This is a genomic window from Mesorhizobium sp. BR1-1-4 (assembly GCF_020165375.1).
Classification (GTDB): domain Bacteria; phylum Pseudomonadota; class Alphaproteobacteria; order Rhizobiales; family Rhizobiaceae; genus Mesorhizobium; species Mesorhizobium australicum.
Map to the genome: position 1 here is coordinate 168445 of NZ_JAIUIB010000001.1, position 55653 is coordinate 224097.

The 55653-nt window shown below is 63.5% G+C and carries 56 protein-coding genes and 1 riboswitch (2 of these 57 cut by a window edge); of the genes, 21 read left to right on the forward strand and 35 right to left on the reverse strand.

The annotated features are described in order from the left end of the window. Positions 1 to 559, reverse strand: partial view of a thiamine/thiamine pyrophosphate ABC transporter permease gene (gene thiP / locus LB571_RS00865; RefSeq protein WP_224591608.1) — the start only. Its footprint begins 1070 nt before the window's first position; 559 of the gene's 1629 nt are visible here — the first part of the coding sequence; the start codon lies at positions 557 to 559; its stop codon lies beyond the left edge, outside the window. A gap of 68 nt (positions 560 to 627) precedes the next feature. Beyond that, on the reverse strand, positions 628 to 1626 hold the full coding sequence (gene thiB, locus LB571_RS00870) for a thiamine ABC transporter substrate binding subunit (protein ID WP_224591610.1): 999 nt from the start codon (positions 1624 to 1626) through the stop codon (positions 628 to 630). A 44-nt stretch (positions 1627 to 1670) separates the two neighbouring features. After that, positions 1671 to 1785: riboswitch (TPP riboswitch) on the reverse strand. A gap of 86 nt (positions 1786 to 1871) precedes the next feature. On the opposite strand from thiB, the gene LB571_RS00875 reads away from it, so the two are divergent. The 4 genes from LB571_RS00875 (at position 1872) to LB571_RS00890 (ending at position 5046) form a co-directional block, all read left to right on the forward strand. Further along, positions 1872 to 2531, forward strand: coding sequence for a thiamine diphosphokinase (locus LB571_RS00875; protein ID WP_224591612.1), 660 nt, complete (start codon positions 1872 to 1874; stop codon positions 2529 to 2531). Between the two features lies 1 nt (position 2532). Continuing rightward, positions 2533 to 4353 carry an ABC-F family ATP-binding cassette domain-containing protein gene (locus LB571_RS00880; RefSeq protein WP_224591614.1) on the forward strand — a complete coding sequence of 607 codons (1821 nt, stop codon included), beginning with the start codon at positions 2533 to 2535 and terminating at the stop codon, positions 4351 to 4353. 151 nt (positions 4354 to 4504) lie between these two features. Then, complete coding sequence (locus LB571_RS00885; RefSeq protein WP_140822558.1) at positions 4505 to 4747, forward strand: type II toxin-antitoxin system CcdA family antitoxin; 243 nt, start codon at positions 4505 to 4507, stop codon at positions 4745 to 4747. Further along, entirely contained in the window at positions 4747 to 5046 is a 300-nt protein-coding gene (locus LB571_RS00890; protein ID WP_015315289.1) for a CcdB family protein, read from the forward strand. Before LB571_RS00885 ends, LB571_RS00890 begins: the two co-directional genes overlap by 1 nt. A gap of 40 nt (positions 5047 to 5086) precedes the next feature. Here the strand turns inward: LB571_RS00890 and LB571_RS00895 are convergent, their stop codons facing one another. Continuing rightward, on the reverse strand, positions 5087 to 6850 hold the full coding sequence (locus tag LB571_RS00895; protein WP_224591616.1) for a hypothetical protein: 1764 nt from the start codon (positions 6848 to 6850) through the stop codon (positions 5087 to 5089). Between the two features lie 78 nt (positions 6851 to 6928). Then, the gene (locus tag LB571_RS00900; RefSeq protein ID WP_015315287.1) at positions 6929 to 8227 is read right to left on the reverse strand and encodes an adenylosuccinate synthase; all 1299 of its coding nucleotides are present in this window, start codon (positions 8225 to 8227) and stop codon (positions 6929 to 6931) included. A 211-nt stretch (positions 8228 to 8438) separates the two neighbouring features. Between LB571_RS00900 and LB571_RS00905 the strand changes: the two genes are divergently transcribed. Next, positions 8439 to 9335, forward strand: a complete 897-nt coding sequence (locus LB571_RS00905) for a DMT family transporter (RefSeq protein WP_224591618.1) — start codon at positions 8439 to 8441, stop codon at positions 9333 to 9335. Between the two features lie 14 nt (positions 9336 to 9349). Here the strand turns inward: LB571_RS00905 and LB571_RS00910 are convergent, their stop codons facing one another. From LB571_RS00910 to glmM, 8 genes are all read right to left on the reverse strand, one after another. Beyond that, positions 9350 to 10567, reverse strand: coding sequence for a cytochrome c (locus LB571_RS00910; RefSeq protein ID WP_224591632.1), 1218 nt, complete (start codon positions 10565 to 10567; stop codon positions 9350 to 9352). Continuing rightward, a complete protein-coding gene (locus LB571_RS00915; RefSeq protein ID WP_224591635.1) occupies positions 10564 to 12330 on the reverse strand; it encodes a GMC family oxidoreductase in 1767 nt (588 codons plus the stop codon). Before LB571_RS00915 ends, LB571_RS00910 begins: the two co-directional genes overlap by 4 nt. 2 nt (positions 12331 to 12332) lie before the next feature. Then, positions 12333 to 13028, reverse strand: coding sequence for a gluconate 2-dehydrogenase subunit 3 family protein (locus LB571_RS00920; protein WP_318011700.1), 696 nt, complete (start codon positions 13026 to 13028; stop codon positions 12333 to 12335). A gap of 427 nt (positions 13029 to 13455) precedes the next feature. Continuing rightward, complete coding sequence (gene serA / locus LB571_RS00925; protein WP_015315282.1) at positions 13456 to 15057, reverse strand: phosphoglycerate dehydrogenase; 1602 nt, start codon at positions 15055 to 15057, stop codon at positions 13456 to 13458. A gap of 65 nt (positions 15058 to 15122) precedes the next feature. After that, positions 15123 to 16298 carry a phosphoserine transaminase gene (locus tag LB571_RS00930; protein ID WP_224591640.1) on the reverse strand — a complete coding sequence of 392 codons (1176 nt, stop codon included), beginning with the start codon at positions 16296 to 16298 and terminating at the stop codon, positions 15123 to 15125. Between the two features lie 257 nt (positions 16299 to 16555). Then, positions 16556 to 17332, reverse strand: a complete 777-nt coding sequence (locus LB571_RS00935; protein ID WP_224591643.1) for an outer membrane protein — start codon at positions 17330 to 17332, stop codon at positions 16556 to 16558. A gap of 208 nt (positions 17333 to 17540) precedes the next feature. Next, complete coding sequence (locus LB571_RS00940; protein ID WP_015315279.1) at positions 17541 to 18401, reverse strand: outer membrane protein; 861 nt, start codon at positions 18399 to 18401, stop codon at positions 17541 to 17543. A gap of 251 nt (positions 18402 to 18652) precedes the next feature. Then, complete coding sequence (glmM, locus tag LB571_RS00945; protein WP_015315278.1) at positions 18653 to 20008, reverse strand: phosphoglucosamine mutase; 1356 nt, start codon at positions 20006 to 20008, stop codon at positions 18653 to 18655. A gap of 367 nt (positions 20009 to 20375) precedes the next feature. Between glmM and LB571_RS00950 the strand changes: the two genes are divergently transcribed. Both LB571_RS00950 and LB571_RS00955 read left to right on the forward strand, forming a co-directional pair. Beyond that, positions 20376 to 21233 carry a hypothetical protein gene (locus LB571_RS00950; RefSeq protein ID WP_015315277.1) on the forward strand — a complete coding sequence of 286 codons (858 nt, stop codon included), beginning with the start codon at positions 20376 to 20378 and terminating at the stop codon, positions 21231 to 21233. Between the two features lie 294 nt (positions 21234 to 21527). Continuing rightward, positions 21528 to 21986: a hypothetical protein gene (locus LB571_RS00955; protein WP_015315276.1), complete on the forward strand. Its 459-nt coding sequence runs from the start codon at positions 21528 to 21530 to the stop codon at positions 21984 to 21986. Positions 21987 to 22263: 277 nt separating this feature from the next. Here LB571_RS00955 and ftsH read toward each other — a convergent pair whose 3' ends face one another. The 9 genes from ftsH to ybgC form a co-directional block, all read right to left on the reverse strand. Continuing rightward, positions 22264 to 24192, reverse strand: coding sequence for an ATP-dependent zinc metalloprotease FtsH (ftsH, locus tag LB571_RS00960; protein ID WP_023775386.1), 1929 nt, complete (start codon positions 24190 to 24192; stop codon positions 22264 to 22266). 122 nt (positions 24193 to 24314) lie between these two features. Then, positions 24315 to 25682, reverse strand: a complete 1368-nt coding sequence (tilS, locus tag LB571_RS00965) for a tRNA lysidine(34) synthetase TilS (protein ID WP_224592207.1) — start codon at positions 25680 to 25682, stop codon at positions 24315 to 24317. Positions 25683 to 25740: 58 nt separating this feature from the next. Further along, entirely contained in the window at positions 25741 to 26835 is a 1095-nt protein-coding gene (gene ybgF / locus LB571_RS00970) for a tol-pal system protein YbgF (protein ID WP_224591647.1), read from the reverse strand. 212 nt (positions 26836 to 27047) lie between these two features. Further along, positions 27048 to 27554, reverse strand: coding sequence for a peptidoglycan-associated lipoprotein Pal (gene pal / locus LB571_RS00975; protein WP_015315272.1), 507 nt, complete (start codon positions 27552 to 27554; stop codon positions 27048 to 27050). Positions 27555 to 27803: 249 nt separating this feature from the next. Continuing rightward, positions 27804 to 29075 carry a Tol-Pal system beta propeller repeat protein TolB gene (gene tolB, locus LB571_RS00980; protein ID WP_224531044.1) on the reverse strand — a complete coding sequence of 424 codons (1272 nt, stop codon included), beginning with the start codon at positions 29073 to 29075 and terminating at the stop codon, positions 27804 to 27806. A gap of 78 nt (positions 29076 to 29153) precedes the next feature. Then, positions 29154 to 30311 (reverse strand): TonB family protein, encoded by a 1158-nt coding sequence (locus LB571_RS00985; protein WP_015315269.1) that lies wholly within the window; start codon positions 30309 to 30311, stop codon positions 29154 to 29156. A gap of 7 nt (positions 30312 to 30318) precedes the next feature. Beyond that, positions 30319 to 30774, reverse strand: a complete 456-nt coding sequence (gene tolR, locus LB571_RS00990) for a protein TolR (protein ID WP_023784270.1) — start codon at positions 30772 to 30774, stop codon at positions 30319 to 30321. Positions 30775 to 30783: 9 nt separating this feature from the next. Then, positions 30784 to 31494 carry a protein TolQ gene (gene tolQ, locus LB571_RS00995; protein ID WP_015315267.1) on the reverse strand — a complete coding sequence of 237 codons (711 nt, stop codon included), beginning with the start codon at positions 31492 to 31494 and terminating at the stop codon, positions 30784 to 30786. Positions 31495 to 31764: 270 nt separating this feature from the next. Beyond that, complete coding sequence (gene ybgC, locus LB571_RS01000; RefSeq protein ID WP_224591650.1) at positions 31765 to 32244, reverse strand: tol-pal system-associated acyl-CoA thioesterase; 480 nt, start codon at positions 32242 to 32244, stop codon at positions 31765 to 31767. 53 nt (positions 32245 to 32297) lie between these two features. Here ybgC and LB571_RS01005 point away from each other — a divergent pair, with 53 nt between their 5' ends. Then, entirely contained in the window at positions 32298 to 33548 is a 1251-nt protein-coding gene (locus LB571_RS01005) for a glycoside hydrolase family 5 protein (RefSeq protein WP_224591670.1), read from the forward strand. Positions 33549 to 33556: 8 nt separating this feature from the next. Here the strand turns inward: LB571_RS01005 and LB571_RS01010 are convergent, their stop codons facing one another. The 8 genes from LB571_RS01010 to LB571_RS01045 all read right to left on the reverse strand — a co-directional run bounded on the left by LB571_RS01010 (position 33557) and on the right by LB571_RS01045 (position 39017). Continuing rightward, positions 33557 to 34453, reverse strand: a complete 897-nt coding sequence (locus tag LB571_RS01010) for a metallophosphoesterase (RefSeq protein WP_140616637.1) — start codon at positions 34451 to 34453, stop codon at positions 33557 to 33559. 210 nt (positions 34454 to 34663) lie between these two features. Continuing rightward, positions 34664 to 35701: a Holliday junction branch migration DNA helicase RuvB gene (gene ruvB / locus LB571_RS01015; RefSeq protein ID WP_015315263.1), complete on the reverse strand. Its 1038-nt coding sequence runs from the start codon at positions 35699 to 35701 to the stop codon at positions 34664 to 34666. A gap of 43 nt (positions 35702 to 35744) precedes the next feature. Then, on the reverse strand, positions 35745 to 36365 hold the full coding sequence (ruvA, locus tag LB571_RS01020) for a Holliday junction branch migration protein RuvA (RefSeq protein ID WP_224591673.1): 621 nt from the start codon (positions 36363 to 36365) through the stop codon (positions 35745 to 35747). Between the two features lie 28 nt (positions 36366 to 36393). Next, a complete protein-coding gene (locus tag LB571_RS01025) occupies positions 36394 to 36813 on the reverse strand; it encodes a type II toxin-antitoxin system VapC family toxin (RefSeq protein WP_140719995.1) in 420 nt (139 codons plus the stop codon). Then, complete coding sequence (locus LB571_RS01030) at positions 36791 to 37060, reverse strand: AbrB/MazE/SpoVT family DNA-binding domain-containing protein (protein WP_015315260.1); 270 nt, start codon at positions 37058 to 37060, stop codon at positions 36791 to 36793. Before LB571_RS01030 ends, LB571_RS01025 begins: the two co-directional genes overlap by 23 nt. 55 nt (positions 37061 to 37115) lie before the next feature. Then, positions 37116 to 37625 (reverse strand): crossover junction endodeoxyribonuclease RuvC, encoded by a 510-nt coding sequence (ruvC, locus tag LB571_RS01035; protein WP_224591675.1) that lies wholly within the window; start codon positions 37623 to 37625, stop codon positions 37116 to 37118. A 92-nt stretch (positions 37626 to 37717) separates the two neighbouring features. After that, positions 37718 to 38251, reverse strand: coding sequence for a DUF1465 family protein (locus tag LB571_RS01040; RefSeq protein WP_015315258.1), 534 nt, complete (start codon positions 38249 to 38251; stop codon positions 37718 to 37720). Positions 38252 to 38624: 373 nt separating this feature from the next. Further along, a complete protein-coding gene (locus tag LB571_RS01045; RefSeq protein ID WP_015315257.1) occupies positions 38625 to 39017 on the reverse strand; it encodes a hypothetical protein in 393 nt (130 codons plus the stop codon). Between the two features lie 327 nt (positions 39018 to 39344). Between LB571_RS01045 and LB571_RS01050 the strand changes: the two genes are divergently transcribed. After that, positions 39345 to 39896 (forward strand): DUF2269 family protein, encoded by a 552-nt coding sequence (locus LB571_RS01050; protein WP_140616634.1) that lies wholly within the window; start codon positions 39345 to 39347, stop codon positions 39894 to 39896. Between the two features lie 13 nt (positions 39897 to 39909). On the opposite strand, the gene LB571_RS01055 is transcribed toward LB571_RS01050, so the two are convergent. The 3 genes from LB571_RS01055 to LB571_RS01065 all read right to left on the reverse strand — a co-directional run bounded on the left by LB571_RS01055 (position 39910) and on the right by LB571_RS01065 (position 42058). Then, the gene (locus LB571_RS01055; protein WP_015315255.1) at positions 39910 to 40680 is read right to left on the reverse strand and encodes a sulfite exporter TauE/SafE family protein; all 771 of its coding nucleotides are present in this window, start codon (positions 40678 to 40680) and stop codon (positions 39910 to 39912) included. Between the two features lie 105 nt (positions 40681 to 40785). After that, entirely contained in the window at positions 40786 to 41514 is a 729-nt protein-coding gene (locus tag LB571_RS01060; RefSeq protein WP_140616633.1) for a class I SAM-dependent methyltransferase, read from the reverse strand. Positions 41515 to 41605: 91 nt separating this feature from the next. Continuing rightward, positions 41606 to 42058, reverse strand: coding sequence for an Lrp/AsnC family transcriptional regulator (locus tag LB571_RS01065; RefSeq protein ID WP_015315253.1), 453 nt, complete (start codon positions 42056 to 42058; stop codon positions 41606 to 41608). Between the two features lie 132 nt (positions 42059 to 42190). On the opposite strand from LB571_RS01065, the gene LB571_RS01070 reads away from it, so the two are divergent. From LB571_RS01070 to LB571_RS01110, 9 genes are all read left to right on the forward strand, one after another. Further along, positions 42191 to 43096, forward strand: coding sequence for a DMT family transporter (locus LB571_RS01070; RefSeq protein WP_224591678.1), 906 nt, complete (start codon positions 42191 to 42193; stop codon positions 43094 to 43096). A 132-nt stretch (positions 43097 to 43228) separates the two neighbouring features. Continuing rightward, positions 43229 to 43876 carry a thiamine phosphate synthase gene (locus tag LB571_RS01075; protein WP_224591681.1) on the forward strand — a complete coding sequence of 216 codons (648 nt, stop codon included), beginning with the start codon at positions 43229 to 43231 and terminating at the stop codon, positions 43874 to 43876. A 46-nt stretch (positions 43877 to 43922) separates the two neighbouring features. After that, positions 43923 to 44918, forward strand: coding sequence for a tetratricopeptide repeat protein (locus LB571_RS01080; protein WP_085986614.1), 996 nt, complete (start codon positions 43923 to 43925; stop codon positions 44916 to 44918). 165 nt (positions 44919 to 45083) lie between these two features. Beyond that, on the forward strand, positions 45084 to 45650 hold the full coding sequence (efp, locus tag LB571_RS01085) for an elongation factor P (protein ID WP_015315249.1): 567 nt from the start codon (positions 45084 to 45086) through the stop codon (positions 45648 to 45650). Between the two features lie 89 nt (positions 45651 to 45739). Further along, entirely contained in the window at positions 45740 to 46540 is an 801-nt protein-coding gene (locus LB571_RS01090; RefSeq protein ID WP_140616630.1) for an inositol monophosphatase family protein, read from the forward strand. A 135-nt stretch (positions 46541 to 46675) separates the two neighbouring features. After that, positions 46676 to 47362, forward strand: a complete 687-nt coding sequence (gene trhA, locus LB571_RS01095) for a PAQR family membrane homeostasis protein TrhA (RefSeq protein ID WP_224591684.1) — start codon at positions 46676 to 46678, stop codon at positions 47360 to 47362. Positions 47363 to 47488: 126 nt separating this feature from the next. After that, positions 47489 to 48514, forward strand: coding sequence for a MotA/TolQ/ExbB proton channel family protein (locus tag LB571_RS01100; RefSeq protein WP_041163650.1), 1026 nt, complete (start codon positions 47489 to 47491; stop codon positions 48512 to 48514). Position 48515: 1 nt separating this feature from the next. After that, complete coding sequence (locus LB571_RS01105; RefSeq protein ID WP_109664719.1) at positions 48516 to 49547, forward strand: peptidoglycan -binding protein; 1032 nt, start codon at positions 48516 to 48518, stop codon at positions 49545 to 49547. Between the two features lie 251 nt (positions 49548 to 49798). Then, positions 49799 to 50224, forward strand: coding sequence for a hypothetical protein (locus tag LB571_RS01110; RefSeq protein WP_140662632.1), 426 nt, complete (start codon positions 49799 to 49801; stop codon positions 50222 to 50224). Between the two features lie 103 nt (positions 50225 to 50327). Here the strand turns inward: LB571_RS01110 and LB571_RS01115 are convergent, their stop codons facing one another. Next, positions 50328 to 50681, reverse strand: coding sequence for a DUF1304 domain-containing protein (locus LB571_RS01115; protein WP_224591686.1), 354 nt, complete (start codon positions 50679 to 50681; stop codon positions 50328 to 50330). A gap of 142 nt (positions 50682 to 50823) precedes the next feature. Between LB571_RS01115 and LB571_RS01120 the strand changes: the two genes are divergently transcribed. Continuing rightward, a complete protein-coding gene (locus LB571_RS01120) occupies positions 50824 to 52308 on the forward strand; it encodes a carboxypeptidase M32 (protein WP_224591689.1) in 1485 nt (494 codons plus the stop codon). Between the two features lie 50 nt (positions 52309 to 52358). Here LB571_RS01120 and LB571_RS01125 read toward each other — a convergent pair whose 3' ends face one another. After that, on the reverse strand, positions 52359 to 54158 hold the full coding sequence (locus tag LB571_RS01125; RefSeq protein WP_140822596.1) for an ABC transporter transmembrane domain-containing protein: 1800 nt from the start codon (positions 54156 to 54158) through the stop codon (positions 52359 to 52361). Between the two features lie 204 nt (positions 54159 to 54362). On the opposite strand from LB571_RS01125, the gene rpmE reads away from it, so the two are divergent. Further along, the gene (gene rpmE, locus LB571_RS01130) at positions 54363 to 54584 is read left to right on the forward strand and encodes a 50S ribosomal protein L31 (RefSeq protein WP_010912060.1); all 222 of its coding nucleotides are present in this window, start codon (positions 54363 to 54365) and stop codon (positions 54582 to 54584) included. 83 nt (positions 54585 to 54667) lie between these two features. Here the strand turns inward: rpmE and LB571_RS01135 are convergent, their stop codons facing one another. Continuing rightward, the gene (locus LB571_RS01135) at positions 54668 to 55297 is read right to left on the reverse strand and encodes a TetR/AcrR family transcriptional regulator (protein WP_224587581.1); all 630 of its coding nucleotides are present in this window, start codon (positions 55295 to 55297) and stop codon (positions 54668 to 54670) included. A 146-nt stretch (positions 55298 to 55443) separates the two neighbouring features. On the opposite strand from LB571_RS01135, the gene LB571_RS01140 reads away from it, so the two are divergent. After that, positions 55444 to 55653, forward strand: partial view of a DUF1772 domain-containing protein gene (locus tag LB571_RS01140; RefSeq protein ID WP_140662622.1) — the 5' end (the start) only. The gene runs 267 nt beyond the window's last position; the window shows 210 of its 477 coding nt (coding positions 1-210); the start codon lies at positions 55444 to 55446; its stop codon lies off the right edge, out of view.

Below are 55653 nucleotides of genomic sequence, written 5' to 3' on the forward strand. Positions count from 1 at the left end.
GCCGGAATGCCGGCGGCGCCCCCATGCCGAGCTGGCTCGCCAGCCGCCACTGGTCGGAGGGAATGGTCCGCAGCGCCTCGAGGAACAGGCGGGTGGCCAGCGGCAGATTGAAGAAGACATGGGCGACGAGAATGCCGGACAGGCCATAGATGCCCGGCCAACCCTGGCCGCCGACGACGCTGAGAATGCCGGAGAAATATCCGGCGCGGCCATAGAGCGCAAGGATGCCGAGCGCCGCGACAATCGCCGGCAGCGCCAGCGGCACGGCGAAGAGCTGCAGGATGAAGGCACGGCCGAAAAACCGTGGATGCCGCGACAGCGCCCGCGCCACGAGCAGGGCCGGCCCGACCGAGAGCAGCGTCGACAGGGCCGCCTGCCAGAGCGTGAAGCGCACGACCCGGAACAGGTAGGGATCGAACGCAGCCCAAGCGCCGGAAAAATCGCGAGCGCCTTCGACAAGCAGCCCCGCAAACGCGCCGCCGATCAAAATGGCGATGGCGGCGAGCCCTATCACGCCGGCTGTGATGCGGGGATCAGAGCGGGTTTGCACACCGCACATCAACGATTGGGTGAAGCTTAGGGAGCGTCGCCGTAGAGCGTTCATCTCACGAGATTAGCCCACAAAACCTACTTGCTCATAACCGCCAGCCATTCATCGACCCAGGCCTTGCGGTTGGCCGCCACCTCCTCCGGGCTGAACAGCAAGGTTTTGGTCGGCTTGACCAGTTTGTCGAAGGCGGGGTTGAGCGGCTTGTTGGTCTTGCCGGCCGGGAACATCCAGTTGGTCTCGGGGATGGCGTCCTGGAATTTCGGCCCGGTCATGAAGGCCATGAACTTTTCCGCCAGCGGATTCTTGGCGCCGGTCGTGGTGATGCCCGCGACCTCGATCTGCAGATATTCGCCTTCCTCGAACGAGGCCGCCTGATAGCGCTCGGTGTTCTCGGCGACCATGTGGTAGGCCGGCGAGGTGGTGTAGGACAGCACCATCGGTGCCTCGCCCTTGGTGAACAGGCCATAGGCTTCGCTCCAGCCCGGCGTCACGGTCAGCACCTTGGTCTTGAGCTTGGCCCAGGCCTCCGGCGCCTTGTCGCCATAGACCGACTTCATCCACAACAGCAGGCCAAGACCGGGCGTCGATGTGCGCGGGTCCTGGATGACGATCTTGTCGTCGGCGCTACCCTCGACCAAATCCTTCAGGCTTTTCGGCGGCGATTTCAGCTTCTGGGTATCGTAGACGACGGCGAAGTAGCCATAGTCGAAGGGAACAAAAGTATCGTCGCTCCAGCCACCCGGCACCTTGACGTCCGTTATTGCGCCATGTGGCGCGAACAGGCCCGAGGCCTTGGCATCAGCGGTGAGATTGGTGTCGAGACCGAGCACGATGTCGGCCTTGGTCGAAGCGCCTTCCAGCTTGACGCGGTTGAGCAGCGCCACGCCATCGGCGACCGAGACGAACTCGAGATCGCAGCCGCATTCTGCCTCGAATTCCTTCTTCACCACGGGACCTGGACCCCAGTCGGCGGTGAAGCTCCCATAGGTGTAGACGGTGAGCTTGTCCTTGGCCAAGGCCGGCCCGGACAGGGTCACTGCCGTGGCAGCGACCAGAGAATATAAAAGCGTGCGCATCGGCGCCTCCTTCGTTTGCGTTGAAAAGGAATTGAGGCGTCGGAGTGTCCGAAACGTCTAATCCCTCCGCCGGTACAAACCGGATCAGGTTCAGCGGGTTGGCGACACTGCCTCTCAGCCGGCCCGCGAAATTCGCGTCCGGCACCCCGTTAGAGCGTTTCGACACATAGGCCGGGCCGATGACCCGCGCAAGTGGGACTTTGCCGCCTTCCGTTTCCCGTGCCGGGCTGGTAAGGCGACGGGATATGAGCACATTCACCATCCTGCTTGGCGGCGACCTCATCCGCACGCCTCGGCTCGACCGCCAGGTCGAAGGCTCGCGCGTCATCGCTGCCGACGCCGGCATCGGCCATGCGCGGATGCTGGGCCTCGTGCCGGAACTGTGGGTGGGTGATTTCGACTCGGTCCCGGCTGATCTGCCCGCCGACCTCGCCGCCGTGCCGCGGCAAACCTTCCCGGCGGAAAAGGACAAGACCGACGGAGAACTGGCGATCGCGGCCGCACTGGAACGCGGGACGACCCGCCTTGTGCTGGCGGGCGCCTTCGGCGGCAAGCGCGCCGATCACGCCTTCCTGCATCTGGCGCTTGGCCTGCGGCTGGCCGAGGCCGGAATGGATGTGCTTCTGACCAGCGGCGCCCAGGAAGGTGTTCCCTTGCCGCCCGGCAGGGCCGGCTTCGATTATGCCGACGGCACGCTGTTCTCGATTCTCGGCTTCTCCGAACTCTCCGGCCTGACCGTCGCCGGCGCCAAATGGCCGCTCGACAAGGTCGAGGTGGCATTCGGTTCGTCACTGACCATTTCCAACGAGGTCAAGTTCGGCAAGACCGGGGGCCGCCTCGACATAGCGCTCGGCCATGGCCGCGCGCTGCTGCTCGCCCATCCCTATACATTGCCCGAAAGCTGACATGGCCCCGCCTCTTCTCAATCTCGACGGGATAAGACTGACCTTCGGCGGCGCGCCGCTGCTCGACGGCGCCGCCTTGACCGCTTCGGCCGGCGACAAGATCGCGCTGGTCGGCCGCAACGGGTCCGGCAAGTCGACGCTGCTCAAGATCGCCGCCGGCCTGATCGAACCACAGGACGGCGAGGTGTTCCGCCAGCCTTCGGCGACGGTGCGTTATCTGCCGCAAATGCCCGACATGGACGGCTTTGCAACCGTGCGCGCCTATGTCGAGGCCGGGCTCGGGCCCGCCGACGATCCCTACCGCGCCAGCTATCTGATGGAGCATCTCGGCCTGTCGGGCGAAGAACGGCCTGGCGACCTGTCCGGCGGAGAGGCCAGGCGCGCCGCGCTTGCCCGCGTCATGGCGCCGGAGCCCGACATCCTGCTTCTTGATGAGCCGACTAACCATCTTGATTTATCTGTCATCGAATGGCTGGAAGAAGAGCTCGTCCGGACCTCCTCGGCGCTCATCGTCATCTCGCATGACCGCCGCTTCCTCGAGCGCGTGTCGCGCGCCACAGTCTGGCTCGATCGCGGCCAGACGCGCAGGCTGGACAAGGGCTTTGGCCATTTCGAGGAATGGCGCGACCTGGTGCTGGAAGAGGAAGAGCGCGAACAGCACAAGCTCGGCCGCCAGATCGTGCGCGAGGAGCACTGGCTGCGCTACGGGGTGACGGCGCGGCGCAAGCGCAACATGCGGCGTCTGGGCGAGTTGCAGACCATGCGCCAGCGTTTTCGCGGCCATCGCGGCGCCGAAGGCACCGCGATAATGGTGGCAAGCGACGCCGCCGAATCCGGCAAGCTGGTGATCGAGGCCAAGAACATCGAGAAGAGCTTTGGCGACCTCACCGTCGTCAAGGGGTTCTCGACCCGCATCCAGCGCGGCGACCGCGTCGGCCTTGTCGGGCCGAACGGCGCCGGCAAGACGACACTTCTGAAGATGCTGACCGGCGAATTGGCGCCGGACGCGGGTTCGATACGGCTTGGCACCAATCTGGAGATCGCCACGCTCGACCAGAAGCGCGAGGCGGTCGACCCGCAAGAGACGCTGGCGCAATATATGACCGACGGGCGCGGCGAGAACCTCGTCATCAATGGCGAGCAGCGCCATGTCGTGTCCTATATGAAGGATTTCCTGTTCAAGCCGGAACAGGCCCGCACGCCGGTGCGCGAGCTGTCCGGCGGCGAACGGGCGCGGCTGATCCTGGCGCGCGTGCTGGCACGGCCTGCAAACCTTCTGGTTCTCGATGAGCCGACCAACGATCTCGACATGGAGACGCTGGAACTGCTGCAGGAACTGGTCGCCGGCTTTGCCGGCACCGTCATCCTGGTCAGCCACGACCGCGATTTCCTCGACCGCACCGTGACCAGCGTGATCGCGCCGGACGGCGGCGGGCGCTGGGTCGAATATGCCGGCGGCTATTCCGACATGCTGGCGCAGCGCGGCGGCACCAGGCTTGACGACCGCAAGGCGCGCGCCAAGGCGGAAGCCGGCGATGCGCCGGCACCGGGCAGGAGCGATCTGGCGGCGCCAAAAGGGCCGGCGAAGAAATTGTCGTTCAAGCAGAAGTTCGCGCTGGAGTCCCTACCCAAGAAGATCGAGGCAGTGACCGCGTCGATCTCGCGGCTGGAGAACAACATCGCCGACCCGGCCTATTACGAACGCGACCCGGCCTCGTTCCAGAAGACGATCGCCGCCCTCGACAAGGAGCGTGCGACGCTGGCCGCGCTCGAGGAAGAATGGCTGGAACTGGAGATGCTGCGCGAGGAGATGGAAGGGTGAAGAGCGGTCGGCCGTAGGCCGATCGATTGACAACGATTTGTCGACTGAAGCGACGAGCGCCCGGAGCCATAGTGGGGCGCTCCTTGCTGCGCCTGAGCATTGCCTCCACATCGGAATGCGCATACATTATGCGCATGTTGCGGAGGCCATTATGCGTAAGATTGCCTTGAATGCGATCCGTCAGCCAGCAAATCTGTCGATCGACTCGAACCTCATGCGGGAAGCCAAGGGGCTTAACGTGAATGTCTCGCGCGCTGCGGAAGCCGGCATCGCGGAGGCGGTGGCAGCTGAAAAGGGGCGGCTGTGGAAGCTTGAGAACCGTACCACGATGGATGCGTGGAACGACTACATCGACAAGAACGGCATCCCATTGGAAGAGTATCGGCAGTTCTGATGCCCCGCTATGATGTCTTCGCCGGTCGCGTTGAAGACAACTATTTGCTCGACGTCCAATCCGACCTGCTCGACAATTTCAAGACGCGGGTTGTCGTTCCGCTTCTGCCGGTCGCAACGGTGCCGCCGCCAATGCGAAAGCTTCATCCGATCTTCGAGATCAATGGACGGAAGCTGGTCATGGCGACACACCTGATCGCCACCGTTCCCGCAAGCGAATTGGTTGAAAGTCGGCTGAACCTGGCGAAGCATCACGATGACATCGTTGCCGCGCTCGACATGCTGTTCCAAGGATTCTGAACGGAGGCGACCGTCACGCCGCCCGTCTCAACCCGCCGTCTCAGCCCGCCGTCTTGGCCTGCCAGGCCTTGATCGCCTCGTCGAACACCTTCTCGCCGGGAATGCCCTTTTCCATGGTCAGCAGTGCCCGCCGTCCGGTCTTGTAGACGACCGGCACGTCGATCCAGTCCTGGCCGCGCAACAGGGTCATGTTGGCGTCTTCGTCGGCCTTGGTGTCGTTGAGCGCGACGAGGAAGAAGCCGTCGGCGATCTTGGCCGGGATGCCGATCAGCGGGCTGCCGGCGTCCTGTTCCGAACTCTTCATGGCAACGCGCAATATATTGTCGACGCCGCCGCCCTCGAACCCGTCTGGGGTCAGGAAGATCATCTCGATGATATGGCTGGCCGGCAGGGTCTGGTCGGTGTTGCGACGGATGGTCATGCGCAACTGGATGTCCTTGCCGGGAATGGTCGCCTCGGCACGGATCGCAGGCTCTGGCGGCAGGTCGCCGCCGGGCGATTCCTGCACCAGCGACCAAACGATGCTGCCGGGCTCGGCTGAACCCTGCGCGGTGCTGGTGCGCTCCTCATAGAAGATCGCCTTCTGGCCGACCGGAACCGAGGTTGGCGCCACGGCCGGAGCCGGTGCCGCCGGCGGCGTTGCGGCTGCCGGTGCGGGCGGCGGCGTGGCGGCGGCATCGGCCGGGGCCGCGGGCACGGTTCCGTTGGTGGGCGGTGTCGCGGGCGGGGTGCCCGCCGCGGGCGTGGTCGCGGCTGGCGCGCCTGCCGCGGGCGTACCGGCAGCAGGCGTATTGGCAGCCGGCGTATTGGCAGCCGGCGCGGGAACCGCCGGCGCTGCCGTGGCCGGCGCATTCGTTGCCGTTGGCGGTGCCGTCAGCGCGGCGACGGATTCGCCCTCGCCTACGCCGCTTTGCCCGCCGGCTGGGCCGGGGTCGGTCTCGCCGCCTTCAGGCGTCAGCCGCTGCGTGAACTTCGTGCCTTCCGCGCCGGTCGCGGGCGCCGGCGGCGTGGCCGCGGCATCGGTCGCCGGCTTGGCCGGCGTCGTTTTCACCGGCTCGGTTTTGGCAACAACCTTGCTGCTCTCCAGGCCCAGCATCTTGCCGAAGGCATCCTTGTTCAGCCAGATGCCGTAGCCGCCGCCGGCAACGACCAGCAGTGCGACGACGGCGGCGATCAGCCCGCCATAGCTGCGCTTGCGTTCGGCCGGCCGCAAACGCTCGAAAGTGTCGGTGGCGGCAGGCGCTTCGTCATCGGCAAAGACGTCGTCCTGATCGTCGTCCCGATCCGCGTCCATCCCCGGCAAGGTCTTCTCGGAAAAGTCCGGAGCGGGCTGCACCGGCGCCGGCCTTTGCCAGCCAGGCTCGACCTTGGCGGCTGGAGCGGGCCGGTAGGGTTCGGGGTTCGCCGCCGGCTGTGCCGGCTTGTACGGCTCCGGCCTGACCGTGGCCGGGGCGGGCCGATACGGAGACGGAGCAGGAATTGCGGCAGCCTCCGCCTTGGCCGGCTGCTTGACGTGGTTCGACTGGTTCTTGTTGCGGTCGATGGAGGAAAAGATGTGTTCCAGTTCCGCGAGCGGATCCGGCTCGGGCACACTCTTGACATAGTCCCGCTCGACGCCGGCAATGGCGTCGTCCAGCGCGCGTTTCTGTTTGTCTATGGCCTCGGAAGCCAGCGGCGGCGAATATTCCGCCAGCTTCTTCGCCAGCATGGCGCGCACGCTGTTATAGATGCGCGTACGCTTCTCGGGCGTCTCGTCGCCGTGCTTCTCGAACGCGTTTTTCAGAACAGCAACGAAATCTGCCATGCTTCAGTCGACCTGTATTTTTTTGCCTCCGCGCCGGCCCCCGCAAATCAGCCGCGATGCCCGGAAAGGCTTCAGAAACTAGTCTTGAAACGGATCGGTCACAAGTATCGTGTCGTCCCGTTCCGGGCTGGTGGAAAGGAGTGCGACCGGCGCGCCGATCAACTCCTCTATGTATCGGACATATTTGACGGCCTGGGCCGGAAGATCATTCCAGCTGCGTGCGCCTGCGGTGGTGCCCTTCCAGCCTTCCAAGGTCTCGTAGATGGGTTCCACGCGGGCCTGGGCGCCCTGGCTTGCCGGCAGATAGTCGATCGTCTCGCCGTCCAGCCTGTAGCCGGTGCAGACCTTGATCTCATCCAACCCGTCGAGCACGTCGAGCTTGGTCAGCGCGATGCCTTTGATGCCGTTGACGGCAACCGCCTGGCGCACCAGCACCGCGTCGAACCAGCCGCAGCGGCGCTTGCGCCCGGTGACGACACCGAATTCATGGCCGCGCGTGCCGAGGAATTCGCCGATCTCGTTCTTCTGCTCGGTCGGGAACGGACCTTCGCCGACACGCGTCGTGTAGGCCTTTGTGATGCCGAGAACATAGCCGATGGCGCCCGGGCCGACGCCGGAGCCGGCGGCGGCCTGGCCGGCGACCGTGTTGGACGAGGTGACGAACGGATAGGTGCCGTGGTCGATGTCGAGCAGCGTGCCTTGCGCGCCCTCGAACAGGATGCGCTCGCCGGCGCGGCGCTTGTCGTCGAGCACCTTCCAGACGCGGTCCATGTAGGGCAGGATGTCGTTCGCGACCGAGGTCAATTCCTGCATGATCGCATCATGCGTGACTTCGTCATGGCCGAGCCCGCGACGCAGCGCATTGTGGTGCGTCAGCAGCCTGTCGACCTTCAGGGGCAAAGTTTCCAAATCCGCCAGATCCATCACCCGCACCGCGCGCCGGCCCACCTTGTCCTCGTAGGCGGGGCCGATCCCGCGTCGGGTCGTGCCAATCTTTGTTCCGGAATTCGAAGCGGCATCCTCGCGAAACCCGTCCAGCTCCCGGTGTACGGACAGGATAAGCGCCGTGTTTTCGGCTATTTTCAGGCGATCCGGCGTCACGTCCACGCCCTGGCCTTTCAGTTTCTGCACCTCGGCGACGAAAGCATGCGGATCGAAGACCACGCCATTGCCGATGATGGACAGCTTGCCTTCCCGCACGACGCCCGAAGGCAGCAGCGACAGCTTGTAGACCTTGCCGTCGACGACCAGCGTGTGGCCGGCATTGTGGCCGCCCTGGAAACGCACCACGACATCGGCGCGCTCCGACAGCCAGTCGACGATCTTGCCCTTGCCTTCGTCGCCCCACTGCGAGCCGACGACCACCACATTGGCCATGTTTCTTTTCCCTTGAGACGCCGCCGCGCGGCTTGGATATGGTTCGAAACGACAGGCCTCTATAGCGTCAAGACCTCGCGAGTGCGACCTTTCTTTGCCGCCGAAAATGCCCTGAGGCACAACAATTTTCGGCTTTGACATCATTTACTTGGGCTGACCGGGGCAATAGGCCGGCAAACACCGCGGCCCATCCCGCGGCCGGAAGCCAGCGATGCATCGAAACGCCTACATGTTCCTGCTGCTCACCACCTTGCTGTGGGGCGGCAATTCGGTGGCCGGCAAGCTGGCGGTCGGCCACGTCTCGCCGATGACGCTGGTCTTCCTGCGCTGGATGCTGGCCGTGGCGATCCTGCTGCCGATCGGCTGGCGCACGATCCAGGAGGATTGGCCCGTCGTGCGCCGGCACTGGCTCGTGCTGGCGGCGCTTGGCGCCAGCGGCTTCACCCTGTTCAACACCATCTTCTACACCGCCCTCAACTACACCACGGCGATCAATGTCTCGATCGAACAGGCGGCGATGCCGATCCTGATCATGACAGCCAATTTCGTTTTCTTCCGCCTGCGCGTGAACTGGGCGCAGATCGCCGGCGTGGTGCTGACCGTCTTGGGCGTCATCCTGACCGCCTGCCATGGCGATCCGCGCCGGCTGCTGACGCTGGAGCTCAATTTCGGCGACGCCATCATGCTCGTCGCGGTCGTTCTCTACAGCAGCTATTCGGTCGGGTTACGGCTAAAGCCGGCGATGCGCTGGCAAAGCCTGATGCTGGCCATGTCGTTCGCCGCGCTCATCACCTCACTGCCCTTCTTCCTGTGGGAAGCCGCCGTCGGCAAGGTGATCGTGCCCGACGCCCGCGGCTGGGCGGTCATCGTCTACACGGCGATCGGCGCTTCGGTCATCTCGCAGATAACCTATATCAGGGGCAACGAACTGATCGGCGCCAATCGCGCCGGCCTGTTCATCAATCTGGTGCCGATCTTCGGCACGCTGCTTTCGGTGCTGATCGTCGGCGAGACCTTCCAGCTCTATCAGGCGCTGGCGCTGGTCCTCGTTCTGGGCGGCATCGGGCTCGCCGAATACAGCGGCCGCAAGATGGCGTCTGGCTTCTGAGGTCGCGCCTAAAATTACTGCACCAATTCTTTGCGCACCGCCGCGATATCGTCCGACGAGACCGCCGGAGCGGAATTGCCCCAGCTGCCGCGCACATAGGTCAGCACGTCGGCGATTTCCTGGTCCTTCAGCCGCCATGCCAATGAGGGCATCGAAGGCGTCGTCGGCGCGCCGGCCGTGTGCACGGCCTGGCTTCCGGCGAGAACGATGCGGGCCAGGGTCTCGGGATTGCCCTGCGCGACGATCGAGTTGCCGATAAGCGCTGGGAAAAGCGCTCCGGCCCCGGCGCCATCGCCGCCATGGCAGGCCGAGCAATTGTCATGATAGATCGCCGCGCCCGCCACCATCCGCGCCTCGTCGGGCTTGGGCGCCTGCGCATTGCCGGTGTCCGGCCCCAGGCTCTTGAGATAGACGGCCACGGCCTTGAGGTCGGGTTCCGTCATTTTGGAGGTCGAGTTCTCGATCGCCTCGGCCATCGGACCGGATGCGATCGAATGCGCGTTGACGCCGGTCCTGAGGTAGGCGACCACATCTTCTTGCGACCATTTGCCCAGGCCGGATTGAGCATTGTTGGTGATGTCGGGGGCAAACCAGCCTTGCAGCGAGGCGCCTTGCAGGAAGCCGCTGTCTTGGTCCGCTCCAAGGAACGATTTGGGCGTGTGGCAGGTGCCGCAGTGCCCGGCGCCCTGTACGATATAGGCGCCGCGGTTCCATTCCGCCGATTTGGAGGGGTCGGCCTGGAAGCTTGCCTCGCTGAAGTTGAGGAGGTTCCAGCCCCACATCGCCAGCCGGATGTTCAGCGGGAACGGCAGCTGGTTGGCTTCGACCTTGTTCGAAACCGGGTCGACCGTGGTCATGTAGGCCCACAGGTCGGAAATGTCCTGCTCGTTCATCCTGGTATAGGCGGGGTAAGGCATGGCGGGATAGAGCCGCACGCCATTGTGGCCGACGCCGGTCTTCATCATGTTGCGGAAATCTGCCTCGGACCAATTGCCGATGCCCGTCTCGTGGTCGGGCGTGATGTTGGGCGGCACCAGTGTGCCGAAAGGCGTTTCGAGCGGCAGGCCGCCGGCCAGCGGCTTGCCGCCCGGCCTGGTATGACAGCCCGCGCAATCGCCGAGCACGGCCTGATACTGGCCACGGATGATCTGGTCGGCCTGGTCGGCGGCGAGCGCCGGGGTGATCGCCAGCATAGCGGCGCCGGCGGCGGCGGCGGCGGCGAGCGTCCTCATGCCTGCACCAAGGGGGCGCCGGGATTGCGCAAATAGTGATTGCGGATGCCATCAGCGGCGCGGTAGGCGAGCGCGCCGACCGTTCCCGTCGGATTCTTGCCGGCATTCTGCGGAAAGGCCGAGGCGCCGATGACGAAGACGTTGGGCACATCCCAGCTTTGCAGGAAGCTGTTGACTGCACTCTTCTTAGGGTCCGTTCCCATGATGGCGCCGCCCGTATTATGGGTGCTTTGATAAGGGACGCTGTCCCAGCCCTTCTTGCGGCGGCCGACATTGTACTGTTTGCCGCCAAGCGTCTTGGCGATCTCCTCCATCCGGTCGCAGAGATAATTCGACATTCGGATATCATTGTCGGGAAAATCGAAGGTCATGCGCATGAGCGGCCGGCCGAAGCGATCCTTGTAGGTCGGATCGAGGTCGAGGTAGTTGGTGCGCGTCGCGTAGCTGCTGCCCTGCGAGGAGAAGCCGAGCGTGCTTTTGTAGCCCGCGACGGTCGCCTTCTTCCAGGCGCTACCCCACTTCGGCGTGCCGGGCAGCGTCGGCCTCGTCCCGATCGGACGTCCATTGGTAGGAATGCAGTTGATGCCCGCGCCGCCGACGAAATCGAGGCCGCCATGGTCGAAAGCGTCGCCATTATAGTCATCGATCGTCTGTCCGAGCGCGCCCGCGGCAATGAATGGGTTGAAGTTCTTGTCGTCGAAGAACACCTGCACGCCGGCATTGGTCTGGTAGCAATAATTGCGCCCGACGGTGCCCTCGCCGGTAGCGGGATCGTAGATCTTGCCGATGCCCGACAGCATCATCAGCCGGGCATTGTGCAGGCCGTAGGCGCACAGAAGCACGAGATCGGCCGGCTGGAAGAATTCCTGCCCCGACGTATCGACGTAAGTGACACCTCGCGCGGACTTGCCGCCGGCGGCGAGATCGACATGCAGCACCTCGCTGTCGGTCCGCACCTCGAAATTGGCCTTCTTCATCAGCACGGGAAGGATGGTGGTCTGGGCGCTGGATTTGGAGTAGTTGGCGCAGCCGAACCGCTCGCAGAATCCGCAGTAGGTGCACTGCCCCATGGTGATGCCGAGCGGATTGACATAGGGCCGCGACATGTTGGCGGACGGTGTCGGGAACGGGTGCAGTCCCATAGACCTGCCGGCATTGGCGAACAGGGTCGGCGCGTAGGTCATCTCCATTGGCGGATTTGGGTAATCCCGGGACCTCGGATCCTCGAACGGGTTGCCACCTTCCTGTATCTGTCCCTTGATATTGCCGGCCTTGCCCGAGATTCCCGCCAGATATTCGAACTGGTCGTAATACGGCTCCATCTCGGCGCCGGTCACGCCCCAGTCCTCGACCTGGAGATCGGCGATCCGCGCCGCGCCATACTTCTTGGTCAGGTTGGTCTTGATCTGGAAGTCGGAGTCCCAGAACCGCCAGGTGTGGCCGTTCCAATGGACGCCTGCGCCGCCGACGCCGTTGCCGGGCAGGAACGAGCCGAAATCGCGCATCGGCAGCGCCGTCTGCGAAGGGTCGTTGCGCATCGTCATGGTTTCGACTGCTGGCTGCAGGAACAGGTCGCGCCGCACGCTGTAGCGCAACTCGTCCTGCGCATAGCCGATGTTGAAATCGGTCGCCGTGTCGCGCCAGGGACCACGCTCGATGGCCAGCACGTCCAGGCCCTGATCGGTCAGTTCATGCGCAAGGATGGACCCCGTCCAGCCGAGGCCGACGATCACGACGTCCTTGCGGGGCAGTATCGTCGTCATGGTCAGCTCCTTTTTACGAGCCATTCCGGGCTGCCCTCGATCGAGACGGGCGGCCGCGGATAGGGCTGATTGTGCTTGCTGACGTGATCCCGGTAGTCATAGCGCGCGCCGGGGAAACCAAGCATGCGCCACGACACCATGTCCTTGTTGCCGCCATACACCGGATCGGCAAAGAACCCTTCCATCGTGTTCTGCAGCAGAAGTCCGAAGAAGCCGGCAGCCTTGACTCCATTGGGCAAGTCGACCTTTCCAGCTTCCATCGCGGCCAGGAACGTATCCTGATCGGCCGGCTGGAGTTCGGCGAATGTCTTGCCATCGCGCTGCTTCAGGAAAGCGTCGATGGCGGCGAGGCCGGAGCGGTAGCGCTGGGCGGGGTTTGCCTCGCCCTGGTAGCCCTGCGTGGGCAATCCCGGCAGAAACGGTCCTTTTGTGTAGAGCCGGCTCGACGTTCCGAACGCGCCCGTCAACTGACGGTCTATATAGACGGCGCAGCCGGCCTCCTTGCCGCCCATCGACAGATCGTCGGCGGGGATGATGCGGTCGACGATAGCCTCGACCAGCGCGGCTTCCTGCGGCGTGAAGAACCGCCAGCCGCCGGACACCACCTGCACCGGAGGATCGGAAGACAGCGGCGCCCAGGGCAGCGAGCCGGACAAGGATCGGGCAAAACCTGCCGATGTTGCCGTCACTGTAAACATCGCAGCCGAAGACAGAAAAAGACGCCGGCTCAGTCGGACAGTATTGCGATGATCCATCGAAGGCACCCCGACAGCAACAGAGGCGCGCCGGATGTTACGCGCAAAATCATGACCAACTCAGTTAAGTTTAGATCGCATCCATCAATTGACCGCAGCGTGCGGAAAGAAACCGGGATCGTCAAGCAGATCACAAAATCGTTAGATTGGGCCAGACCTTATGCTTATCTACATCCGCTAATGTACTGACGGCTAAAAAGGATATCTTGCAGCAGCTTGACGCAAGGACGCCGTTGGCGCGACGCCTGCGGCGGCGCCCGCAACGACGCAAGCCCTCGGGCGGCTCCAGCGGTCGTGGAGACGCCCCGCATGCATGCCGGCAAACGGGGCGTCTGATGTATGGCTTGTCACCTCAGAGGGCGTGGGGGAGCTAGATCCCGCCCACATCGAACCGCAGCCGCTTTGCCGAATCGATCGACTTGTGGCCGCGCACCTGCTCCAGCACCTTCTCGGGGAACGGGGCGTCGAGATAGAGCAGTGCGATAGCGTCACCGCCCGGCCGGTTGCGGCCGAGCTGGAAGTTGGCGATGTTGACGTCGTTCTCGCCGCAGACAGTGCCGAGCAGGCCGATAATGCCGGGCGCATCGGCATTGGTCGTATACAGCATGTGCTGGCCGACCTCGGCGTCGAGATTGATGCCCTTGATCTGAATGAAGCGCGGCTTGCCGTCCGAAAAGCAGGTACCGGCGATCGAGCGCGTCATGTGCTCGGTCTTGACGGTCAGCTTGATGTAACCGTCGAAGACGCCAGATTTGTCGCGCTTGACTTCGGCGACGATGATGCCGCGCTCCTTCACCATGATCGGCGCCGACACCATGTTGACGTCGGCGACCTGCGGCCGGATCAGGCCGGCCAGGGCGGCACTGATCAGCGCCCGCGTGTTCATCGTCGCGGTCGAGCCGTCGAACAGGATCTCGACCTCGCTGATCGGATCCTCGGTGACCTGGCCGACAAAGGCGCCCAGCACTTCGGCGAGCTTGACGAAAGGCTTCAGCCGCGGCGCCTCTTCCGCCGTGATCGAGGGCATGTTGATGGCGTTGGAGACCGCGCCCTTGATCAGGTAGTCGGCCATCTGCTCGGCGACCTGCAGCGCGACATTCTCCTGCGCTTCCGCCGTCGAGGCGCCAAGGTGTGGTGTCGCCACCACGTTCTCCATGCCGAACAGCGCATTCTGCTCCGCCGGTTCGACCTCGAACACATCGATGCCGGCGCCTGCCACCTTGCCGCTCTTCAGCGCCGCGACCAGGTCGGCCTCGACCACCAGCCCGCCACGCGCGCAGTTGATGATACGCACGCCATTCTTCATCTTGGCGATCGCCGCCGCATCGATGATGTTGCGGGTCTTATCGGTCAACGGCGTGTGCAGCGTGATGAAGTCGGCGCGGGCGAAGAGTTCGTCCAGTTCCACCTTGTCGACGCCGAGCTCCTCGGCGCGCTTGTCCGACAGGAACGGATCAAAGGCGACGACGTGCATCTTCAGCCCGACGCCGCGTGTGGCGACGATCGAACCGATATTGCCGCAGCCGATAACGCCCAGCGTCTTGCCGGTGATCTCGACGCCCATGAAGCGGTTCTTCTCCCATTTGCCGGCATGGGTCGAAGCGTTGGCTTCCGGGATCTGGCGGGCGAGCGCGAAGATCATCGCCACGGCGTGTTCGGCCGTCGTGATCGAATTGCCGAAGGGCGTGTTCATCACGATGATACCCTTGCGGCTTGCCGCCGGGATATCGACATTGTCGACACCGATGCCGGCGCGACCGACAACCTTGAGATTGGTAGCCGCGTTGATCAGCTTCTCGGTGACCTTGGTCGCCGAACGGATGGCGAGACCGTCATACTTGCCGATCACTTCGAGCAGCTTTTCCTTGTCCTTGCCGAGGTCGGGCAGATAGTCGACCTCGACGCCGCGATCCTTGAATATCTGCACGGCGGTGGGAGAGAGTTTGTCAGAGACGAGAACGCGGGGCGCCATGGCGGCCTCCTTGAAAATGAAATTGATCCGGGAACGGACGGCCCTCGGGGCCGCCACGGAAACTCTCAGGCGGCCGCTTTGAGCGACGCCTTCTGGCTGGCAAAGGCCCAGTCGAGCCAAGGCAGCAGCGCTTCGAGATCGGAGGTCTCGACGGTTGCGCCGCACCAGATGCGCAATCCCGGCGGGGCATCGCGATAAGAACCGATGTCGTAGGCGACGCCTTCCTTGTCGAGCGTCGAGACCAGGCCCTTGGCAAACGCCGCCTGTCCATCAGCGTCGAGCGCCGCGATATCGGGGTCGGTGAAGGACAGACAGACCGACGTGTTCGAGCGTGTCGCCGGGGCCACCGCAAGATGGCCGAGCCAGGATGATCTTTCCACGAACCGGTCGAGCACGGCGGCATTGGCATCCGCCCTGGCAATCAGCGCATCGAGGCCGCCGACCGACTTAGCCCAGTTCAACGCGTCGAGATAATCCTCGACGCAAAGCATCGACGGCGTGTTGATGGTTTCGCCCTTGAAAATGCCCTCGATCAGCTTGCCGCCCGAGGTCAGGCGGAAGATTTTCGGCAACGGCCATGAAGGCTTGTAGCTCTCCAGCCGCGCTACGGCACGCGGCGACAGGATCAGCATGCCATGCGCACCCTCACCGCCCAGCACCTTCTGCCAGGAGAAGGTCACGACATCGAGCTTCTCGAAGTCGAGCCTTTGCGCGAAGGCCGCTGAAGTAGCGTCGCAAATGGTCAGGCCCTTGCGATCGGCGGGAATGAAGTCACCGTCCGGCACGCGCACGCCCGAGGTCGTGCCGTTCCAAGTGAAGACCACGTCGCGATCGAAATCGATCTTGGTCAGATCAGGCAGCGCGCCATAACCGGCCTCGATCTTTCTGATATCGGCGAGTTTCAGCTGCTTGACCACGTCGGTGACCCAGCCGGAGCCGAAGCTTTCCCAGGCGACCATGTCGACGCCGCGTTCGCCGAGAAGAGACCACAGCGCCATCTCGACGGCACCTGTGTCGGAAGCCGGCACGATGCCGATGCGGTAATCGGCAGGAACCTGGAGGATTTCGCGCGTCAACGCGATCGCCTGCTCGAGCTTGGTCTTGCCGATCTTGGCGCGGTGGGAACGGCCGAGCGCGGCAGCTTTCAGCGCCTCGACCGACCAGCCGGGACGTTTTGCGCAGGGACCAGAGGAAAAATTGGAATTTGCCGGACGGAGTCCGGGCTTCGTAAGCGTCGTCATCGTGGTCTATCCTTCCAGATAGTGGCCCCTCGTTGGGGAGGGGTGGCCCACGGACGGCGATATGCGTTCAGGCTTCGGGCGTCAAGAGGAAAGTTTTTGTCGCTGCCGGGATACCGGATGCATGTCGCCCAAAAGTGCGCGGCGGTTTTGGGGCTACGACATGCATCACACAGGAAAGCGCCGCGATCAGGATCGCGTGACTTCAAATGCAAACGGCGGACCCGAGAGATCCGCCGTCAAGAGCTGGTGTGCCCAGTCTACCAGAGATCGTAGCGCAGCCCGAGCTTGATCTGGTGATTGCTGATCCCTTTCTCGACCGGAAAGGAAGTCAGGCTCGCGGCGGTCGCGTATTCGACGCTAGGCGCGGAAAAATACTGATAGCCGAGATCTACGGAAACATTCTTGGACACTTGATACGCAAGACCGGCATTCAACGCATAGGCGAGGGAATACTGCGTCTTGCTGTCATCAAGCGTGAAATCGTTGGCGGGGGTGGCCTCGTCGGCATAGCTGGCGGAGAGGCTGCGTTTGCTCACGACGACGCCGACACCCGCACCGACATACGGTGTGATTCCAACATAGGTGCCAAGGTCAACATAGCCATTGAGGATGCCTGAGAACGCATAGTTCTTCAGGTTTCCCGATCCCACGATCGACGTTCCAGCCGGTGCGGTAGCAGTATCGTCATAGCCGAAGCTTGCCTTGTTACCCGGCAAATAGCCGAAGTTGAGATCGGCGCGGAGGTAATCGTTGAAATGATATCCGAAGCCGACGCTCGCAAAAATTGCATCTTCGCTCTCGCTAAAGTTTTCGTTGTTGATCGCCGACGGGAAGGTGAAGTCCCCATTCTTGAAACTCTTCTGCGCCAGGTAGGAAACATCGCCGCGCAGGTACCAGCCGGAGCCGACCTCGACCGGCACATAATCCGGCGCCTGGTCGACATAGATCGGCGGGTCGTAGTCGGCGGCGATTGCAGGCGCCAGCGGCAACAGCAGTGCGGCAAGCGCCAGCGCCATACGCGATCTTGGTATCATGGTCCCCGGCTCCCGAATTCGGCGCCGTCAAACAAGCAACGGCGGCCAACGTTTCATGAGCCATTGTTAACCATAGTGGTTAAGTGTCGGTTAAGGCTAACAGAGGGTTAGCGAATTGATTTCGAACGGGCTGACCTCGGCTCATCTCAAACGAAAACCGCCCGGCTGATGCCGGGCGGTCGACGAATTCCTGGAAACTTCGAAGCGATTACTTGGTGTAGATCGGCTCGGGCTCCGGCTGATAGGCCACCACCGGCGCGGCGCAACCGTTGTTGCCGCCGAACTGGTAACGCAGACCGCCGCGCACCTCGTGGGTGTTGAAGCCGTGATCGAAGCCCGGCCCGGCGCCCGGCGTGGCGCCGGCTGGACCATACTCGAACATGCGACCGCCTTGAATATGGGAGAAACGGTAACCAGCATCGAGGATGACTTTGTCGGTCAAGCAGTAGGAGGCGCCGGCCATTACCGCGTACGCGAAGCGCCAGCTGGATGTTCCGGGGTTGGACTCGGTTGCGCCCGGGGTCGGGTCGTAGACAGTATCCCATTTGACGCGCGCTCCGCCGATACCGGCGCCGACATAGGGCGTGATGCCGTGCCAGGTGCCGATATCGACATAGGCATTTGCCAGAAGCAGCAAGGCGCTCATCTTCGACGACTCGACCGAGACCGTGGTGAGATCCGAGGTGCCGCCGTTGAAGTTTGACTTGAACCAGTAGTCGGCGGTCAGGTCGGTGCGGAAGTGTTCATTGATCTTGTAGCCGACGCCGCCGCCAAGCGAGAAGCCGCCCTTGAGCTTGCCATAGTCGAAGGACTTGCTCCCGGCGACCCCGACAGGAGGCCCGCACGGGCAAGGCGCGGCGCCGTAGGTGATGTAGTCGATGTCACCGACCTTCGACTTGTGATAGTCGAGGTCGCCACGGATATACCAGCCGCCGACATCGACCGGTTGCTCATAGACCGGCGGCGGCGCTTCTTCGACTTGCGGCTCGGGCAGGTCAGCTGCGAACACCGGCCAGGCCAAGCCCGCGAACAGCAGCGCGAACAGGGCCTTTCTTGCTGTATTGAACATGCTTGTCACCCCTAGAAACCTCGGAACGGCGATCGCGTCCGAATAAGATTGGCTTTCAGGCGTGGATAATGAATTGCAAAAGTTAAAAGGCGTTTAACCCTGTCGATTAACCACGAATCTCCAGAATCCCGGAGATCTGGCAAGGATTTCGACAGAAAGAGACCGATCCTTTGCGAACAAAAAAGCCCGCCGGAGGGGCGGGCTTCGATGCAATGAAGGCGGCGGCGTGACGCCTTCGAGGCTGGCGGGGATCAGGCGGCGCTGCTGCGGGTTTCCGAGATGACCCCGACGATGTCGTTGACGACGGCCTCGACCAGTTGCGGATCGTCGCCCTCGGCCATCACACGGATCAGCGGCTCGGTGCCGGATGGACGGATGACCAGCCGCCCGGCCTTGCCGAGACGATGGCGGGCGTCCTCGATCGCGGCCTTGACCGGGGCTTCCTCCAACGGTTTCCCGCCGGCGATGCGAACGTTCTTCAGCAATTGCGGCACCGGCTCGAACTTCTTCGACAGTTCGCTGACCGGGCGGCCTTGCCGCTTGATGCAGGCCAGCACCTGCAGTGCCGAGACCAGCCCGTCACCTGTGGTCGAGAAGTCGGACAGCACGATGTGGCCCGACTGCTCACCGCCGACATTGAGCCCATGCGCGCGCATATGCTCCACGACATAGCGGTCGCCGACCTTGGTGCGGTGCAACTGCAGCTTCATGTCGCCGAGAAAGCGCTCGAGGCCGAGATTGGACATGACCGTCGAAACGACGCCACCGCCAGCCAGCCGCCCGCTCTGGTGCCAGGACTCGGCAATCAGCGCCATGATCTGGTCGCCGTCGACGATGGCGCCGTTCTCGTCGACGATGACGACCCGGTCCGCATCGCCATCAAGCGCGATGCCGATGTCGGCGCGCACTTCGTGCACCTTTTTCTGCAGATCGGCGGGATGGGTCGAGCCGCATTCCTTGTTGATGTTGAAGCCATTGGGTTCGACATTGATGGCCACGACTTCGGCGCCCAGTTCCCACAGCGCCTCGGGCGCCACCTTGTAGGCCGCGCCATTGGCACAGTCGACGACGATCCGCAGACCCGAAAGCGACATCGAGCGCGGCAAGGTGCGCTTGGCGAATTCGATGTAACGGTCATGCACGCCGTCGACGCGCTTGGCGCGGCCAAGCCCGTCGGAATCGGCGAGCGCCAGTTCGATATCCTTGTCGAGCATGCTCTCGATGCGCTCTTCGATCTCGTCGGACAGCTTGTAGCCGTCTGGGCCGAACAGCTTGATGCCGTTGTCGTAGTAGGGATTGTGAGAGGCCGAGATCATGACGCCAATGTCGGCGCGCAGCGAGCGCACCAGCATGGCAACCGCCGGGGTCGGGATCGGGCCGAGCAGAAACACGTCCATGCCGGCGGCGCAAAGGCCGGCCACCATCGCGTTTTCGATCATATAGCCGGACAGCCGGGTGTCCTTGCCGAGCACGACACGATGGCGATGGCTGCCGCGCTGGAACGAAAGGCCGGCGGCCATGCCGACCCGCATGGCGATTTCCGCGGTCATCGGAAACTTGTTGGCGCGCCCGCGAATGCCGTCCGTGCCGAAGTAATTCCCTGCCATGCCAGTCAGTTTCCTTGGTTGTCCTTAGCCGGCACGTCATGCCACAATTGGCCGTCGTGCCTCGATCACATTGTGTGATTATATGTTACCAATCCTTAGAAAATCATTGTTGTGCGTTGCACACAACATGGCCGCAGCCTAGCACGGAGACGCTATGGCGTCACATATACCAGTTTTGCCAGCCATTCGGCGCGGATACATCCCGAGAATTCTTGCCTCGGCGGCAGTCAGGCCGAATGATTTCATCACCTTGTCGTTAGAAAGCGATTTCGGCGATATATAAGCCGCCTGGCATCTGGCGCAACCGACCGTTGAGCGTTATTGATTCGCTGGGACGTATAATGGGCTGCAGCCACGGAGAAACGCTATGCTCATCCACCGAATTGCTACTCTGACCGGCCTTGCGGTCGCGACGTTGTTCCTGGCCGCGCCAGCCAACGCGCTGACGATGGCCGAGTGCAGCACGAAGTACAACGCCGCCAAGGACGCTGGGACACTTGCCGGGGCGACCTGGAACCAGTTCCGCAAGGCACAGTGCGGCACTGACGCCGCCGCCACCACCGACACCAAGGCGGCCACGACCAAGGCTGCTGAAACCAAGCCGGCCGAAGCCAAGCCGGCCAAGACCACCAAGGCCGCCGCAGCGGCCAGCGACAGCACGGCCAAGGGCCTGACCGCCAAGGAATGCAGCACCAAGTACCAGGCGGCCAAGGCGGCCGGCACATTGAACGGCATGAAGTGGAACGACTTCCGCAAGGCCGAATGCGCCGCTGGCGCATCCGCCGCCGCCGACACCGTCAAGCCGGCGACCACCAAGGCTGCGACCACGACGGCCGCAGCTTCTGGCAAGGGCCTGAGCATGGCCGAATGCAGCACCAAGTACCAGGCTGCCAAGACGGCGAACACGCTGAAGGGCATGAAGTGGAACGACTTCCGCAAGGCCGAATGCGGCGCCAGTGCCTCGGATGACGACAGCGTGCCCGCTCCAAGCGAGGCGAGCTACACCAAGGAACCCGCAAAGCCGACGACGGTTGCCCCCAAGGGCGTCACCTTCCCGTCCGCGATCTCGGCGAAATATGCCAGCGAGACCCCCGGAAAAGGCCGCATGCATACCTGCCTTGACCAGTACTATGTCCTCAAGGACGCCAACGCACTCGGCGGTCTGAAGTGGATCCAGAAGGGCGGCGGCTTCTACAGCCTCTGCAATGCCAAGCTGAAGGGCTGAGCCGCGCATAGCATCCCCCCGGGATCGATGGGTCATGACGGTGAATTGATTAGATGAAATCTGGCAAGGCCAGGCAAAGGCCCGCGATGCATCTGCTTCGCGGGCCTTTTGTTGCGCACGAAGACGCCAGGGTCTTGCTCGCGTCTGCATATCGCGGAAGCTGCCTGCATCATCAATTCGCTTACACTCTCGCCGCGAGGCTGATTGGTAACTCATGAAAATTCCGATTGAACATATCAAGAACAAACAGTATACAAACAACGTCTGAAACTTGTCATCAACCAGGAGGATCTTATGCCCAGTTTAAAATTGGCGGTATTGGCTGTGACGGCATTGGTTGCTTGCGGCGTCGCCCCTGCAAGCGCATTGACGATGAAGGAATGTGGCGAAACCTATCGGACAGCCAAGGAGAGCGGCACTCTGAATGGCATGGACTGGGCCGCTTTCCGCAAGGAGAAATGCGCGACGTCGGCTGCGGAGAGTGTCAGCGCGGATAAGGTCGAAACCGCACCGCAGCCGAAAAAAGAAACCAGCGCGGCACTTGCCCCCACTGTAGCGCCAGCGGGCGTAACATTCCCGACCACCCTCGCCGCCGAGTTCGAGACCGAAAAGCCCGCGAAGGCACGGATGAAGACCTGCCTGCAGGGTTACCATGGCAACAAGGAGGCAGGTACGTTGAACGGCCTTCGCTGGATCCAGAAGGGCGGTGGTTATTACAGCCTGTGCAATGCGCGGCTGAAAGCTGAATCATAAAAAGCGATAACGGCGGAAAGCGGTTCACCGTTTTTCCCGCAGACGTGGCCGTTATCCTCAGGCTGTCCCGAGGATCTGCTGTCGGGCGACATCTGGACCTCGGGCTAGCCCGAGGTTGACGTTCCGAATGTACGTCCGGCCAGCCTCCTGATGCCATGTCGCCCAAAGGTGGTTTGGGGGCGACGACATACTTAGAAGCAAAGACTTAAAGCGCGTCGGGGATAGCGTCAAAGAACAGAGCGGTTCTGCGTTCCGTGAAACGGTGAACCGCTCTGGTCTAGCTTGACGGCTGTGGCTCCATGCCGCCTTCGGGCTCGGGACCCTTCTTGCGGCGGCCGCCGGACTTCGGCACGGCCGAGCCACGGCTCGGCGGCGTGTCGTCGCCGAGGTCGCGCGAGGGCTTGTTGCCCGCGATCAGCTGCTTGATCTCCTCGCCCGACAGCGTCTCGTATTCGAGCAGGCCCTGCGCCAGCGCGATCCATTCCTTCTTCTTCTTGGTCAGCACCGACTTCGCCGTCGAATAGGCCTCGTCGATCAGGCGGCGCACTTCGCCGTCGATGATCTGCGCGGTCTCTTCCGAAATGTTCTGCGTGCGCGCCACCGAATGGCCGAGGAACACTTCCTCCTGGTTGTCGCCATAGGCGACATGGCCGAGCTTGTCGGAGAAGCCCCAGCGCGTGACCATGGCGCGCGCCAGCTTGGTCGCCTGCTCGATGTCGGAGGAAGCACCGGACGTGATGTTCTCCTTGCCGAACTTGAACTCCTCGGCAACGCGGCCGCCCATCATGATGGCGAGGCGCGAGACCATGTATTTGTAGCTCATGGAGTAGCGGTCGCCTTCCGGCAACTGCATGACCATGCCGAGCGCGCGGCCGCGCGGGATGATGGTCGCCTTGTGCAGCGGATCGGCCGACGGCACGTTGAGCGCCAGGATGGCGTGTCCGGCCTCGTGATAGGCGGTCAGTTCCTTCTCGGCCTGGGTCATGGCCGACGAGCGGCGCTCGGCGCCCATCATGATCTTGTCCTTGGCGTCCTCGAACTCGGCCATGGTGACGAGGCGCTTGTTGCGCCGCGCCGCCATCAGCGCGGATTCGTTGACCAGGTTCATCAGGTCGGCGCCGGAGAAGCCGGGCGTACCACGGGCGACGACCTTGAGGTCGACATTGGGCGCCAGCGGCACGTTGCGCACATGCACCTTGAGGATCTTCTCGCGGCCGACGATGTCTGGGTTCGGCACCACCACCTGGCGGTCGAAACGGCCTGGACGCAGCAACGCCGGATCGAGCACGTCGGGCCGGTTGGTGGCGGCGATCAGGATGATGCTTTCGTTGGACTCGAAGCCGTCCATCTCGACCAGCAGCTGGTTCAGCGTCTGCTCGCGCTCGTCATTGCCGCCGCCGAGGCCGGCACCGCGATGGCGGCCGACGGCGTCGATTTCGTCGATGAAGATGATGCAGGGCGCATTCTTCTTGGCCTGGTCGAACATGTCGCGGACACGGGATGCACCGACGCCGACGAACATCTCGACGAAATCCGAACCCGAAATGGTGAAGAACGGCACGTTGGCTTCGCCGGCGACCGAGCGGGCAAGCAGCGTCTTGCCGGTGCCGGGAGGGCCGACCAGCAGCACGCCGCGCGGAATCTTTCCGCCGAGGCGCTGGAACTTCTGCGGATCGCGCAGGAATTCGACGATCTCTTCGAGGTCTTCCTTGGCTTCGTCGACGCCGGCGACATCCTGGAAGGTGACGCGGCCATGCGCCTCGGTCAGGAGCTTGGCCTTCGACTTGCCGAAGCCCATGGCGCGCCCGGAGCCGGACTGCATCTGGCGCATGAAGAATATCCACACGCCGAGGATGAGGATCATCGGCAGCCACGAGATCAGATAGCCGAACAGCGAATTGGAGCCGTCGGTCTCGGGCCGCGCATTGATGGTGACGTTCTTGTCCTGCAGCCGCGAGACCAGTTGGGGATCGCCGGGCGAATAGGTCTGGAAGCCGCTGGAATTGTCAGTATAGGTGCCGGTGATGCGGGCGCCCGCGATGGTCACCGTCTTGACCCGGCCGGCCGCGACATCCTGCAGGAACTGCGAATAAGGCACATCGCTCGAAGCCCCGCGCGTCTGCGGCGTCTGGAACAGATTGAAGAGGGCGATGAGCAGGACCGCTATGATCGCCCAGAGCGCGAGGTTGCGATAGTTCGGATTCATCAATTGTCCCGTTGGCGTCCGCGAGCGGACAGCATCATGAGAGGAAACTTGGGCCTAACATAGGGAGAGCGTACCCCCTTGCCAAGCAGAACAGCATGTCTGGGTTAAGCTTTCGCCCAGCATCAACCGGCACTAGGGCCACGCAATGGCAGGGCGGGAAGCGGTGCCGCGCCGATCAACCCGGCGACGCCGCTCGCCGGGGCCAGGTCGAAGGACGGCAGGAAGCGGGCAAAGGGAGCAACGACCGGCAAGGCCGCGAACCCTTGCGATGTCGGCCTATCAGGCTCCGGACCCACCTTCTCGACGGCTTGCAGCCATCCTGGTTCCGCCGCCAATGCCGCACGCAGCAGGCTTGGCGGGGTTTCGCCCCGGCCTATAGCCAGCCGCTTCGCCGCCATTGCCCCGAATGGCGCGATCAACAATGCGCCGCCGGCGTCGTTCAATGTGATTTGGCGGCGCCCATCCCAGATGGCGCCGTCGATCGTTGCCGCCGCCGCCGGCAAACCGCGCATCTCCCGACGCAGGAAGATGCCGGCGCGCCGGAAGTCGACCACTGTCCGCGACAATGTGGCGCAAAGAAATCCGGCTTTCAGCCGGGCGAACAACGCCTCGCCGCGGGCCTGGTCCGGCAGGAAGGCAATCCCGCCTGACGTCGCCAGGAGCACGCGCAGTGCGTATACGGCCGCCCGATCGGCGCCGGCGCCGAGCAGGGCCGGATCGAGCCGGATGAGGCCCGCCGCCGGCTGGCTGGCAAAGCGCTCGATCAGACGGGCGGCCTCACCGCCAAGCCGCGTCCGGTCGCCGGCCTGCCGCGCGGCCAACGCCAGCGCGTCGTTCATGCGCTGCGCGCCGGCCTCCCCGGCAAGGGCTGCGCGCATGCGCGGGCGCTCGAAAGCTTCATCGGCATTGGTCGGGTCCTCGGCCCAGCCGACCTGTTGGCGCCGCAGGAAATCGCGCAGCGCATGGCGCCGCACGCCAAGAAGCGGTCGCACGATCCAGTCGCGCCAGTCATGCAGGGTGGCGGGCGCCATGCCGGCGAGGCCCCGTCCCTCGTCGCGGGTCGCATCGTTGCGACCGCGCCGCATCAGCACCGTCTCGGCCTGGTCGTCCGCTGTATGTCCGGTCACGATCAGGCCGATGCCTTCAGGCCGGGCGGCGCTGGCCAGCAGTTGGTAGCGCGCCTCGCGCGCCGCCGCCGGCAGGCCGGTCGACGGCTTGGCGCCGGACCAGGCCAGCATGCGGTGGGCGATGCCGCGTTCCGCGCAAAGCTTCGCCACGGTCCGCGCCTCACCGGCCGAACCTTGCCGCAGGCCGTGGTCGATCGTGACCGCGAGCAGCTTCGCGGATGGTGCGGTTTTGTCGAGATGCTGTTTGAGAAGGAGAAGGAGCGCAGTCGAGTCGCTGCCCCCGGATACGGCCGCTACGGCGCCGTTGGAAAAATCGATATGCGAAAAGAGTCCGGTCGAAAGATCAGGCCCGGTGTCGAGCATCAATCCATGTCGCCAAAAAGCGGTCCCGGCTTTGGGACTGCGACACCCCCAGAAAAAATCAGCACGCAGCCAGGGCCTTCTCCTGCTTGACGCGTTCCTTGAGTGTACTGGAAATATCGGGATAGCGCTTGCCGACCTCGCTGAAGGTGGCGCAGGCAACATCGTGCTGCTTGAGGCCGACCAGCGACACACCCAGCTTCAACAGCATGTCGGGCGCCTTCTTGGCTTTGGGATAATCCTTGCTGGCGGCGAGGAACACTTCCGCAGCATCGCGGTATTTCTGCTGGCCAAGCAGCGATTCACCCAGCCAGTAATGCGCGTCCGCCGCCTTGGCGTCCTTGGGGAAGCGCGAGATATGATCGCGGAAACCCTGTTCGGCGGTGCCGTAGTCACCCGACAGGATGAACTGGTAGGAGTTGCGATAGAGCTCTTCGGGATTGTTGGTCGCGGGCAGCGCGGCGACCACCGTGCCGCCGGACTTGCCGGCCTTGGCCGGCGCGCTGGCGGCTGGTGCCGTGTCCTGTGCCGGCGCGGTTGCCTGCGTGCTGCCGCCGGCATCGATCACATTGCCGTTCTTGTCGACAGTGATGGACCCAAAGGTCTTTTCGGGCGCTCCCTTGCCGGGGATCACCTTGCCGGGGTCACCGTCGGGTGATTCGACGATGACGTCCTCGACCGTCTTGCCGCCTGTGGATTGATCGCCGCCCGGCGCGGCCCCGGCATCGGCCGGCGCCTGGGTTGCCGGGGCCGAGGCCACGTCGGTGTTGGTTCCGGTGGTGGCATCTGATTTCTTCTGCGCCGGCGGTTGTCCACCTTGCGAGCCGCCTTCAAGCTGCTGGAAGCGGAACTCGTTGTCTTCCTGCTGTTTGCGGATCTGCTCCTGCATCTGCAGGATCTGGAAATTGAGTTCCTCGACCTTGCCGGTCAGCTGCCGCATTTGGTCCTCGAGCCCGGTCACGCCGGCGCCGCTCGACTGGGCGAGCTGGACCTGATCTTGCTTTTTCTTCTCGCCGAAAAGGCTGGGCAACTCGAGTGTCGGCAGATGGAAGGAAAAGCCGGTCTCGGCTGTTTGCCCTGTACCGCTCGCCGAAGCGGTTACGCCTGATAGGAGCAGCAGCGCCAGCGTGCCGCTTAGAACCGATCTCAAATGCATGTGTCTCTCGCCGTCCAATCGTTAGCTTGTTCGCGCCTTCCAATCGATGTGAGACCAGCCAAGCGCCCTCGGCTCATAGCAGGGCGCGAGACTTCGGCCAAATTTTGTTTCGGGTGTCAGGACATGAAAAAGGCGGCCCGAGGACCGCCTTTCGCAAAGAGGTGTTGTATTTTTGCCATCTGTGCCGTGGGCGCCTTTCGGCGCGCGACGCCTCAGGAACCAGCGCCGCTGAGCGTGGTGACGGCGCGGCGATTCTGCGACCAGCAGGAGATGTCGTCGCATACGGCGACCGGACGTTCCTTGCCGTAGGAAATCGTCTTGAGACGGCTCGCCGAAACGCCCTTGGAAACCAGGAAGTCGCGCGTGGCGGCGGCACGGCGGGCACCGAGCGCCAGATTGTATTCGCGCGTGCCGCGTTCGTCGGCATGGCCTTCGACGACGATGGCATACTGCTTGTACTGGTTCAGCCACTGTGCCTGGCGCGACAGCGTCGTCTGTGCGTCGGCACGGATCGAGGTCGAGTCCGTATCGAAGAAGATACGGTCGCCGATGTTGACGGTGAAGTCCTGTGCCGAGCCGGGTGTTGCGGCACCCGCGCCATTGAGGCCAAGGTCAGCGGCGCTGTTCGGCGTCTTCTTCGAAGCGCAACCGGTGATGGCGAGCATCGCCACCAGCGCGATCATGGCCGGGTTTCTGGTCAGTGCTGCGATACGGCCCATGCCGCCTCTCCTTCGTATTCGAGTGATCATGTTTCGAGTGATTTCGTTGATCACCCAGTAACCACGTTTGGGTTAACCGGCATTCAAGAAACACGGTTAAAATTTGGTTTAGGCTGCCCGTCCGCAGCTGTTTTGTCGTAGGCCACAGTTGGCGCGGACCCTAGGCGGAAATGCGGCCAAAACGCGACGAAGGCATGGAAAAGGGGCCGAAACGGCCCCTTTTCCATGTGTGTGGCAATTCAGCCGACCCTATTCCAGCAGCGGCGACCAGGCCGGATCCGAAGCAAAATTCGTCGTCGGGATCGGCTGCTCGTTGCGGCCGGTGAGATCGACGGAAACCAGTTTCGGGCCGCCATTGGCGTCGCGGAAGAACATCAGCACGCGGCCATTCGGCGCCCAGGTCGGGCCTTCCTGCTGGAAGCCGGACGACAGGATGCGCTCGCCCGAGCCATCGGTCTTCATGACGCCGATCTGGAATTCGCCACCGCTCTGCTTGGTGAAGGCGATGAGGTCGCCGCGCGGCGACCACACCGGCGTCGAATAGACGCCGTCGCCGAAGGAGATGCGGGTCTGGCCCGATCCGTCGGCGCCCATGACGTAGATCTGCGCGCGACCGCCACGGTCGGAGGTGAACACCACCTTGCTGCCGTCGGGCGAGTAGGAAGGCGAGGTGTCGATGGCGGTCGAGTTGGTCAGCCGCGTCGTCGAACGGCTGCGCAGGTCCATGGCGAAGATGTTGGAATTGCCGTCGTCGCGCAGCAGGCTCATGATCACCTTCTGGCCGTCGGGCGAGAAGCGCGGTGCAAAGGTCATGCCTGGAAAATTGCCGACCAGCTCACGCTGCCCGGTCTCGATCTGCAGGAGATAGACCCTGGGCTGGCCGCTCTCATAGGACATGTAGGTGATTTCCTGCCGGTTCGGCGAGAAGCGCGGCGTCAGCACGATCGACCTGCCGTCCGAAAGGTAGCGGACGTTGGCGCCATCCTGGTCCATGATGGCGAGGCGCTTCTTACGCGCGTTCTTGGCGCCGGACTCGTCGATGAAGACGACGCGCGTGTCGAAATAGCCCTTCTCGCCGGTCAGCCGCTCATAGATGGCGTCGGCGATGATATGGGCGACGCGGCGCTGATTGGCGTCGTTGGCGAAGAACTGCTCACCGGCCATCTGCTGCCCCGCGAATGTGTCCCACAGCCGGTACTGGGCGCGGATGCGGCCGTCTGCTTCCTTGCTGACGCTGCCGGTGACCAGAGCCTGCGCATTGATCACCTTCCAGTCGTCGAAGCGGGGGGTTGCGTCCGGATTGGCGATCTTCTCGATGAAGGCGCTCTTGTCGATCGGCGCGAACAGGCCGGAGCGCTTCAAGTCGGCGGTGACGATCTGGGAAATCTGCGCGCCAAGTGCGTCGCCGCCCTGGAAATCGGTGATGGCGATCGGCAACGGCTCGACATTGCCCTTGTTGACGTTGAGTTCGACCAGCGCCCAGGCAGGCATCGGAACGATGGCCGTCATGCCCAGCGCCATGGCTGCAATGGTCAGGAGCGGCTTGAGGATTGATTTCATGTCTTCTCGCTTCTCATACTGATCTTCGGATATCAGGGCCTAGAGGCCGAGCATCTCCCTTGGGTCGAATGTGACCCGGATGTCGTTCCAGATGTCCTGCTTGCCGGCGGGAACCTGCAGGCCGGCCATGTCGCATTTCTGAACCGCGCGCACCGCGCTCTCGTCGAACTGCCTGTTGCCGCTCGACGTTTCAACGGAAGGACGGCCGTCGAGCTTGCCGGAGTTGTTCAAGTTGAAACGGACGACGACGACGAAATTCTCCGAACCTTCAAGCCCGGCCGGCAAGGTCCAGCAACCGCCGAGCTGGCTTTCCAGGGCGCCCTGCTCCGACTTCGACAGCTTCTGGCCCTGATCCTTGTCGCCGCCGAGCGACGCTTGCTGCGTCGAGCGCTTGGCGCCGCCGCCGGACGGCTTCTGCTTGTCGAGCAGCGCCGAAATCTCGTTGGCGTTGAACTGCTTGTCGTCCGACTTTGGCTTGGACGAGGCTTCCTTGACCGGCTTGTCGGCATCCTTGCGTTCAGGCGCCTTGGCGCTTTCGGCCTGTGCCGGCTGCGGCTTCGGCCGGGCCTCCGGCGCGGGCGCCGAATTCGGCAACTGCGTCTCCTCGGTGGGCGGGTCCTTGGCTATGGCCTCGGCGACGGCGTCGGGCTTGACCTCGGGCGTCGGATCGATGGCGGCGGTCTTGTCCTGCGGCGGCGGTGTCGGCGCGGGCTTTGCCGGAGTGGGCTTCGGCTCGGTCTGCTTGACCGGCTCAGGCTTGACCTCTTCCTTGGGCGTCGGCGCTGGCGCCACTTCCGTCGCCGGAATGGGCTTGGGCTTTTCCTGCGGCTTCGGCACGTCCTCGGTCTTCGGGATTTCCTTCGGGGTCGGTGCTGGCGCCGGAGCCGAGGTCGTGTCGACGGGTTTCGGCTTGGCTTCAGGCGTTATCGGCTTGTCGGTGTCGACGCTGTTTTCGCCGACCTTCTGCGCATTCGGCACGATATCGGGACGCTGCGTCGGCAATGGCGCCGGCTTTTCATGCATCACGGCCTTCTTGTCGCCCTGCAGGGTCTGCGCAATGGCTTCCATCGGCACGATGTCGACCGCGACGGACTCGACATCGGCGGACGGAAGCGCGGCCGGCGCCGACAGGGTGAACAGGCCGAAGGCCAGCACCGCCGTATGCAAGATCACCGATGTGGTGAGGCCGGTCCTCATCGCGCGTCTATTGATCCTGTTCCTGCAGTGAAACCAGGCCGATGTTCTTGTAGCCAGCGGCCGAAATGCGGGCCATCACCTTCATCGCCGTGCCGTAGTCGGTCGACTTGTCGCCTCGGATGAAGATGCGCTCTTCATAGCCGGTCTTCGAGATCGCCTGCAGCTTGGCCACCAGCTCCTCGATCGGAATCTCGGTTTCCTGCAGGAAGATCTTGCCGGTCGCATCGATCGACACGGTGATCGGCTGGGTGTCGGCATTCATCGCCTTGGCCTGCGTGTCGGGCAGGTCGATCGGCACGCCGACCGTCAGCATCGGTGCGGCGACCATGAAGATGATCAGCAGCACCAGCATCACGTCGACCATCGGCGTAACATTGATCTCCGACATCAATGCATGGTGACGGCCGCGCCGTCGATGACCCCTGCCGCCACGTCCACCACCTGCGCCTACAGACATTCCCATGATCGTCCCTCAGGCCTTCGGCGCGACTTTTTCATCGATTTGGCGCGAGAGTATGGCGGAGAACTCGTCGGAGAACCCCTCCATCCGCACGGCGATCTTGCTCGCATCTGATGACAGCTTGTTATAGGCGATGACCGCCGGAATGGCGGCGAGCAGGCCGATGGCCGTCGCCAGCAGCGCCTCGGCGATGCCGGGCGCGACCACCGCGAGACTGGTGTTCTTTGAGCCGGCGATGGCCTGGAACGAGGTCATGATGCCGATGACGGTGCCGAACAGGCCGATGAAAGGTGCCGCCGAGCCGGTGGTGGCGAGAAAGCCGAGGCGGCCCTCCAGCTTTTCCATCTCACGGGTCAGCGCCAGGTCCATGGCCTTGTCGATGCGGGTCTGCAGGCCGAGCGGCGACTTGGCGCCTTTCTCGAAACTCTTCTTCCATTCGCGCATGGCGGCGACGAAGATGGCGCCCATGCCTGTCGTCTTGCGGTCGGCAAGAGTGCGGTAGAGTTCCTCCAGCGACTGCCCGGACCAGAAAACCTGCTCGAAGCGGTTCAGCGCCAGACGCATGCGGCCATAGGCAACCAGCTTGTCGACGATGATCGCCCAGGTCCACACCGAGGCGCAGAGCAGCCCGATCATGACCAGCTTGACCACCCAGCTGGCTTGCATGAACAAGGCCCAAATCGACAATTGCGCGCCCGGTTCGGCGAGTGCGATATTTTCCATCGTTACGTCCTTAAGATTTTCCGGGCGAAGCTGGCGGCTGGCCCATGGCATCCCTTGTGGTCGGTTCGCACGAAGCTACCGGACACCCCAAACCGTGCCGTTAGCGGCCTTTTCGGGGCAAATATTGGTGAAAGGAAGGCGCTGGATAACGCCAATCTTCACCAATCTCTTCATGAACCGTTATGGTTAAGGATGGGTTAGTCCGTAAGGCGCGGCGCATTGCCGCGCCCCAGCGGCGGCGCTGGCGAAGTCGGCACGCGATCCGTCCAATCAGTCCTGGGGAAAGACCTTGGGCATGAACGCCGCCACCCATTCCCTGGGAAAACGCCTCGGCCGGCCGTTCTCGCCGATGATCGCCGCCTCGACCTTGGCCTCGACCAGCACCTCATCGCCGCGCTTGAGCTGCTGCGCCATGAAGATACGCGCGCCGGAAATGGTCTCGGTGCGGGTGTCGACGGTCAGGATGTCATCGATACGGGCGGGGATGCGGAAGTCGATCTCCATGCGGCGCACCACCCACACGATCTTCTCGCCGTGCTTGCCGTCGGCGAGTTCGGTGTGATGCACGCCGGTGAGCCTGAGATAGTCGGAGCGGCCGCGCTCGAGGAATTCCAGATAGCGCGCGTGATAGACGACACCCGAGAAATCGGTATCGGCATAATAGACCCGCGCCATCAGCCGGTGGCCGAACGCGGTCAGCGCACCGGAAAGCCCTGCCAGCAATGCCGCGGATTCACCATGATCGCCCATTGCGCTTCCCTTTTGGATGCCGACGCGGCAGGTATTTTTGGCGCATGAACCCGATGGCACTGTTAACGACGATGATCAAGACCTTGATGGCGGTCGTGCTGGCGCTGGCCGCTTCTACACTGTCGGGTGAGGCGGCGACCTTCACGATGAAGCGCGGTCTCAATCTCGACCAGTGGGTCACCTGGCCCGGCGAGGACCAGTGGGGTGATGCCAAGGCCATCCTGCCCTACCCGGAATGGCGCAAATTCCTCAACGAGGACGACCTCAAGGCGCTGAAGGATGCCGGCTTCGATTTCCTGCGCATGCCGGTCGATCCGTCGCCTTTTCTCTCGGACAAGACAACGGACCTTCGTGACCAACTCTATGCCAGCGTGCTGGACTCGGCGCGCATGATCAATCGCGCCGGACTGAAGGTCATCGTCGACATGCACCTGATCCCGGCCGGCGGCGGCGGCAAGATCGGCATGGGCGAAGTGATGGACGACCTCGCGACCTTCGACCGCTATGTCGAGGTGGTTCGCGGCATGGCGCGCACGCTGGCCGCCGAAGATCCCGAGAAGGTCGCTTTCGAACCCATGAACGAGCCGATCGTCGATTGCGACAGCGACGGCACCAGCCTGTGGCCTGACCGCCAGCGCAAGCTGTTCGCGGCGGCGCGCGCCTCGGCGACGAAACTGACGCTGATCCTGACCGGAGCTTGCTATTCCGCTGCTTCGTCTCTGGAAAAGATCGACCCCAAGACGATCCCCGACGACAACGTCATCTGGACCTTCCACTCCTATGACCCGTTCCTGCTCACCCATCAGGGCGCGACCTGGGCCGGCGACTTCATTCCCTATGTGACCGGCCTGCCCTATCCTTTGACCGCGGTGCCGAAGGCGCAGCTTGATGTGACGCTGGACACCATCCGCGCCCGGATCAAGGCCGAGGCGCCGTGGACACGGCAGCATGGCCTGCTTGCCTATCTCGACGAGCAGGTCGCCAGCATGGACAGCGCCGACAAGCTGCTTGGCCTGATGGATGCGCCGTTCAAGGCTGTCGAGGCTTGGGCGAGGGCCAACGGCATCAAGCCGGAAGACATCACGCTGGGCGAGTTCGGCATGATCCGCCAGGAGTATGGCAATGCCTATGTGATGCCGGCCGAGTATCGGGCCGCCTATGTCAGGGACATGATCGCTCGGGCCGAAGCACATGGCTTCTCATGGTCGGTGTGGAGCTATGGCGGGGCTTTCGGTATCGTCGACGCGTTCAATGGCGACAAGGCCGAGCCTGACGTGCTGGACACAATCCGAGGTCTGCCATGACGCGCCAGTCAGCCGAGGTCGATCTGCAGGATTTCCGGACGCATTCCGAAACGGATCGGCAAATTGCTGAAGCCAAGCCCGCCCGAGACGATGAGGTTGCGGTCGTTCTCGACGACATGGCCATAGGCGTAGCGATTGCCGAACTGGGATGGCACGATCGGCGAATAGCCGAACAGCCGCACCTGCCCACCATGGGTGTGTCCCGATAGCGTCAGCGACACACGCCACGGCACTTTTGGAAAAATGTCCGGTTCGTGCGCCAGCAGGATGACGGGCGCGGCGTCGCTGATCTTGGCCAGCGTGCCGTCGAGATCGTCCAATCCCCTGGGAGGCTCGTGCTTCTTTTTCGGCAACAGCGCCAACTGATCGGCGAGGCCCGCGATCCAGACGCCATGTCCGTCCTTTTCCAGACGCACGGCGTCGTTCTCCAGCACCGGGATGCCGGCTTTCTCCAGAGCCTTGCGCGCGATCGTCGGGCCGACTTCGGCACGCTGCGCAAAGCCGTCGGCCCACCAGTCGTGATTGCCGAGGATCGACACCACGCCGAGCGGCGCCTTGAGGCCCGACAGGGCGCCAGCCCATTCCGGCGGCGTCACCCTTTGCGACACCAGGCGCATGCCGGCTATGTAGTCGCCGAGCAGCACGATCAGGTCCGGCTGCAAGGCATTCGCCTCTTCGGCAAGCGAAGCGATCCGCTCCGGCGTCATCCACGGCCGGCAAGCATGGATGTCGGCGAGCGCGACGACGCGCAGCTTCAATCCGGCCGGCCAATGCGGTGGCGTCAGCGCATAGCGCTTCACATGCGTCAGCAGCATCGGCTCGATACCGACGGCGTAGGCGCTGAAGGAGGCGACCGACAGGAACGACCCGCCGATAAAGCGCAGGAACCCGCGTCTGGTTATCATCAAGTGGCTCCGGCACCTCATTTCGGCATGCGCTGCTACATGTCGCCCAAAAGCGATCTCGGTCGGGAGGAGGACATGCATGGATGCAGCGAACCCGATACAATCCAGCAATACGCCGGTAAGCCGGCGAAGATGAGGAGAATTTGCGCAGGCCCGTTCACTGATGCTTGATCGCTAGTCCGCGAAACCCGCGCCTGATCGCTTGCGTGGCTATTCTTCCTGGAACAGATTGATCTGCTGCTGCGCCAAATCCTTCGGCGCATCGAGGCCGAGATGGCGCCAGGCATTGGCGGTCAGCATGCGTCCGCGTGGTGTGCGCTGGATGAACCCCTGCTGGATCAGATAGGGCTCGATGATGTCCTCGATGGCATCGCGCGGCTCGGACAGGCCGGCGGCGATGGTCTCGATGCCGACCGGACCGCCGCCGAAATTACGGGCGATCATGCTGAGATAGCGGCGGTCGAGGGCGTCGAGGCCAAGCGCGTCGACTTCGAGCCGGGTCAAGGCCTCGTCGGCGATCAGGCGGTCGACATGGCCGTCGCCGGCCACCGAGGCGAAATCGCGCACGCGCCGCAGCAGCCGTCCGGCAATGCGTGGCGTGCCGCGCGCGCGCCGCGCGATTTCCAGCGCACCGTCGTCGCCGAGTGGCATCTGCAGGATGCGCGCGCCGCGCCGCACGATCTGCTCCAACTCCTCGACGGTGTAGAAGTTGAGCCGCACCGGGATGCCGAAGCGGTCGCGCAGCGGATTGGTGAGCAGGCCGAGCCGCGTGGTGGCGGCGACCAGCGTGAAGTGCGCTAGGTCGATCTTCACCGAACGCGCCGCCGGACCCTCGCCGATGATCAGGTCGAGCTGGAAATCCTCCATCGCCGGATAAAGGATTTCCTCCACCGCCGGGTTGAGCCTGTGGATCTCGTCGATGAACAGCACGTCGCCTTCTTCGAGATTGGTAAGCAATGCCGCGAGATCGCCAGCCTTGGCGATGACCGGCCCGGAGGTCGAGCGGAAATTGACACCGAGTTCGCGCGCCATGATCTGCGCCAGCGTCGTCTTGCCCAGCCCCGGCGGTCCGACGAACAGCACATGGTCGAGCGCTTCCTTGCGGCCCTTGGCGGCCTCTATGAAGACCTTGAGATTGGCCCGCACCGCCGCTTGGCCGACGAAATCGTCAAGCGTTTGCGGCCGCAGGGTCTGCTCGGCATCCTCGCCGCGCTTTTCCGGTGCAATGAGGCGGGGGGAAAGGCTCATGGGACCTTCCTTGCACAGGGCAGCGCCCCGGACAAGCGATGGCTCACCGTGCCAGTTCCTTCAACCCAAAACGGATCAGTTTGGACGCATCGGCGCCCTCGCCCGCCGTCTTCAGCGCTGCTGACACCGCATTGGCGGCGGTGTCGCGGGAATAGCCGAGATTGACCAGCGCCGAGACGGCGTCGGTGATCGGCGCCGGCGCTACGCCTTCGCCGAGTTCCTGCTTGAGCCCAATGGTGCCGGTGGCGGTGCCCGCATAGGCCGGCGCCTTGGCCTTCAATTCGGTGACGATGCGCTCGGCCACCTTCTTGCCGACGCCGGGCGCGCGGGAAACCATGGCGATGTCGCGCAGTGCAATGGCATTGGCAAGGTCAGCCGGCGCCAGCGTCGACAGGATGGCCAGCGCCACCTTGGCGCCGACACCCGGCACATTGTTCATCAGCAGCCGAAACCATTCGCGCTCGAGCTGCGACTGGAAACCATAGAGCCGGATCATGTCCTCTCGCACATAGGTCTCGATGAACAGCACCACCGCTTCGCCAGACGAAGGCAGCGCGGCAAGCGTGCGGGTCGAGCAGTACGCGACGTAGCCGACGCCGTGGATATCGACGAGACAATGGTCTTCGTCGACCTCGTCGAGCGTACCCTTGAGCTTGCCGATCATGCCAGATCTTTCATGGGAGATAAGCCCCTCATGGGTGCGTTTCCGGAGAGATGATATCGAGATCGGGGAAATAACTGCGATAGCGCGCGGCGTCGCGGGTCAAAAGACGATGTCCGGCAACAGCCGCATGAGCACCAATAAAGAAATCAGGCAAGATGCGTTCCCGAACGCCGCCGGCCCGGCGATAGCGGGAATGCGTGACGCCCGCAAGGAATGCCGCGTCCCAAGGTACAAGTTGGCGATCCATTTCGAGCATGTCGACGGCTCTTCGAAGCGCCGTCTCCGTCGGGATCAGCGGCGCGAGCTCAGACCAGACGATTGTATTGACGACCAATGCGCCGTCGCTACGGCATGAAACGATTGCAGACGCTGACCATTCCGTCAGCGGCCCGGTTGGCCCCCAAACGTCGATGAGGACATTGGTGTCAATCAACGTCGAGATCTTCACGCGGACCTCTCAACCACTCCATGTAAGCGTCGGCGGTCATGCCTCCCAGATCCAGTGTGCCCGCCATGCCGTGGAGAATATTCCTGAACCTGCGCGCGACTTCTTCATCGGACAGGTTTTCATTGACGGCAACGAGCCGAGCCCCTTCCTCGGTGGCCACGAACTCAACCTCGGAGCCCGGTCCGATGCCCAGATGGTCCCTTATCGGCTTGGGGATTGTGACTTGGCCCTTGGTGGTCACGCGCATGGTAATACCTCTAGGGTATTACTACACGCGCAGCGTGAACAAGTCAAGAACATTGCTATTCGGCAAGCGCCATCCGGTAAGCGGCACTTTGCCGGTGATGCGCGTGACAAATCGCGATGGCCAGCGCGTCGGCGGCATGTTCGGTGTCGAAGATCGCTTTCGGCAACAGCACCTTCACCATCATGTGGATCTGCTTCTTGTCGCCATGACCGACGCCGATCACCGCTTTCTTCACCGCGTTCGGCGCATATTCGGCGACGACGAGGCCGGCGCGCGCCGGCACCAGCATGGCGATGCCGCGCGCCTGGCCGAGCTTCAGCGTCGCCACGGCATCCTTGTTGACGAAGGTCTGTTCGACCGCGGCTTCATGCGGCATCGCCCGATGCAGGATCTCGGCAAGCCCGTTATGCAGCTGGCAAAGCCGCGCCGCCAGCGCCGCCTTGTCCTCCGAGCGCACGGTGCCCGCAGCAACAAAGCGCAAGGAATTGCCGAGGCTCTCGACGATGCCCCAGCCGGTGCGCCTGAGCCCCGGATCGATCCCGATGATGCGAATCGCGTCCCCCATGCCGTGAGTGTACCTCCGGCGGACAGCGATGCCAGCGAAAAGTGAACAAACCGGAAACATTTGCCCGACCAACCGGGAAGGCCTCGACGTTCTCAGTTTCGAGCGAACGCCGTGTTGAGCAAGCTGATCTGGTCCGATACCGGATTGGGCCGGCGAGCCACGGGCTGCATGTCGACCACGGCGCCTGCGCCATATATCTCTTCGTCCATGCGGCGCACCAATGCCTGCAGGCGCAACGACCGGTTGACGAGATCGAGAAAATCGGTCGGCAGTTCAGCCCAGCCGGCCGCCTCGTCATGGGCGGAAGCGGTGTCGAGACGCACCTTGGATTTTTCCGAAGCGACCTGATCGCGCGTCATCTCGCCGGAATTCGCCGCACGCTGCAAAAGCAGCCACGAGGCAACCTGCATCAGCCTGGTGGTCAGCCGCATCGATTCGGCCGCGTAGAGCGTGGCCGCCAGCCGCGACAGTTTCTTGGCCTCTGCCCGGCCCTTGCCGTCGAGATACTCCGCCGCCTGTTCGACCAGGCCCATGCCTTCCTGGTAAAGCGGTTTGAAGGAGTGCGAAAACACCCGGCGTTCCGCCAGCTTGACGGTTTTCGCAATGCCCTTCGAAGGCTCGTTCATTGATACGCCCCTGCACTTGCGACCGGCCGATTCGGCTCTCTGCCGATACACCCGTGACCCTATAAAACTGAAGCTTGAAAATGCGCTTCGTCCGGGGTGAAGGCAAGCACATGTTTAACAGAAGGTTAACGGCGTTCGGCCGTGCGGAATGCCGCCTGGGTGCGGACAAAAAAAGAGCCGCGGATAAGGCGGCTCTCAGGAGTTTAACAGGGAGGCGTCAAACAAAGTGGCTCCAACCACTCGGTAAGAATCCAGATCACTGGATGGACATAGTAAACGCCTGTAAAGCTTAATGAACCCTTAACGGCTCTGATGTTTTTTTACCCAACACCGTGCTCCTGTGCCGTAACAACACAGCCGCACCGGCTGGGTTTCAGCCTTCACTCAGGCTTTTTTTCCACACCACCGGCAAGGCGATGAAGGCAAACAGCAGCATGCCTGCGTAGAAGCCGATCGAAGATATCCCCAGCAACGGCTCGATCCCCGGATTTCCGGCAAGCAGTATATAAAGGCCGATCATCAGCCCGATGCCGCTGATTGCCGTCAGCCAGAAATGGACAAGGGCCAGCGTCTTTTGCCCGGCAGCCGGAAACAGGTGGTAAAAGAACGCGAAAACCGCCGACATCAACCAACCGGCCACCATCGTGTGGGCGTGGGTCGGCATCTGGCCGTGGTCTTCGCTGATCGCCATGTGGATGCCGAGCGCCATGCCGCACAACGCGTAGATGATCGCCAGCGTGAAGAAATTCCGTGCTACCCCTTGCATATTAGTCCCCCGAATTGCCTTTTTCCCAAGCTGGGAATGGGTTGATCGTCAGGCGAGCGCTGTCGCCGCCGGACTTCCGGCGTCGGCACTAGCATCGGCAGTGTTTCCGGACGATGTCGCTCCCCGACGCTGCCGACGATAGCAGAAAACCGGGCGGTGGGTTCATCAAATTAGTCTCTCCTTTCGTTAGCCGGCAGCCTGAAACACAGCCGGTTTTTCCACGACATCGTCCTGAAACAGCCGCGGCGCTAAACGCTGCGGCATCGAAGCGGCGGGCGGGCAATGGCGCGGCCTCGCCAGCAACCATTGGACATCGGGGAAAAAGCCATGGATTGGTATTCCATCATCAAATTGCTGCACATCCTTTCGGCGATGCTTTGGGTCGGCGGCGGCTTCACGCTGATGGTGCTGGCGACGCTGGCGGATCGCGCCGGCAACATCCAGGGAACGCTGCAGGCGATGCGCGCCACTGGCGAACTGGGCAACCGCTTCTTCGCTCCGATGTCGATGCTGACATTGGTCTTCGGATTGATCATGTGCTCGTTCTGGGTCGGCTTCTCCGATCTCTGGGTCCTGATCGGGCTTGCCGGATACGCCACGACCTTCTGCATTGGCATGTTCGTCTTCAAGCCGACCGCCGACCGCATGGGCGCGATGATCGCCAGGGATGGCGTGACGCCTGCGGCACTTGGCTATGGACAGCGCATCCTGCGGGCGGCGCGCTTCGACTATGCGGTCATGCTCATCATCATCACCGACATGGTTCTGAAGCCTACCCTGCACGACGTCGGGATTCTCGCCGGCATGGTGGTGGTCCTTGCCGCCGGTGCCACAATGGCGCTCAGCCGGCCAAGACGCATGGTGCCCAGCGCCGCCTGACGCGGCTGGAGCGCTACATGATGCCGGCGATCCCGTCCCACAGAAGCTTCACTGCCACGACCGCCACGGTCGCATAGGTGAAGGGATAAAAAATTTCTGGCCGCATCCGCCGCACCAGCCAGGCACCGGCGATGGTCGACAGTGGCGCCAGCGGCATCAGCACGGCGGACGCCGTCAGATTGGCGGTGTCGAACTGGCCGAGCGCGAAATAGGGGATGAGTTTCAGGGCGTTGGTAGCGGCGAAGAAGATCGCTGCCGTGCCCGACAACACCTTGGGGTCGAGCCGGATCGGCAAGGCATAGACCTGGAAGGGCGGGCCGCCGACATGGGCGACGAAGCTGGTGAAGCCTGCGACCGTGCCCCATATGGCCGCGGCCACGCGATTAGGTGCGGCCGCATGGTCGGAACCATGACGAAATTGCAGGTAAAGCCAGCGCAGCACGAAGATGATGGCAACGGCGCCGACGATGAGCCGCACCGCTTCCTCGGTGACCAGTGCCGCCGTCAGCCAGCCAAGCCCGATGCCCACGATGGCGCCCGGCATCATGTCGACCAGCATCTTGCGGTCGTACACGCCCCACCATGTCCACACCGAGACGATGTCCATCAGGCACAGGATGGGCAGCAGGATGGCGGCCGCTTGAACCGGCGGCATGGTCAGCGCCATCAGCGGCACGCCGACGAAACCAACCGCGCCGCCGAAGCCGCCCTTGGACAGGCCGACCAGGATGACCGCCGGAATGGCGGCCGCGTAGAACCACGGATCGAGAAGCAGGCCTGACATGAGGAGGAACTGATCTGGAGGGAAAGCGCGTCGACGCCTGAATAGCCCACAATCTTGAGTCGAGCGACAGCAAAAGCAACCCGCGCGCCTCGCCATGCCCCTATTCTATCGGCACGCCGAAACCAGCAGGAACATCGGCCGCTCGAGTTCTTCCGCCAGGTCCGGTCTGGCCGCGATCTGCGCGTCCGTCGGACGGAATTCCTCGACATGCTCGATGGTGAAACCCGCGCGGATCAGGGCGTTGAGCGTGGTGCCGATGGTGCGGTGATGTTTCACCACCCCCTTGGTCAGCCAGTTGGTCTTGCGCGGCCCTTCCACCAGATATTGGTCGACAGGCCAGGTCCTTTTCCCCTCCCCATCGATCGACCAGCCCGGATTGGTCGGCGCCATGTAGATCGGATGCTCGGTCGAGAAGACGAAATGCCCGCCGGGCAACAGGGCTTCGTGCACGGCCCCGAACAGGCGCTCAATGTCTTCGACGTAATGCAAGGCGAGCGAACTGTAGGCGAGGTCGAAGCCGCCTTGCGGCAGGCTGAGCTGGTCGAGGTCGGCTCTCTCGTAGGTGATGCCGGTGTCCGGGCCGGCCGCTCTCGCACGGGCCAGCATCTTCTCCGAGAGGTCCAGCCCAAGGACTTCCCTCGCTCCATTTTCATGTGCCCAGCGGCAGAACCAGCCAAAGCCGCAGCCGAGGTCGACGACCCTCAGGCCACCGACATCGGGCAGCATCGCGCGCAACGCCGGCCACTCGGCGGCACCATCCAGGCCTTCGACGGAGCGGCCAAGCTGGCTGTAGCCCGCAAAGAAATCGGGTTGATCGTAAATGTTCTGCGCCATCTTTTTTTGGCTCCTCGGACGGTCATCCGGCGGAAGACTGACATATGGTGGACTGGCCGCGCCTTTCCACCACTGCCATGCCGTGTCAAGCCTACGAGGCCGCCGGCAACCCCAGTGGCGGCGGTCGCCGCCGGATCGGCTGTGCCTTGATAATGGCGGTGCTGGTCTCGGCCTTGTCGGCGATGCGATCGAGAATGCCGTCGAGGTCGCCGATCGAGCGCACGAACAGCCGGGCGACGAAGCAGTCGTCGCCGGTCACCTTGTCGCATTCGCCAAACGCCTCAATCTCCTCGATCAATTTCTGAACGATGTGCAGCTTGCCCGGCAGAGGCTTGATCCGCACGATCGCCTGCAGCGTATAGCCGAGCGCCAGCGGATCGATCTCGACGGTGAACGCCCGGATGACGCCGCGCTCCTCGAGGCGCCGCAGCCGCTCCGAAACGCTCGGCGACGATAGCCCGACCTGGGCCGCCAGATCCTTCAGCGAGGTTCGCGCATCCCTGACCAGGATTTCCAGCAGATTTCGGTCTAAATCATCCAGCATTTTCTATTTCTCGTTGATTTCGAGCGGATGCCTAATTTAATTAGGCACTATCATTATATTGCCTTTCCTAGGAGATGGATAGCCCAGACCTCACATGAGATTATGCCGCCTCAACGGGTTCAGAGGCTTATTATGAACGATACGGTACGAGGCACGGTCGAAATGTCGGCCGCAATGGCGATCCTGGGAACGATCGGCTGGTTCGTCATCATGTCCGGTCAGCCGATCATGGATGTCGTGTTCTGGCGCTGCGCGTTCGGCGCGCTGACGCTGCTCTTCATCTGCGCTTCGCTTGGATTACTGCGCAACAGGCTGTCGTTGCGCGTCATCGGCCTTGCCGCGCTTGGGGGTGCGGCGATCGTCATCAACTGGCTGCTCTTGTTCAGCGCCTTCTCGCGCGCGTCGATCTCGATCGCCACCGCCGTCTACAACACGCAGCCTTTCATGCTGGTCGGCTTCGGCGCGCTCTTGTTCGCCGAGCGGCTGACATTGACCAAGCTGACATGGCTGGCAATCGCCTTCGCCGGCATGCTGCTGATCGTCGCCGCTGCTCCCGATGCCGCTGATGTCGGCACGAACTATTTCGCGGGCATCCTGATGGCCCTGGCCGCCGCCTTTTTCTGGGCCGTCGCGGCAATCGTCACCAAGAAGCTCAAGGGCACGCCACCGCATCTGATCGCGCTGATTCAGGTCTGCGTCGGCGTCGTCATGCTCGCGCCCTTCGCCAATTTCGCGCATCTCCCCGGCGATCCATGGAGCTGGGCCATGCTGGCAACGCTCGGCATCGTCCACACCGGCCTGATGTACATCCTTATGTACGGCGCCATCCAGAAGCTGCCGACGCATCTGCAGGGGTCGCTGTCCTTCATTTATCCGGTCGTTGCCATCCTGGTCGATGTCACCGCCTTCGGCCACCGGCTGCATCTCAGCCAGGTCGTCGGCGCCGCCGCCATCCTGATCGCGGCCGCCGGCATGAACCTCGGCTGGACATTGTGGAAACCGAGACCGGCCGCCGCGAGCCCCGAGCCGATCAGGTAAGGCGACGCGCCGGCTGCCCGGCGGATCAAAAATCGCGATCCGGCTGCCCGCCTGTTCAAAGCGGGCAGTTTGCTCTATGCCGCAATCCAACCATCTTCGCCCGGCATAGGCGAAACCCGGGATCGAAGAACCATGAATGACGCAACGCCCCCCAACCGCTGCCGCATCGTGCTGATCGCGCCGTCCGGCGTGTCGGCGGATCGGATCACGGCCGCATTCGACGGCGGCGATGTCGCCTCGCTGATCCTGCCCGAGAACGGCATGGACGAGGCCTCCTTCCAGGCCTTCGCCGAGCGTATCGTGCCGGTCGCGCAGGCCGCCGGAGTGGCCGTCATTATCGCTGGCGACACCCGCATCGCGGGCCGCGTCCAGGCCGACGGCATCCATGTCGAGGTCTCCAAGGCCGAACTCGCCGAGACGATCGAACATTTCCAGGCGAAAATGACGGTCGGCGCCGGCGGCGCCAAGACGCGTGACGACGCGCTCGAACTCGGCGAAGCCCGGCCCGACTACATTTTCTTCGGCCGGTTCGGCTACGACAACAAGCCCGAGCCGCATCCGCGCAACCTGTCATTGGGGCAATGGTGGGCGCAGATGATCCAGATCCCCTGCATCGTCGAGGCCGGTTCCGATCTTGCCTCTGTCGAAACCGTGGCCGCCACCGGCGCCGAATTCGTCGCGCTGTCGAGCGCCCTGTTCGCCGACGGCATCGATCCGAAGGCGGCGATCGCCCGGGCCAATGCGCTGCTCGACGAAACAGCGCCGCGCCTCGAGGACTGACGTGTTCCTGGCAAGGCTTTCCCTTCAGGCCCTGCTCGCGGCGGTGATGATCCAGGCCGCCGCCGCCGAAACCATACCCTTGCCGCAGCCCAAGCCTGAAACCGGCGTGCACACCGACAAGCCGATCGAAAAGCAGCTGCCGCAGCCCGCCACTACATCCGAGCCCGCGCCGTTGCCATCGGCCGACAGCGTCAATCCCGACCGCTTTGGCGCCAAGCCGGCGGACGCTGCCTATGGTGCCTTCCAGCGTGGTCTTTACAAGACCGCCTATAATCTGGCGCTGGTCCGCGCGCAGAATGGCGATCCGGCGGCGCAGACGCTGGTGGCCGAGATCTTGTCGCGTGGGTTGGGCGTGCCGTTGAACGCGGCCGAAGCCGCGAAATGGTACGCGCTTGCCGCCGAGCAGGGTGTGCCGGAATCGCAGTTCCAATATGCGCTGATGCTGCTCGACGGCCGCTACGTCAAGAAGGACGCGAAGGAAGCCTACGCCCTGATGCAGGCCGCCGCCGAAGCCGGCAATCAGCTTGCGCAGTTCAATTTCGCGCAGATGCTGGTCCAGCAGGATCCCGGCAACGCCGGCCTGGCCAAGGCGGTTTCCTACTATGAGCGCGCCGCCGCGACCGGTCTTGCCGACGCGCAGTACGCCATGTCGCAGATCTATGCCAACGGCGTCGGCGGCAAGCCGCGCGACGATGCACAGGCACGGCGGCTGCTGGCGCAGGCCGCCCGTCAGAACTACGACACCGCGCAGATCGATCTCGCCGCCTGGATGATCGAGGGCCGCGGCGGCGCGCGTGACCTGAAATCGGCCTTCGGCTGGACGAAGCAAGCCGCCGAAGGCGGCAATGTCGCGGCGCAGAACCGGCTGGCAAAACTCTATATGCAAGGCATCGGCACCGATCCCGACCTCGTGCTCGCCGGCGCCTGGTACATCGTCGCCCGCCGCGCCGGTCTCATCGATCAGCAGATGGACGATTTCCTGCAAGGGCTGAGCGACGACCAGACCAAGCAGGCCCTGCAGAAGGCCAACCGCCTGCCCTGATGGCGGTAGGCGGAACCGGCCGGTGCCCGCCCCCGTTGCTCAGCCGCAACCCGCCCTCCCTTGCCTCTCCGGGCGATTTGTGGTCTTGGAGCCTTAAATCGCCTGTCACGGCGAACATCCCATACCAATGGCCCGGCCGTTGGCAGCATCCCGGATCCCATCATCATGGCCAAGATCAATGGCAACGAAATCCGCCCCGGCTACGTCATCGAACACGATGGCGGCCTCTGGGTGGCGGTCAGGACCAACACCGTCAAGCCCGGCAAGGGCGGCGCCTACAACCAGGTTGAGCTGAAGAACCTCATCAACGGCACCAAGCTCAACGAGCGCTTCCGTTCGGCCGAAACGGTCGAGCAGATCCGGCTGGACCTGAAGGACTTCTCCTTCCTCTACGAGCAGGACGACGCGCTGGTGTTCATGGACACCCAAAGCTACGAGCAGCTCGAACTGAACAAGGATTTCGTCGGCGACCGCGCCGCGTTCCTGCAGGACGGCATGATGGTGACGGTTCAGCTCTACGAGGAGCGGCCGATCGGCATTTCGCTGCCCGATTACGTGACACTGACCATCACCGAGGCGGATCCCGTGGTGAGAGGCCAGACGGCGGCATCCTCCTACAAGCCGGCGGTGCTGGAAAATGGCATTCGCGTGCTGGTGCCGCCCTTCATCGGCGCCGGCGAACGCATCATCGTCGACACCAACGAAATCACTTACGTGCGCCGCGCCGACTGATGCATGCATGTCGCCCGGAAGTGGCCCCGGTTTGGGTCGCCGGCATGCATCGAGACAGAATTTAAAGCGCCGCACCAGGAAGAAGCACTATGGCACGCTCAGCCCTCCTCAACGTCATGGTTCAGGCCGCAATGAAGGCCGGCCGCTCGCTGTCGCGCGACTTCGGCGAGGTCCAGAACCTGCAAGTCTCGATGAAGGGCCCCGGCGACTATGTCAGCCAGGCCGACCGCAAGGCCGAGGACATCGTTTTCGCCGAACTGTCGAAGGCACGTCCTGGCTACGGCTTCCTGATGGAAGAGCGCGGCGCCATCGCCGGCGATGACAGCCAGCACCGCTGGATCGTCGACCCGCTCGACGGCACCACCAATTTCCTGCACGGCATCCCGCTTTTCGCCGTCTCGATCGCACTGGAGCGCCAGGGCCAGATCGTGGCGGGGGTCGTCTACAATCCCGCCATGGACGAGCTCTACACCACCGAGCGCGGCGGCGGCGCCTTCATGAATGATCGGCGCCTGCGCGTTGCCGGCCGCACCAAGCTTGTCGACACGGTGATCGGCTGCGGCGTGCCGCATCTCGGCCGGGGCCATCACGGCAATTTCCTGGTCGAACTGCGCAACGTCATGGCCGAGGTCTCCGGCGTCCGCCGCATGGGCTCCGCCTCGCTCGATCTTGCCTATGTCGCCGCCGGCCGCATGGACGGCTTCTGGGAAGTGGGCCTGTCGGCTTGGGACATGGCCGCCGGCCTGCTCTTGATCCGCGAAGCGGGCGGCTTCGCCTCCGACATGGATGGCGGACAGGACATGCTGGACACCGGCACGGTCGTCGCCGGCAACGAGATCATCCAGCGCGCATTGCTGAAGACGGTGAAAAAGCCGCTCCCGCCGCGCTGAAGCAATTCCGGGAAAAATGTTCGCGGTTTTGCATCTGGCATTGCGTCAAGGCAAAGCGCGCAGTCGTAAAACCGCAAACAAAGCTTGAAATACTGTCCGTCGGTTGCCCAGATATGGGGTGATGCAGGACGATAGATGACCAGTACCCCGCCACAGATCGAGATTCCCTTCATCGGACGCTGGCACTATTCGCGCGCCGAGATGATCGCCGACGGGATCGTCCATGCTGTCGGGATCGTGCTGGCGATCGCGGCCGGTTCGGCACTGCTGGCGCTCGCCGCCTTCCGGGTCGGGCCTGGCGAGTATATCGCCGCCGCCTTCTATGTCGTGTCGCTGCTCACCGTGCTCTCGGTATCGCTGACCTACAATCTGTGGCCGGTGACCTCGCCCGCGAAATGGATCCTGCGGCGCTTCGATCATGCCGCGATCTATCTGTTGATCGCCGCCACCTACACACCCTTTCTCGCCCAGTTGGGAAACTCTGCGCTGGCGCGCTGGATGATCGTTCTGGTCTGGGCCGCGGCCGCAACGGGCATTGCCATCAAGGTGTTTTTCCCCGGCCGTTTCGACAGGCTGGCGATCGTCTTCTATCTCGCCATCGGCTGGAGCGGCATCGTTCTCGTCAAGCCGCTCGTCGAGACGCTGCCGAGCACGTCGATCGTGCTCATCGTCGCCGGTGGCGTCGTCTATTCCTGTGGCGTGATTTTCTTCGCCTGGAAGGCGCTGCGCTTCCACAACGCACTGTGGCACGGCTTCGTCGTCACCGGCGCCGGCCTGCATTTGGCGGCCATGGTCGACTGCCTCGTCATCAACCGCCTCTGATGCGCCGGCTCCAAAGGCCGCCTGTGGCAATATTGCCAAGCACCATTCAATTTGGTCATAATTCCGTTTAGAGTTGCCAACTACGTGATCGGCGGCAGCGGCAGCGGCATCGGAAACGGGGCACGGATGGCTTTTCTCAGATCCTTCGGCATGGGCAGGCGCTCCGACGTGCTGATCTACGACCCGCATAAACTGTCCAGTCCGCAGGTCTTCCTGCTGACCATGGTCATCTTCCTGGCCATCGTCGCTTTCATCGCCGCCATCCTGACCCGCCAGGTCACCACCGCTTTCGTCACCAACCCCGGCCTTAACGGCCTGATCGTCGGCGTGCTCGTCGTCGGTATCCTGCTGGCCTTCACGCAGGTCGGGCGGCTGTTTCGCGAGGTCCGCTGGGTCAACTCTTTCCGGGCCGGCTCCGAAACCACCGAACCGGTGCTGCTGGCGCCGATGAAGGCGATGATCGGCCGTTCCTCGTCCATGGCCTTTTCGACCTCATCGATGCGCACAATGCTCGATTCCATCGCCACCCGCCTCGACGAAAGCCGCGACACCTCGCGCTACCTTGTGGGCCTTTTGGTGTTCCTCGGCCTGCTTGGCACTTTCTGGGGCCTGCTGAATACGATCGGCTCGATCCGCGAGACCATCGAATCGCTGGATCCCGGCACGGGTGACGCCGCCGCGGTGCTCGATTCGCTGAAACAGGGCTTGTCGGCGCCGCTGGCCGGCATGGGCACCGCCTTCTCGTCCTCGCTGTTCGGCCTCTCCGGCTCGCTCGTGCTCGGCTTCCTCGACTTGCAGGCCGGCCGCGCCCAGACACGTTTCTACACCGAGCTCGAGAACTGGCTGTCCTCGGTCACGGATCTGTCGTCCGACATCGTCGTTTCCGACCCGGCCAAGGCCGACTCTTCCGACGAGATCCGCGTGCTATCGGAGCGGCTGCGCAGCATGCAGGAGAATGGCGGCGGCTCCAACCCGCGCGTCGCCACCGCCATGGCCAATCTCGCCGACGGCATTTCCGGCTTGGTCAAGAACATGCGCTCCGAACAGCAGATCATGCGCGACTGGGTCGAAGCCCAGTCGGACGAACAAAAGGCGATGCGCAACACGCTGGAAAAGATCGCCGACGCGCTGAAGAAGCCCGGGGTGCACTAGCATGGCGCTTGCCAGGGGCCGGCGTACCGATCGCCGCATCGACTATTGGCCGGGCTTCGTCGACGCGCTGTCGACGCTGCTGCTCGCCATCATGTTCCTGCTCACCGTCTTCGTGTTGGCGCAGTTCCTGCTCGGGCGCGAAATCTCCGGCAAGGATACAGCGCTGTCGCGCCTCAATTCGCAGATCAACGAACTGACCCAACTTCTGGCGCTGGAGCGCTCGACGGCGCAGGACAAGGACGATTCGCTGGCCAACCTGCAGGCGTCGCTGTCGGCGGCGGAGGCGGAGAAGAGCCGGCTCGAACAGTTGCTGGCGCAAGGTGCGGGTGCCGGCGACGCCGCCAACCAGCGAGCCGCGGCGCTGGGCGGCGAACTGGACAGCCAGCGCCAGATCAGCCAGCAGGCGCTGAGCCAGGTCGAGATCCTCAACCAGCAGATCGCGGCATTGCGCAAGCAGATCGGCGCGCTCGAGGATGCCCTCAACGTCTCCGAAACGCGCGACCGCGACTCCAACACCAAGATCGCCGATCTCGGCCGTCGCCTGAACGTGGCGCTGGCGCAGCGTGTGCAGGAACTGAACCGCTACCGCTCCGATTTCTTCGGACGTCTGCGCGAAATCCTGGCCGATCGCGAGAACATCCGCATCGTCGGCGACCGCTTCGTGTTCCAGTCGGAGGTTCTGTTCCCGACCGGATCCGAGGTGATCAACGATGCCGGCAAGGTCGAGATGAAGAAGCTCGCCGACGCCATCATCGAACTGCAGAAAGAGATCCCGCCGGAGATCAACTGGGTGCTGCGCGTGGACGGCCACACCGACAACAAGCCGCTGTCCGGCACCGGCCGTTATCGCGACAATTGGGAACTGTCGACGGCGCGCTCGACCTCGGTGGTCAAGTTCCTGATCGAAAATGGCGTGCCGGCCAACCGGCTCGTCGCCGCCGGCTTCGGGGAATTCCAGCCGCTCGATCCCGCCGACACCGAAGAGGCGCGCAACAAGAACCGCCGCATTGAACTGAAGCTCACCGAACGTTGATCCATCATCACGCGAACTCACGCGAAATTGTTCGCCGGCTCAACTCTAGGGCGCAGGCATCCGCCGGCAAGGCCTGAAAAGATTATCTTTTTTTAATTACACTTCGCGCCGAAGCGCTCCTAGCTTGCTGCGCAGGGCCGAGAACCGCCGGCGATGCCTCCCATCGCGACGCGACGGGACTGGACGACCCAAAATGGTCGGGAGGCGAGGCGGCGCGGCCGCTCTCCCTTCCCAGCAGGAGGAAGCGCATCATGCGCCCATCAGCATCTCTCAAGACTGCAACGCTTGCCGCAATTCTCATTGCCGTCCCGCTTGCCGGCGCCTATGCCGCGGGCCACCACAAGGGTGCTCTCGACGCGACCGCCCCCACCGACATGGCAGGCCCCCGTGTCGAGGCGCTCGTTCAGCAGGTCCAGGGTGTTCATCAGGGCATCGTCGACGCCAGGCAAGCCAACCACATCACCCCGGCCGTCGCGGAGCGCCTGGAAATGCGCACCGCCCGCATCAGTCAGGTCGCCGAGAGGATAGCCGCGTCGGATCACGGCAGGATCCCGGCCGCGCAATATCATGACCTGCTGCGCCGGCTCGACAATGTGGATCAACGTCTGATGGTCGACACCGGCAGCGGTTTCCTGATGGGTGATGGTGCCGACGGCGGGAACTATCCGAACGGCTGAGGGCTATTCCGGCCTGCAAACGTCCTCGGGGAAGGGACCCATTGACGCCTTCGGGACCGCAATCCGCTGGCGTCCTTTTTCTTTCCTTACCAGCCCATCCTGCCTACCAACCGAGCCAGGCCGCGACCAGGGCGACCACCGCCGGCACGGTCTGGATGTACAGGATCTTGCGGCCGACCGTCGCCGCGCCATAGAGACCGGCAATGGCCACGCACAACAGGAAGAAGACCTTGACCTGGAAACCGGCGGCGCCGAGGTAAAGCCCCCAGATCAGGCCGGCGGCGAGAAAGCCGTTATAGAGACCCTGATTGGCGGCGAGCACTTTGGAGGCGCCGGCGAATTCCGGGGTCAGGCGGAATGTCTTGTGCCCGCGCGGCGTGTCCCAAAGCACCATCTCGAGATAGACGATGTAGACATGGATCAAGGCCACCAGCCCGACCAGGATGTTGCCGATCATTCTGCTCCCCCTTCATCCATCGCCGGCAGCATTTCATGCCCAACCTCGCTTGCGCAAGCTGCATCCGCCGGATGGTATCCGAGGGTTGCCAATGCTTTTGCGTTGGTGTCTTTTCGCCCCGTCCCCAACCACGGAAGCCGCCATGTCCTTTCACAAACTCGACGATCTCGGCCGCAAGCTCGAAGCGCTTGAGCACGCGCTGGCCATCCTCGGCGCCGATGAGGCGACCCACATGGCCGTCGGCGGTGGCGAGAAGCGCGCCGAGGCGATGGCGGCCCTTGCCGGCATGTATCACACCAGGGCGACCGCGCCGGAAATATCGGACTGGATCGCCGCGGCCGAAGGCGAGGCATTGGACGATGAGCAGCGGGCGGCTCTCGCCGAGCTGCGGCGGCAATACACCAACCTGACCTGCCTGCCGGTCGAATTCGTCGAGCGCCAGACGACGGCGCGCATGCGCTGCGAGCAATTGTGGCGCGCCCTGCGCGCCAAGAACGATTGGGCGGGTTTTCAGCCGGCGCTTGAAGGCGTGGTGGCGCTGGTGCGCGACGAGGCCGCCCTGCGCTCCGACGTGCTCGGCCTTGCCCCCTATGACGCGCTGATGGAACAATACGATCCCGGCAATCGCACGGCCGACATCACGCCCGTCTTCGCCGACCTCAAGGCCTTCCTCAAGGGTTTCGTGCCGGAGGCGCTGGCGATCCAGGAAGCGCGGCTGCGCAAGCATCCGCTGAAACCGCTTTCGGGTACCTATGCCATCGACCGGCAGCGCGAACTCGGCCTTGCCATGATGGCGGCGGTCGGCTTCGACCTGACGCACGGCTCACTGTCGGTGTCGCACCATCCGTTCTGCGGCGGCGTGCCCAGCGACGTGCGCATCACCACGCGCTACAAGACCTCGGATTTCCTGTCGGCGCTGATGGGCGTGCTGCACGAGACCGGTCATGCGCTCTACGAACAGAACCTGCCCAAGGCGTGGGCGCACTGGCCGCTCGGCAAGGCCCGCGGCATGGCCGTGCATGAGAGCCAGAGCCTGTTCGTCGAAAAGCAGATCGGGCGCAATCCTGCCTTCTGGCGCTGGGCGCTGCCGGTGGTGGAGAAGCATCTCGGCGAAGCCTGGTCGCTCGACGATATCCTGCCGCATGTGCATCGTGTCGAACGTGGCCTGATCCGCGTCGACGCCGACGAGGTGACCTATCCCTTGCACGTCATCCTTCGCTACGAACTGGAGCAGGAGCTTGTTTCGGGCAGCCTCGAAGTGGCTGATTTGCCCGAAGCCTGGGATGCCAGGATGCGCGACTATCTTGGTCTCTCGACCATCGACAACCCCGCCGACGGGCCGATGCAGGACGTCCATTGGCCGGGTGCCGCCTTCGGTTATTTCCCGTCCTATACGCTGGGCGCGATGATGGCGGCGCAGCAATGGACCGCGCTGACGCGCGAGCATCCTTCAGCCGACGAAGACCTTGCAAAGGGGAATTTCGAGGCGATCAACGGTTGGCGCCGCGAGAAAATCTGGTCGCAGGGGTCGCGCTGGTCGACGCCGGACCTGCTTGAGCGCGCCACCGGCGAGAAGCTCAACGCCACGTACTTCGTCAACCATTTGAGGCAGCGCTACGGCGGCTGAGATGCCGCCTGAGACGACAATTTTCGTTGCGCCGAGGCGAACTGAACCTGCTACTCCGCCGCGCCCCTGAAGGCGCTGGCGCCGGTCTCGAACTGCAACTTGGCGAGCCGTGCATAGATGCCACCCTTGGCGACCAGGCTCTGATGCGTGCCTTCCTCGACGATGCGGCCGCCATCCATCACCAGGATCCTGTTGGCCTTCAGCACCGTCGCCAGCCGGTGGGCGATGACGATGGTGGTGCGCCCCCGCATCAGCCGCTCGAGCGCGGTCTGCACCAGTGTCTCGCTTTCGGCGTCGAGGGCCGAGGTCGCCTCGTCGAGCAGCAGGATCGGCGCGTCGCGCAGGATGGCACGTGCGATCGCCACACGCTGGCGCTGGCCGCCGGACAGCGTCACGCCACGCTCGCCGACCTGGCTGTCATAGCCGTTCTCGAGCCTGAGGATAAACTCGTCGGCCAGTGCGTCCCTGGCCGCGGCCTCGATCTCGGCCTCGCTGGCGCCTGGCCGGCCGAAGCCGATATTGTCGCGCGCGCTCGCCGCGAAGATGGTGACGTCCTGCGGGACGATGGCGATGCGCTGCCTGACCACGACGGGATCGGCCTCGCGCACATCGACGCCATCGATCAGGATCTTGCCGGTTTCCGGATCGTAGAAGCGCAGGATCAGCGAGAACACCGTGCTCTTGCCGGCACCCGAGGGGCCGACGATGGCGACCGTCTCGCCGGGCATGACTTGAAAACTCAGGCCGTGGACGGCGGCGCGATCGGGCCTCGCCGGATAGGAGAAGGACACATTCTCGAAGACGATCGCGCCCTTGGCAACCGCCGGCAGCGGCTTCGGATCGGCCGGCGCCTGGATCGCCGGCGTCTCGGCCAGTATCTCGGTCAGCCGTTCGGCGGCACCTGCGGCTTGCGCGAGTTCGCCCCAGACTTCCGACAGCGCGCCGAGCGCGCCAGCGGCGAACACCGAATAGAGGAGGAATTGGCCAAGCGTGCCAGGCGATATCGTGCCGTCGAGCACGTCGCGCGAGCCGAACCACAGCACCGCCACGACCGAGGAGAAAATGGTGAAGATGGCAAAGAAGGTGAGGAAGGAGCGCGCGAAGATCGAAGCGCGCGCTGCCTCGAAGGCCGCTTCCACCGCGCCCGAGAATCGTCCGGTGACCAGTCTCTCATTGGTGAAGGCCTGCAGCGTGCGCACCGCGCCGATCTGCTCGCTGGCATAGGCCGTCGCGTCGGCAAGCGTGTCCTGGGCCTGCCTTGACTTGCGCCGCACCGAGCGGCCGAAGGCGACCAGCGGCAGCACGATCACGGGGATCGCCCCGATGACCAGGCCGGAGAGTTTCGGGCTGGTGACGACCATCATGCCCACCGCGCCGAGGCCGAGGATGACATTGCGCAGCGCCACCGAAGCGGTGGCGCCTACCGCCGACTTGACCTGCGTGGTGTCGGCGGCGAGCCGTGACACGATTTCCCCCGACTGGGCGGTGTCGAAGAAGGCAGGCGACAGCGTCGTCACATGGGCAAAGACATCGCGCCTGATGTCGGCGACGACGCGCTCGCCGAGCGTGATGACGAAATAGTAACGGCCGGCCGACGCCGCGGCCAGCACGGCGGCCATCGCCACGAGGGCGCCGAAATATTCAGCGATGAAGGTGGTGCTGGCCGACGAGAAACCGTGGTCGATCATGCGCCGGACGGCCAGCGGCAGTGCCAATGTCGTTGCCGCGGCGATGGCCAGTGAAATAAGGGCGCCGATGACCAGCGTGCGATATCCGGCGATATACGGAAACAGGCGCCTGAGCGGCTTGAGCGAGCGTCGGCGCTCGTCTGCGCTGCTTGATTGCGCCATCTCGGTGTTCCTCTAGCCACTTCAGCCTATGCGCCTCAATATGCGCTTGCCGCGGCCTTGTGATTCAATTCCGGCTGATGTATAGGCACGCCGACCGTTTTAGAAGCCGTGGCTCCTCAATAGCTGCGGCTTCGAGTTTTAAAAAGAGGCGCATCGACGCAGGCTTATGCCCGTCCGCCGCGCCGGCAAGCCAGGAACAGAGCCATGAAGAGCGCAATCCATCCCGACTACCACACCATCAAGGTCGTCATGACCGACGGCACCGAATACACGACCCGTTCGACCTGGGGCAAGGAAGGCGATACGATGAACCTCGATATCGACCCGACCACCCACCCGGCCTGGACCGGCGGCCAGCAGACCCTGCTCGACCGCGGCGGCCGCCTGTCGAAATTCAAGAAGCGCTTCGAAGGCTTCGGCCTCTAAAGCGAAGAGCTCTTTCGCGGATCAAGAGCCCGCCCATGTGGCGGGTTTTTTGTTGCTTGGCCGAAGGCTGGGTCTTCGGCCCCTTATTCGTCCAGCAATTCCCTGAGTGCCATGCGCTTGTAGGCAGCGACCAGCCTGTCGCCCTCCTGCCTGTCGACCGAGATCGCCAGCCGCATGGCCGCCTCGCCCATCTGCCACACCAAGAATGCCGTCGTGTCGAGCGCCACCGGATCGGCATCGGGCCGCAGGCGCTTGAGTACCGCGATCAGAAATTCCGCGTTCGCCCGGCTGTCAGCGAGTTCGAGCTGGCGCAGCGCCTTGTCGGCCTGCGTGCCCGACCAGATGTCGCGCATCACCGGCTCGGCCAGGAACAGCTCGTAGTAAATATCGACCAGCTCCGAGAAAGCCTGCCGCAGGCCTTTGGCGTCGCTGACATCCCTGAGTGCCGCCGAGATACAAGCCTGGCTTTCCGCTGTGTAGCGTTCGGCCAGCGCCCAGACGATCGCCCTCTTGTCCGGAAAGAACTGGTAGAGCGAGCCGATCGACACCCCAGCCCGCTCCGCCACCTCGCCCATGCGCATGGCGTCGCTGCCTTGTTCGGCAATCAGCGCCGAGGCGGCGGCCAGCATGCGCTCGACCCGCTCGCGGCTGCGCTGCTGGCTTGGCGCCCGGCGCGGCGAACCGATCCGCTCATTGGTTTGCGTGCCTTCCATGACCGTCTCCAACAAACGCGCCCGGCAAAATCGCCGGGAACGACTTGACTTACAAAATACGAGGGTTTATCACGTTTTGCAAATGTGAGGAATGCTCATATTTTTTAGAGAGCAAACCGCCGCAACCGGCGTCTGGAGCAACTGAGATGATCAAGCTTCTTCCAACCCTCACCTTCATTGCCGCGATCGGCGCGGGCGTCGTCGGTGGCGTATTCTTCGCCTTTTCCAACTTCGTCATGGCGGCCCTTGCCCGGCTGCCCGTCCCGGCGGGCATCGCCGCGATGAATTCGATCAATGTCACGGTGATCACCCCGGCCTTCATGACAGCGCTGTTCGGCACCGGCCTCATCTGCCTC

Bases quoted from the DNA above. Each gene is read 5' to 3' on its own strand.
- thiB (WP_224591610.1), bottom strand. From the start codon at position 1,626: ATGCGCACGCTTTTATATTCTCTGGTCGCTGCCACGGCAGTGACCCTG.
- LB571_RS00875 (WP_224591612.1), top strand. From the start codon at position 1,872: ATGAGCACATTCACCATCCTGCTTGGCGGCGACCTCATCCGCACGCCT.
- LB571_RS00880 (WP_224591614.1), top strand. From the start codon at position 2,533: ATGGCCCCGCCTCTTCTCAATCTCGACGGGATAAGACTGACCTTCGGC.
- LB571_RS00885 (WP_140822558.1), top strand. From the start codon at position 4,505: ATGCGTAAGATTGCCTTGAATGCGATCCGTCAGCCAGCAAATCTGTCG.
- LB571_RS00890 (WP_015315289.1), top strand. From the start codon at position 4,747: ATGCCCCGCTATGATGTCTTCGCCGGTCGCGTTGAAGACAACTATTTG.
- LB571_RS00895 (WP_224591616.1), bottom strand. From the start codon at position 6,850: ATGGCAGATTTCGTTGCTGTTCTGAAAAACGCGTTCGAGAAGCACGGC.
- LB571_RS00900 (WP_015315287.1), bottom strand. From the start codon at position 8,227: ATGGCCAATGTGGTGGTCGTCGGCTCGCAGTGGGGCGACGAAGGCAAG.
- LB571_RS00905 (WP_224591618.1), top strand. From the start codon at position 8,439: ATGCATCGAAACGCCTACATGTTCCTGCTGCTCACCACCTTGCTGTGG.
- LB571_RS00910 (WP_224591632.1), bottom strand. From the start codon at position 10,567: ATGAGGACGCTCGCCGCCGCCGCCGCCGCCGGCGCCGCTATGCTGGCG.
- LB571_RS00915 (WP_224591635.1), bottom strand. From the start codon at position 12,330: ATGACGACGATACTGCCCCGCAAGGACGTCGTGATCGTCGGCCTCGGC.
- LB571_RS00920 (WP_318011700.1), bottom strand. From the start codon at position 13,028: ATGTTTACAGTGACGGCAACATCGGCAGGTTTTGCCCGATCCTTGTCC.
- serA (WP_015315282.1), bottom strand. From the start codon at position 15,057: ATGGCGCCCCGCGTTCTCGTCTCTGACAAACTCTCTCCCACCGCCGTG.
- LB571_RS00930 (WP_224591640.1), bottom strand. From the start codon at position 16,298: ATGACGACGCTTACGAAGCCCGGACTCCGTCCGGCAAATTCCAATTTT.
- LB571_RS00935 (WP_224591643.1), bottom strand. From the start codon at position 17,332: ATGATACCAAGATCGCGTATGGCGCTGGCGCTTGCCGCACTGCTGTTG.
- LB571_RS00940 (WP_015315279.1), bottom strand. From the start codon at position 18,401: ATGTTCAATACAGCAAGAAAGGCCCTGTTCGCGCTGCTGTTCGCGGGC.
- glmM (WP_015315278.1), bottom strand. From the start codon at position 20,008: ATGGCAGGGAATTACTTCGGCACGGACGGCATTCGCGGGCGCGCCAAC.
- LB571_RS00950 (WP_015315277.1), top strand. From the start codon at position 20,376: ATGCTCATCCACCGAATTGCTACTCTGACCGGCCTTGCGGTCGCGACG.
- LB571_RS00955 (WP_015315276.1), top strand. From the start codon at position 21,528: ATGCCCAGTTTAAAATTGGCGGTATTGGCTGTGACGGCATTGGTTGCT.
- ftsH (WP_023775386.1), bottom strand. From the start codon at position 24,192: ATGAATCCGAACTATCGCAACCTCGCGCTCTGGGCGATCATAGCGGTC.
- tilS (WP_224592207.1), bottom strand. From the start codon at position 25,682: ATGCTCGACACCGGGCCTGATCTTTCGACCGGACTCTTTTCGCATATC.
- ybgF (WP_224591647.1), bottom strand. From the start codon at position 26,835: ATGCATTTGAGATCGGTTCTAAGCGGCACGCTGGCGCTGCTGCTCCTA.
- pal (WP_015315272.1), bottom strand. From the start codon at position 27,554: ATGGGCCGTATCGCAGCACTGACCAGAAACCCGGCCATGATCGCGCTG.
- tolB (WP_224531044.1), bottom strand. From the start codon at position 29,075: ATGGCGCTGGGCATGACGGCCATCGTTCCGATGCCTGCCTGGGCGCTG.
- LB571_RS00985 (WP_015315269.1), bottom strand. From the start codon at position 30,311: ATGAGGACCGGCCTCACCACATCGGTGATCTTGCATACGGCGGTGCTG.
- tolR (WP_023784270.1), bottom strand. From the start codon at position 30,774: ATGGGAATGTCTGTAGGCGCAGGTGGTGGACGTGGCGGCAGGGGTCAT.
- tolQ (WP_015315267.1), bottom strand. From the start codon at position 31,494: ATGGAAAATATCGCACTCGCCGAACCGGGCGCGCAATTGTCGATTTGG.
- ybgC (WP_224591650.1), bottom strand. From the start codon at position 32,244: ATGGGCGATCATGGTGAATCCGCGGCATTGCTGGCAGGGCTTTCCGGT.
- LB571_RS01005 (WP_224591670.1), top strand. From the start codon at position 32,298: ATGGCACTGTTAACGACGATGATCAAGACCTTGATGGCGGTCGTGCTG.
- LB571_RS01010 (WP_140616637.1), bottom strand. From the start codon at position 34,453: ATGATAACCAGACGCGGGTTCCTGCGCTTTATCGGCGGGTCGTTCCTG.
- ruvB (WP_015315263.1), bottom strand. From the start codon at position 35,701: ATGAGCCTTTCCCCCCGCCTCATTGCACCGGAAAAGCGCGGCGAGGAT.
- ruvA (WP_224591673.1), bottom strand. From the start codon at position 36,365: ATGATCGGCAAGCTCAAGGGTACGCTCGACGAGGTCGACGAAGACCAT.
- LB571_RS01030 (WP_015315260.1), bottom strand. From the start codon at position 37,060: ATGCGCGTGACCACCAAGGGCCAAGTCACAATCCCCAAGCCGATAAGG.
- ruvC (WP_224591675.1), bottom strand. From the start codon at position 37,625: ATGGGGGACGCGATTCGCATCATCGGGATCGATCCGGGGCTCAGGCGC.
- LB571_RS01040 (WP_015315258.1), bottom strand. From the start codon at position 38,251: ATGAACGAGCCTTCGAAGGGCATTGCGAAAACCGTCAAGCTGGCGGAA.
- LB571_RS01045 (WP_015315257.1), bottom strand. From the start codon at position 39,017: ATGCAAGGGGTAGCACGGAATTTCTTCACGCTGGCGATCATCTACGCG.
- LB571_RS01050 (WP_140616634.1), top strand. From the start codon at position 39,345: ATGGATTGGTATTCCATCATCAAATTGCTGCACATCCTTTCGGCGATG.
- LB571_RS01055 (WP_015315255.1), bottom strand. From the start codon at position 40,680: ATGTCAGGCCTGCTTCTCGATCCGTGGTTCTACGCGGCCGCCATTCCG.
- LB571_RS01060 (WP_140616633.1), bottom strand. From the start codon at position 41,514: ATGGCGCAGAACATTTACGATCAACCCGATTTCTTTGCGGGCTACAGC.
- LB571_RS01065 (WP_015315253.1), bottom strand. From the start codon at position 42,058: ATGCTGGATGATTTAGACCGAAATCTGCTGGAAATCCTGGTCAGGGAT.
- LB571_RS01070 (WP_224591678.1), top strand. From the start codon at position 42,191: ATGAACGATACGGTACGAGGCACGGTCGAAATGTCGGCCGCAATGGCG.
- LB571_RS01075 (WP_224591681.1), top strand. From the start codon at position 43,229: ATGAATGACGCAACGCCCCCCAACCGCTGCCGCATCGTGCTGATCGCG.
- LB571_RS01080 (WP_085986614.1), top strand. From the start codon at position 43,923: ATGATCCAGGCCGCCGCCGCCGAAACCATACCCTTGCCGCAGCCCAAG.
- efp (WP_015315249.1), top strand. From the start codon at position 45,084: ATGGCCAAGATCAATGGCAACGAAATCCGCCCCGGCTACGTCATCGAA.
- LB571_RS01090 (WP_140616630.1), top strand. From the start codon at position 45,740: ATGGCACGCTCAGCCCTCCTCAACGTCATGGTTCAGGCCGCAATGAAG.
- trhA (WP_224591684.1), top strand. From the start codon at position 46,676: ATGACCAGTACCCCGCCACAGATCGAGATTCCCTTCATCGGACGCTGG.
- LB571_RS01100 (WP_041163650.1), top strand. From the start codon at position 47,489: ATGGCTTTTCTCAGATCCTTCGGCATGGGCAGGCGCTCCGACGTGCTG.
- LB571_RS01105 (WP_109664719.1), top strand. From the start codon at position 48,516: ATGGCGCTTGCCAGGGGCCGGCGTACCGATCGCCGCATCGACTATTGG.
- LB571_RS01110 (WP_140662632.1), top strand. From the start codon at position 49,799: ATGCGCCCATCAGCATCTCTCAAGACTGCAACGCTTGCCGCAATTCTC.
- LB571_RS01115 (WP_224591686.1), bottom strand. From the start codon at position 50,681: ATGATCGGCAACATCCTGGTCGGGCTGGTGGCCTTGATCCATGTCTAC.
- LB571_RS01120 (WP_224591689.1), top strand. From the start codon at position 50,824: ATGTCCTTTCACAAACTCGACGATCTCGGCCGCAAGCTCGAAGCGCTT.
- LB571_RS01125 (WP_140822596.1), bottom strand. From the start codon at position 54,158: ATGGCGCAATCAAGCAGCGCAGACGAGCGCCGACGCTCGCTCAAGCCG.
- rpmE (WP_010912060.1), top strand. From the start codon at position 54,363: ATGAAGAGCGCAATCCATCCCGACTACCACACCATCAAGGTCGTCATG.
- LB571_RS01135 (WP_224587581.1), bottom strand. From the start codon at position 55,297: ATGGAAGGCACGCAAACCAATGAGCGGATCGGTTCGCCGCGCCGGGCG.